The organism is Bifidobacterium sp. LH_419, from assembly GCF_056356955.1.
Genome location: NZ_JBKEVG010000008.1, coordinates 1 through 57,671, shown reverse-complemented (window position 1 = coordinate 57,671; position 57,671 = coordinate 1). Strand labels below are relative to the sequence as shown.

Sequence of the window (57,671 nt, the reverse complement as noted above, 5' to 3'; positions counted from 1 at the left end):
GTGGTGCCATGCATTGAAACTGATGACGATGGACTGTTGCCTCGACTGCTTTTCGACTTTCTGTTGGATGCTGCTCAGCAGCGTGGATTTTCCGCTTCCCCATGGTGCGAACAGTCCGATGGTCATCGGCGTGTTATCGAGTGCGGAGCCGTTTGCGTTATCGCTCGTATCGTCACCACAGATGATTGCGGCCAATGTATTCGCATAGGCTTCGTAGCCGAGTTGGGGCTTGTCCATGATCGGCAGGTCGTTCAACATAGGGATGGGTGTTGTGGGCTTGGGGGTTGTGCTCGTACGCGTTTGGGGTGCCATCCGTACCTACTTCCGGGGAGTCAGCGCTGAATCATTCCGCAACAACGATACATCGGATGATTCGGTGAACGAGGAAGCGGAAACGCTGTTCGGACATCAGTGGGCAGAGAGATGAGTTCGCAACGGTGCGCAATGGTGCAATTAGGTACGCAATCGTGTCATATGGTACGCAATCGTGTAATTAGGTGTGTTTTGCTGCGGTGGCATTATATGACGCCTCGATTCGCGTGGAAACCCCACGGAAACCGTTGGGAAACCGTCGGTAACGTCGTGTTCCCGAATCGGAAACCGTATGGATTCGCTGTTGCAAACAGCGGCGACGATGATGCCTCTCAATCGTGATTCCGGCATGGCCGATGTCGTGCGGATCATCACGCAGCCATGAGAGAGAGGAAGCGTCATGTCGAACCCATTGCGCCGACGGGAGCAAACGCGTCGTCCTATATTCACCAGATTCGCCGCCGCGATGAGCGGTGTGGCGATGCTCGCTACGTTCGGACTGGCATCCGCCGCGGCGGGAAGCATCACCGCCACCGCCTACGCCGATCCGTTCACCAGCAGTCAGACCGCGTCCGCTGCCACCGTGACCAGTGGCACGATTCCCGCCGGGCAGCTCTCCGTCGTGAATTTCGCTCCGAAATGGGGCGACAAGCAGGCCAACAAGGCGAGCATGCTCAAGTACATCGCCGATGCGCATGCTGCCGGCGTCAAAATGATCGTCTTCCCTGAAATGGCGCTCACCGGATACGTGTACTCCTCCGACCCGGATTCGCCTGACTATAAGATGGCGGTCTCGCAGGCGGAGACGACGGAAAGCCCCATCACACGCGAAATCGCCGCGGTTGCGGCGGCCGACGGCATGTGGGTCATCTACGGCACCTCCGAGAAGATTCCCGGAGACACGGACCACGCCTATAATTCCGCATTCGCCATTTCACCGGAAGGCAAGGTCACCTCCTATCAGAAGATCGCACCCGTCGAAGGCGACTGGGCGACGCCCGGCACCACGCCGGTCATCCTCCAGACCGAATGGGGCCTGATGGGATTGAGCATCTGCTACGACACGTATGCGCAACCAGAGATCGAACGATACTATGCGGCGCAAGGTGTCAGCCTGCTCGTCAACCCCACCGCCACGTCACGCAGCTACACCGACATCGATGGTGACGGCGTGAAGGACACGAAAGGCTGGGAATGGTACTACCGCAACCGTCTCGAATCCATCGCATCGCGTGACGGACTGACCATCGCCAGCGCCGACCTCGTCGGACCGGATGGATACAAGGGCGACGATGGCACTCAGCCCTACGATTTCCCGGGCGGCAGCGTCATCCTCCAGGGTGGGTTCGGTTCGGCGAAATACTATGCCGGGCAGAACACCGATGGCACGCTTGTCACCGCGAAGGCAGGCGCGCTCGTCAACGACGCGGATCTGCACCTCGGCGCCGGCAGCACCACGCAGGTCGCGAACGATTTCCACCCCGATTACTACGCGAAGTGGTACGCGGAACTTGCTGATAAGCAGGAAAGCGGCGACGGACTGTCGTACGCCTTCGGCTCCAAGGACGGTCCCACCACCGCGGTCGCGAACGTCAGCGGTGTCTGGGGCGACAAGGAGAAGAACGTCGACATGATGCTCCGCTACGTCAAGGAGGCGCACGAGAAGGGCGTGGATGTCATCGTGTTCCCCGAGACGATTCTCACCGGTTATGACAGCACCGATCCGGCCGGCAAGAACGACGCCCACACCGCCAATCCGGAAGTCAACAAGACGCTCGCGAACAGCAATGACTACATGCAGGTGCTGCTCGCCGAGAAGGTGAAGGGCGCGGACGGCGACACGTCGCGTGGCCCCTCCGTACAGAAGATGGCTGCCGCCGCCAAGGAATACGGTATGTACATCATCTTCGGGCTGCCCGAAATGCCCGACGGTGGGCCGATCACCGACAGTGATGGCATCCGCAAGGTCTACAATTCCGCGGCGATTTGCTTCCCCGACGGTCATACTGACTCCTACCAGAAGATGCATCGTGCCGGCAACGAGGAGAAGGTCTGGTCCGTGCCCGGCGACACCCCCGTCATGTTCGACATGCCGGAGTGGAAGGGCAAGGATGGCAAGGCGCTCAAGGTGGGCATCGACATCTGCCGCGACGGCCACTTCTACCCGGAACTTGGACGCTATTACGCGGCGAGCGGCGCCGAACTCCTGCTGCACCCGACCGCCACTACCGGCAACGCGTGGTACCGTGAAACCCGCATGGGCAGCTATACGGACCGTGACGGACTCGGCGTCGTCAGCGACAACGTGTGGGGACCCGACGGATATCCGCTCGATGCGGACGGCAACCCCGTGTACTCGGTGGATGATTCCGGCGAGACCGTGTCCAGCGGCAAGCCGATCGCCGGATACAACTACGCGGGAGTCGGCAGCGACCCGTTCCGCACGTCCAGCCTGATTATCAACGCATGGTCCGGCAAGAACGGCACGCGCTTCGACTACGCGACCGGCAGTGCGCTCGACACGAGCGGCAGCGGTAAGGGCGCGTCCGCCGATGCCTCCGCCGACATGACGTTCGCGCAGAGCACGTACGATCCCGACAACCTCGAATACCGCACGATGAACCTGTCACAGGCCGGATTCCGCATCACGAACTTCCAGGCAAGGCTGTACTCGAAGATGTACGATGCACTCGCCGTCCGCACAATCGCCGGCTACCAATCGATGTACCCGGCGATGAGCGGCTTGGACAAGTCCGCACTCGATGAGCCGATTGCAAAGGCCGAGACGATTCTCGGCTCGTCGGAAGGGACTGACAAGTACACGGACGAATCCGTGGTGACGCTGACCACAGCGTACGAGGAGGCGTTGTCGCTGAAGAACAACACCACGTTCAGTAGCGAACAGAGCGATCTGGTGACCGCGGCTGTGGGCGATCTGGATACGGCCTTGGCTGCGCTGACCGCGAAGCCGGGGAATGACTCCGGTACGGGTGCAACACCCGGTTCCGGTTCGGGCAGTTCCGATGCCACCGGCAAGAAGTCGGATACGGCGAGTGGCTCCGATACGAAGACGAAGCAACCTGCTTCCATGCCCGGCACCGGTGCCGATACCGCGACCGTGGTCGCCGTAGCCATCCTTCTCCTCGGCGCAGGTGCCAGTGGTGTGCTGATTCGCACACGCTTCCGTAGCAGGTGTGAACGATAGCTTGTTGCTGACTATATTCGGTGGGGGCACGTGATATCTATCGCGTGCCCCCACCTATTTGTATTTGTGCATGTCAGGAGTGGAGTGCGCGTAGGGAATCGCCGCATGCTGCCCGAACATCGTGCGGCTGTCGGTGGTAGAGTGGGGGCGATCGAAGGAGATTGGGGGAATCGCGATGTGGCGTTTTAAAAGGATTTTGGCGTCTTGTGCAGGTGCGGTGCTGGCTCTGGCGATATGTGCGCCATCTGCCTATGCGTGGGGTCCGGAGCGGAAGACCTTCACGATGGAGAATCCGGCTCCGTACAACACATTCAATTCAATAACGGACAATCCTGATGTCGGAGACGAGCGCAATTTCTTCAGAGTGCGTAACGTTGATCAAAACAAATGGGATAAGAAATCAGTTAATGGGTGGATGGACACTATCGAACTGGAAGATGGGGAAGAATATGAGGCGCGCGTGTATGTAGCCAATTCAGCGGAAAACAAGTCGTTGCAAGCTAAGAACGTTCATGTTGCCGTAAATATGCCGACTAAAGATAGTGTTTTTGGGTATGCGTTTGAAGTGAATGCTTTCGTGTCGGCCGACAACGTCGAGCCGAGGCAAATCTGGGACAATGTGGTATTAAAAAGCGAATATCCCTTTCATGTGAAAATAGTTAGTGCTGTATATTGCAATAATATTAAAACAGAAAAGAACTCTGGTTTCAAACTTGGAGAGGATTTGTTTACGAGAACGGGTTCCTTGATTGGGTATAAAAAGATGGATGGTATGATGCCGGCATCCTTTGCGGCTTCAGGCTATGTCCTTATCCGTTTTAAGTATGTCGGACATCCTTTTTGGGAATGGATGGATTCCCGTGTGCTTGGTCGTATAGCAAATAGTTGGGATATGGGAATGAGTAAGAAAACTGAATGTTCTCCTGGTGAGTTTTGTGATTTTTGAAATCGGCATATGAGGGAAGTGGAATGATGGCTATGTTGAAATACGGTAAATGGTTCATGATTCAGGGAATATGTTCAGCGTTATTGATTATGTCGTCATTGGGAGTGGAGCGTCTGTTTGGCAAACAGTATAAAGTGCTTAACGTAACATTATATTTTCTGCTCATTCTTAGCATTTGGGCACTTGTGCTTGTTTGGATGGCTGTGCAATGTGGGCGTTCCTTGGGCTTGATTCATGAGGCGTCGGTATTCCCTATAATCTCATTGGTGATATTCGTGTTTCCGGTTCTCCCCATACCTGGGACCAGCGGATTCGTAAGTACGTTGAGTGAGACTATGGTGGGATTTGTGATTATCTCTCAAGCGGAAGCGCTGTGGAAGATTCATTGTGATCTTTCCGTTGCGCCTTTTAAAAAGACAAAAAATAAATTTCGTAATGCATGATAGTCGATTGTTTAATATCGGTGCAACATTAGAGTCGTATATGAAAAAGTTGAGCGTTGTTGATTGGGTATTGGTTGTTTCATATATTGCCGCAACGCGGTTGGAAAAACTGATTCGCGGTAGGGCTAGGCGTCCCTCGTTGAATGACTTGCGTCCTTGGTATCTTCCTATTGTAAGTCAAATGCGTTCTGCTGTAGAAGCTAGACTCATGTCTTTTGTTGCTATTTGGTTTGTTGGCATCTTGTTTTCATTTCCCATGCTTTTCATATTGCTTTCTTATGTGCCTCATATTGATAAGACTATTGATGGGCTTGAACGATATCAAACCGTAATTCGTGTTGGGGTGGCATTGTTTGTTATTGTATTCGGTTTCATTATTTCATATATTATTTCCTTAGTGTCAAAGCGTGATGAATTTGTTGCATATTTGTCGTCTTTGATGATTCTTGTTTGTGTTTACTCTTTGATAATGTTGGTATTCGTTCCTAACTCCGTTTTGCTGTTCATGGTGCGGGCGTTGCCGTTGATGCTAGTCGTGCTGCCCTTCGTCAGTGGCATAATTCAGAGCGTGGCTTGGAGATGGGGAGCTTCGAAGACAATCGAAAAGCGTGCGTTGTGTTCCGTCACATGGCGTATGCGTTTGCAGACGGTACAGATTCTGCTGATGGTCTTCTTAGTGTGTAGTTGGGCCGTCGTACTATGCAGGACGGCCAAGCCGGAATACCTGGAAGTCAACCTTCGCATACTGTGGGATATATATACGGCGCACGGTCTGGGGAATTTGTAGTTTCTTTCCATCAGCAGTTTCCCGAAACACGAGGTGAGTATGGTGGCCGAGTGGAGAAGGGAGAGACGTGTCTCGGTTATCGATGATGCGTCACGCGGCGCAATCCCCTCTTGCGGAATGACGGCGCCGCAGAAAGCAGGGGGGGCATGGAGCTCTTTGACGGGAACCGGCGATCATCGGCATCCTCGCAGTCGGTGAAGCAGGCAAGAGACAGTCGATACGGCACTCGCGGTGCCAGATACGTCGGTCGCGCAGGCGTTCGCAGCATGACGCGCGTCATCGCATCTATGATTGCGGCGGGTGTGACCGTCGGCATGGCGTTGGGCGTGCCGACAGCGGCCACAGCTGCGCCGAAATCGACGAATGGCGCCGCTTCGGCGCAGACCGTGAACGTCGGTCCCGGAACGGATGGAGGCCGTACCGGACTGCAATTGTCCGACAACTACCTGAGCCATGGTGCTGCCGGGACGTACAGCCTTAACGGTGCGAACGACGAGCCGAGCAAAACCCGTCAGGACAAGGAATACGATTATCCGGGCGGTACCACCAGCCAATACGACTACAAAGACGCCACCCGCGACTACGTATACATCGACACCGGCATCGATAGCGACAAGGACGGGCAGACCGACCTCGTCCGCGCCGACTTCATCCGCCCCAGCGATACGCAGCTCGATGGCAGGAAAATTCCGGCGATTATGGATGCGAGCCCGTACTACGGCGATCTGCAGGCCAAGCAATATGAGGATATGAACGACAAGGCCAACAGCCGTCAGACCTCGTTCGCCGGAAACTACGACAACTTCTTCGTGCCGCGCGGCTATGCGTACATCATGCTCGACATCACCGGCACCGCACTGTCGCAAGGGTGCACCGACATCGAGGGCCCGAATGATGTCGCGTCCGCGAAGGCCGTTGTCGACTGGCTCAACGGTCGTGTCAAGGGCTATCGTTCCCTTACCAACCGCAGCCAGGCCAACGAGGAGAAAGCCGACTGGTCCAATGGGTTGATCGGCGTGGAAGGCGGATCATACGATGGTGCCGCGGCCAACGCACTTGCCGTCACCGGCGTCGAAGGCCTCAAGACCGTCATTCCTGAAGAATCCATCAGCAGCCAATACAACTGGTACCGCAACAACGGTGCGCAGCTCAGCAACTGGTGGGAACCGGACGCGTTCGCGAACTCGCTCGTCACTGATCCAACTCAGAACGCGAAGTGCGCGGCCGCTGGCCATTGGAACGCAATGAACAAGGGGGCTGAGCTCTCCACCCGCAACTACAACGACTTCTGGGCGGCGCGCAACTACGAGGATAAGGTCGGCAACATCAAGGCCAGCGTATTCCTCATCCAAGGCGTCAACGATCTCAACACCAAGATGAACAACGTGGATAAGTACTGGGAGTTGCTTCAGAAGCATCATGTGCCCAGCAAGATTTGGATCACTCAGAACGGTCACGATAATCCGAAATACTACCGTCATGACGAGTGGATTCTCACCCTGCACAAGTGGTATGACCATTGGCTGTACGGCATCGACAACGGCATCATGAGCGAGCCGCAGGCATCCGTCGAGTCTTCTGACGGCACGTGGAAGGACTATGCATCTTGGCCGACGCCCGACGCGAAGAACGTGACGTTGACACTCGACTCCGCGAAGAATGGTACGAGCGCAGGAACGCTTGGAACCAGCGCGCATGCCGTTTCCGGCACTGAGGAGGGCTTCGGCGGCTACCGTGTGGATGAAGGCGTTGAGGACGAGACGACTGACCAGCTCGGGCAGCCGCTCGACAGCGCACGGTCCATTCCTCAGGAGAATCGTCTCGCTTATCTGACGGAGCCGTTGCAGGCCCCAGCCCACATTTCCGGTACGCCTGCACTGTCGCTGAAGGTCAAGGCCTCCGATGCCGATGCCAATCTATCGTTCGCGCTCGTCGATTACGGCAACGGCACCCGCATCAAGGCCACGCCCGCACTATCCACGGTGGAATATGACGAGAACCACATGTTGTGCCTCGGAGGTGAAGGTCAATACGACGACGGTTGTTCGCCAACCGGATCCGAACGCAAAGTGACCTCCGATGCGTATGTGATCACGCGCGGATACGTAAATACCGCCCACAAGGATTCGCTGACCGCGCTTACTCCAACGCCGGTCAACGAGTACTATCCGATTTCTTGGGACGCGTACGCCACCGACTACACGGTTCCTGCCGGGCATCGGCTTGGGCTCGTCATCTTCAATACGTCGACTCGACTGGCCGATACCGGTCGCTTGTCCGACTTCACTGTGAGCACTGCCGATGCCAAGCTCACCCTGCCATTGAGCACTACGGCGAAATCCGCGGCACCTACCAGTGTGACGGCGCAATCGAAGCCGGTCCGTGGCGGTGGCGATGTCACCGTGGCGTGGAAGTCGCCGGAAGGCAATGACTCGCTGCTGACTGTGAATGGCTACGAAATCCAGGTGTTGCCTGCACAGGCGGGAGCCGATGCGAAGAGCTACTCGACAAAGGTATCTGGTGCGGATGCGACGACCGCCGTGATCAGTGGCGTCCCCGCTGGTGATTACACGGTGCACGTGCGTGCACTGACCGGCGAGTCCGCGTCGGACTGGTCGGATTCCGCGTCGGTGACGGTGACGGCCGCTCCGGAAAAGCCTGAACCCGGCACGAACGGGGCCGGTCCCGTGACAGGCACGGCCCGACCGGTCTCCGGCAATAACGGCTCGTCCGATCGGAACCCGCTTTCCAACACCGGATCGGCGATTCTGGCGGTGGTCATCGTGGCGGTGGTCGCGTGCGCGGCCGGCGTCACCGTGATGGTCATCCGCCGTCGCCACCGCCAGTGATCGTGTGACGCGCATGCGCCTTGCGCTGGGCGACTGACGGCAATACCAGTTGCCGCGCAAGAAATCCCGGGAATCCACGTCGATTTCCGGGATTTCTTGCGTTGAGACCGTCTCAGTGCAAAGATTCCCGGACAATAACGCTGTCGTCCCGGATTTCTTGCGCTGAGTCGTGGTGGGTGCACATATTCCCGGACATGGCTGATGATTTCCGGGATTCTTTGCGCCGCGGTTCGTTGGGCCGCGCCAAGATCCGCGGTGTCCGAACCTTCTGATCTGTATAACCCGCCTCTATGACGACACATATGTTTTTGTTGTTGGACAGAATCATGGCGGATGGTGTTTACTGCCGGGTACGGGGAAACCGAGAGGAAGGAGAAGCGCGGGGCGTCATGCTCCGCGCGGAACATCATATGACCGCATCGTCCGCAACGGCATCATCGATCGGGGCATCGATCACGGCGGCGTCAACCGCATCATCAACCGCGACGTCATCCGCATCATCGTCGAACGCAACGTCCACCGCGACCACGCGACGCAACGGAACCGCGCGACTGCGCAAGGCGGCGGCGCTCGCGCTCGCCGCCGCGCTGTCGCTGTCCACCGCGGCGATCGTCACGCCGGCGTCGTACGCGACGCAACAGAACGCGAACGCCGTCACGGCCAGTGCGGCGGCAACCGCAACCAACACCACCAATGCCGCGCCGTTCGACGCTACCGAGCGCGCGCTGCTCGACGGCATCGACGACGACTACATGCTGAAGAACGTGCAATATGTGCACGACAACATTGGACCGCGCGTCGCCGGAACGCCGGCGGACGAGGCGAGCGCCGACTACTTCGCGAACGACTTCAAGGAGCTCGGCTACGGGCCGTTCTCGCAGGCGACCGCGGCGGACGGGACCGACGACTACTTCGACACGTTCGCCAACGACCGCGTCAACAGCCGCATCGGTGCATCCGTCACCATCGACGGACGCGAGTACACGGCGCTCGCGCCGGGCTGGGCGGACGACAGCGTGTACAGGGGCTACGAGACGCCCACCGTCACCGGCGACACCGTCTACTACGCGGACGTGGACGACGCCGTCGCCGCGAACGCGAACGACGTCGCCGGGAAGATCGTGCTGACCAACCGCAAGACCTACGACCAGTGGGACCGCAACAGCACCGCCTACGCGGACGCGGCCCGCGCGCTGCAGGCCAAAGGCGCGAAGGCCGTCGTGTTCTTCCACAGCAAGTACACGGTCAACGCGGACGGCGGCACCTCCGCCGAGCACCCGTTCCCCGCGCCCAAGACCGGCGGCGACATCACCATCCCGGTGATCCTCGCCTCCTACCTCGACGGACGGCAGATTGTGAAGAAGCTCGGTGCGACCTACAATGACGCGGCCGGCAGCGGCGCGGCCGACGGCAAGCCGCAGAGCGTGCAGGCGACCGTCGTGAACCGCCGCAACACGCACACGAGCAACATCCTCGCCGTCAAGAAGGCCGCGCAGTCGTCCGACAAGTACGTGATCGTCGGCGCGCACCGCGACAGCGTGTTCGGCGCGGAAGGCGCGAACGACAACCTGTCCGGCACGGTCAACGTGCTCGCCATCGCCAAGGCGCTGAGGAACATCCCCACGAACGTGAACGTCGTGTTCGCGCTCTGGGCCGCGGAGGAGGACGGGCTCGTCGGCTCCGCGCACTTCTACGGCAGCTTCCTGTACCCGAACGACTGGGGCAGGCAGCATGTGATCGCCTACTACAACATGGACATGGCCGCCACCTCGCAGACGCGCAACAGCGTGCTCACCGTGCACACGCCCTACCGTGACGCCGACGGCAAGCCGCAGCAGAGCGTTGCTGGCGACGTGGCCGAACACCAGGCCGAACGCTACTGGGACTACACGGACGGCAAGTACGCGGAATGGTGGACCAAGGGGCCCGACGACACCGTCGACCTCCAGTACTTCGGCAACTGCTCCGACCACGCGACCATCACCGGCGCGACGGGCGCGAACGGCACGCCCAAGCTCGGATTCGGCGAAGGCATCCCCAGCGTGTACATCTTCTGGGGCGACCGCATCGGCGACGGGCGCAACGACGTCACCGAGCAGAACTACCACGTGATCGGCGACATCTACCAGTGGCCCTCGGACGAGGACCAGTTCACCGTCGTCAGCGACGACCACCCGTTCACCGGCAACTACAGCATCGAACGCGCCACGATTCTCGCCAGCGTGTTCGCGCTCTCCGTGTACAACACGGCCGCCGCGCCCGTGCAGGGCCTCGAGAACGGCAAGACCTACACCGGCGACACGACGTTCCACGTGGCCTACAACTACCGCAATGACGTGAAGGTCGACGGCAAGCCGGTCGCCGCGAACGAGAACGGCGACGTCACCCTCGCCGCCGACGACGCCGACCACACGGTGAGCGTCGCCGACGTGTTCGGCGAGTCCGCCACGTACAGCGTGCACGTGGCGAAGGGGGATGACGGGAATGGTGCCGGTAACGCGGGGGCCGGGAATAACGCCGGTTCCGGCTCTGCCGCCGGGAATGCCAACGCCGGGAATGCCAACGCGGCCGGACAGGGATCCGCGCAGGCGGCCGGTTCCGGGGAGCGGAACGGCAACGGCCTGTCGAACACCGGTTCCGCCGTCGCCGGACCGCTCGCCGTGGCCGCCGTGCTGCTGATCGCCGCCGTCGGACTGCTTCGCGTGCGCGGCGTGCGCGACGGATACGCGGGATCCGACGGGAAGCGGGAGTGAGTAGCTTTCCGGGGACGCTTCTGGGGCGGGCTACCGCTTGGAAGCGGCCCCAGAAACTGCCTTGCGGCGTTCCAACGTGTCTCAGAGGCGGGAATCGAGTATCGACCTCCCACCCCTGAGACGTTTGTGTATGGTTCCGCGGCTTATGTGCATGGTTTGAGGTCGAATGTGCAGGGTTTTCGGCCCGACGTGCATGATTTTCGATGCAACGTGCAGTCCCTGAGCCGTAATATGCGTACACAGGTGCCGAAGAAGACGCGTGAGCCCGATGCCGACGATGTGGGGAGCCTTGGAATTCCAAGGCTCCCCACATCGCGTTTCGACTGGTTTCGCTTGCTCTTCACGGGGTGACCCTACACGTTGTGTCCTCGATTCCACACACTGGGGGCGCGACTTTACAGATTGCACCTTCAACCGTGCAGGAAAGCCGTCGAACCATACACATCACGTGCCGGACCATACACATTGCACCCATCGTCATCGTCATCGCTTGGCGAGAACCATCGGAGTGGAGGGGAATACCGCCCATTACCCCCGCGACGTGCGACGACCTCACTTATCCCAGCCTATGCACTTGCGGGCGAGACCGAAGTCGACGGCCTCTAGGCGTGACGCCGCGCTACTCGCAGGCCACGCCGTCGCGGTCGCGGTCGAGCTTGGTGGAGTAGCCGGGCTGGCCTTGGTAGAGCGGGGCCTTGCCGGCGGCGCGCACGGCCGTGCAGTTCGGGTAGTAGACGTTCGCGTCCTGCTGGGCCTGCTGTTGCGCCTGGGCCTGGGCCTGGGCTTCGGCCTGACGCTGGGCCTCCTCGGCGGCCTTGCGCTGGGCTTCCTCAGCCGCGGCCTTGGCGGCCGCCGCCTCTTCCGCCTTGCGCTGGGCCTCCGCCGCTGCCGCATCGGCCGCCGCCTGTGCCTCGTCGTTCAACGGCACGGTCTGCGTCGGGCAGGTGGCGAGCACCTTCGTCATCGCCTTGCGTTCCGCTTTGGTGACCCACAGCGAATACTTCGCCTTCACGCCGATCTGACGTGCCACGTATTCGCAGCGGAACGACTTGTTCTTCGGCAGCCAGGTGGCCGCGTCGCCGTCGCTCTTCTTCTGGTTCGACGGGCCGTCGACCGCGAGCAGGTTGTACGGGTCGTTGGCGAGCTGCCTGCGCTGCGACTTGGACAGCTTCTGCGCGCCCTTCTGCCACGCGTCGGACAAGGCGACCACATGGTCGATCTGCACGGCGCTGCTCGTCTTGTTGCCGCGCTTGAAGCTGATCGTCTTGCCCGTGTACGGGTCGGCGAGCGTGCCCGTCATGACGATGCAGTCGTGCGTGCCCGCCTTGAACGTCACGTCGGTCATGTCGCGCTTGAGGATGTCGTTGCGCGTATCGCAGCCGTTGTGGTCGACGTCCGCCCACGCCGCGCCGAACTGCGTGCGCGCGTATCCGGTCTTCGGCGCGCGTCCCTTGGTCTTGAGCGTCGCCAGCACTTCGGTCGCGGCCTTGCCCTCGAAGTCGGTGGTCGCGGCGAGCGCCGGAGTCGGCGCGACCAGCATCGTCGCCGCCATCGCGACCGTCGCCGCCGCGGCGAGCGCCGTCGCGAACACGCCTGTTCCATGACGATGGATTCCGAACATGATGATTCCTTCCTTTCTCTCTGAATCGCGTCGACGCAGGCTACGTGTGCGGGATGATCTGCCGCTTTGCATGGTGCCGTCACGCTGTGCCGCGCCGATGCGGTCGAACCGGATTCCGGTCCGGCACGATTCGTCGCATGAGTCATTATGCACGGTTCGGGAGGATTTGCGAAATGCTCACGAACCGTGATGCCGAGATTGGCCGCTTGGGGGACGATTCGCGGTTAAGTGCCGAAAAATGTCGTCTGCGACATTTTTCGGCACCAAAAAATGCGTTCCACGACATTTTTCGGCACTTAAGCCGTTCCCGGATATCTGATGCGGCGCGATTGCGGCTGTGCAATGTCGCGGCTGTACCGGTGCATCAGGGTTGTGGCGGACCTGTCTTTCAGCGGCGTCCGTCGTAGATTTGATCGACCTGCGGCATGATGCGTCGCACGAATTCCGCCATCCGCGGCACGGAGAACGCGACCTGTCCGTATCCGGACGCGTAGATGAGGCCGAGTTCGATGAGCGAGGCGCGGGCGCTCGCCGCCGAACCCTCATTGGCGAACCGCTTCTTCACATCCGCGGTGCGCACCGGACCATCCGACAAATCCGCCATGATGCGCAGGTAGGCGCGCCCGTTCTCCGTGGCGCGCAGCCATCGGGTCATGTACAAGCCGTGATCGAGCATGTCCAATGCCTCCGGCTCGCCCTGCTCCACCGCCGTGACGTTGATTGGATTAGTGGTCGAGGCGTTCCATGTGGCCGCACCGTACGCCTGGATGAAATACGGATAGCCCTGCGACAGTGTCTCCAGTTTGTCGAGGGCCGCGTCGTCGAACGGACGTCCTGTTTTCTTCGCCGGGGTCTGGAAGCCCTCGCGGGTCGCCGTGCTGTCCAGCTTGTCGATTTCTCGATAGTCGAACAGGCGCTCCGCATACGAGCGTGCCTTGGATAGAACGCCGGGCAGATCCGGCAGTCCGGCGCCGACGATGTAGAAGGGGAGTCCGCGCTGCCCCATCTCGTGCTGGATGGTGATGAGATCGCTCAGCGGCGTCTTGTGCATCTCCTGCATCTCGTCGATGAACAGGTACAGACCCGAATTGTCGCTCTTGAGCTCTTTGCAGATGCCTTCGATGAGCAGTTGGAGCCGGTACGATTCGGTGCGGAAATCGGGCTTGCCGTTCAGTTCCGCGGAGGCTTTGACTCCCATGAAATCGAAGGATACCGATTCCACGTTGGAGAAGACCTTGGCCACGCGCTCGCGGATGTCGGTTTTTCCGATGCGCGCTATCGCCAAGGGGATTTCGTGAAACAGGGCGTCATACGTCGTGGCGGCGTTGGCGTTCGCCTCGATCTTGAGGGTCGCCATGTGGCGTTGGTCGGCGATGTCGCGCATGTGCATCAGCAGCACGGTCTTGCCGATGCCGCGTAAACCGTACAGCATGACGCCGCGGTTGAGGAGTTGCAGCTTCGTCCGCGCCGCCATCCTATCGATGAGGGCGATTTCGTGTTCGCGCCCTACCAAGGCGGGCGGTTGCAGTCCTGCACCCGGCATAAACGGGTTCAACGCCTGCAGCGGTGTCGTCATGTCGCCCATACGCCCTCCAGATAAGTTCAGATAACCTCAGATATCTTCAATATAGTCAGATAAACCGGATAATTTCAGATAAGTTTTGTGATGTGAGTGGGACGGAATCGGACTTTGTTTTGGCCGATACCGAAGGCCGGTATCCTGAGGGGTATGAATTCCGAATCCATCGCGCAGATCCGAGACGAGGCCGCGGCGTCGCTGGTTCCCGAGCGGCAGCAGCAGTGGGAGCAGTTTCTGACGCCCATGCCCGTCGCCGAGCAGGCGGTGGGATTGTTCACGGGATCCGATGAGCCGCAGCAGATTCTCGACCTCGGGTCGGGTTCCGGCATTCTGGGTGCGGTCACGGCGAAACGGTTCGCGGATGGCGCCAGCGTGCTCGCCATTGAGCGGGATGTCGCGTTGGCACAGGCTTCCGAAACGTCGTTGCGTCAGGTGTGCGACGATGTCACGGTTCTCAACGATTCGGTCTTCGACGTCGCGCTGGAGCCTCGCTTCAGCCGGGTGATTCTCAATCCGCCGTACAAGAAGATCGCTCCGACCGTCATCGCGACGAACAGCGGCGACGTCAAGGTGACGAATCTGTATACGGCGTTCCTGGTCATTGCGATTCAGGCGCTTGCCGCGGGAGGCGAGTGCGTGGCGATCATTCCCCGATCGTGGATGAACGGCGACTATTTCAAGGATTTCCGCAAGTGGATGCTGCGTGAATGCAGTCTGGACGCGATGGTCGTGTATGGCTCGCGGCAGGAGCATTTCAAGGATATGGGCATTCTGCAGGAGATCATGCTGCTGAAGGTGTCGAAGCGCTCGCAGGTGAAGAAGGTCACCGTGTTTCCCGACGCATCGCCGGCGACGCCGCTGGAACGGCAGTCGCAGGAGATGGTCGCGCTTCGTGCGCTCAGCATGGGGCGTGACCGTATCCTGCGCATCCAACGGCAGGATGCGCGTCTTGCCGGGTTCAAGACGCTGGCCGATGAGGGATTGTGGGTGTCTACCGGCAAGCTGGTGTGGTTCCGGAACCGTGATGTGTTGTCGGATGACGAGGTGGTCGGCGGGCATCCGTTGTACTGGTCGGACAATCAGGATGGTCTGCGTATGGAGCATCCGGTCGAGTGCGACCGTGCGCAGTGGGTGACCGGTGCTGCCGACGATCGGCATGTTGTGCTGCCTGCGGGTGGCTACTGCATGGTGAACCGGTTCTCCGCGAAGGAGCAACGGCACCGCATTTACGCGTCGTATCTCAACAGCGATGTGGATTTCGTGGCGGACAACAAGCTCAATTACGTGCATCAGGGGACGTCGCGCAAGACGATTCCACTGGATGATGCGGTCGCGCGTGGGCTGACGTTGTGGCTGTCGTCGTCGATTGTCGACGAATGGTATCGGCAGGTGTCCGGCAGCACGCAGGTCAACGCTACGGATCTGAGGCAGATGCCGTGCCCGTCGAAGCAACAGCTCGCCGTGTTGGCTGGTATGCTGTCAGTCAACGATGCACCGGACCAGAGTCTCGTCGACGAGACGATTGGGGGACTGTTCGAATGGGCGAAGGCAAGCTGATTGACGAAGCCATGGAGCTGCTGCGCCGATTCGAACTCGGCGACCAGCAGCTCAACAGGCGGAGCGCGATGATTCTGCTCGCACTGCTGCAACTCAGGGACGGGGATTCTTGGGATAAGGCCGAGAACCCGATGTTGGGCACTCGCGCGATTATGGATTGGATTCGTGATGAGTTCGGTGTCGCCTATAAGCCGAACACGCGTGAGACCGTCCGACGATTCTCACTGCACCAGTTCGTCATCGCGGGACTCGTGGAGGAGAACGCCGATCAGCCGAATAGGCCGATCAACTCACCGAAGTGGAACTACCGGGTGACCGATGATGCGCTGAAGGTGATTCGCAAATATGGTACGGAGCGGTTCTCTTCCGAGCTTGATGTGTTCCTGGCCGCCCACACGTCATACCAGTCGCTCGCCGAGGAGCGACGGCATATGCCGAAGACTCCGGTGACGCTGCCTTCCGGCCGTGATATCCGTCTGTCCTCGCAAGGGCAGTCCACGCTCATCAAGGCGATGGTGGAGGAGATGCTGCCGCGGTTCGCGCCGGGATGTCAGGTCGCGTTCATCGATGACACCGACCACCAGCATGGTGTTGTGGATACCTCGTTGATGGATGAGTTGGGTATTACACTTCGGGCGCGCGAGAAGGCACCGGACGTGATCGCGTGGGATGCCGAACGCGGATGGCTGTTCCTGATGGAGGCGGCCAGCACGCACGGCCCCGTGGATGTGACCCGCAAAGTCGAGTTGCATGACCTGTTCGCCGACCAATGGGACAAGGTGGTGCTGGTCTCCTGCTTCCCGAACCGTTCGGTCATGCAACGCTACTGCGCGCAGCTCGCATGGGAAACCGAAGTCTGGTGCGCCGACACCCCCGACCACATGATCCACCTCAACGGCTCCAGATTCATGGGGCCGTATGGCTCCTTTTAAGAGCGACTTTGTTTTTTCGTGAGGAAAAAGGTTTTGGGATTAGAAAGAGAGAATCAAAATGAAGATTGAAAGCATGTCTGTTTCGAATTATAGGTCAATTGGGAAACAGACTACATTTAAAATTGGTAATATGACTACGCTTGTTGGTCCCAATAATGAAGGTAAGACGAACCTTATTAGAGCGCTTGTCGTCGGTATGAATTTAATACGACTGAGGGCAAATTACTCAAATTCCGATTGGAGTAAATCGGTATATTCCCCATGGAAGAGGTATAATTTTTCGCATCAATCTTTGAGGGATGAAGGGTATGACTGGGAATATGATTTCCCGCTCTCAAAGCAAAAAAATAAAAGCGGAATGACGCGCATTAGGGTGACATTTAGCTTGAATGAAACTGAAGTTGATGAATTTGTTCAATCGACTGGGATTCGGACGAATGGCACCTTGCCAATCCAAATTGACCTAAGGCGGGATTCGGCCACTCTTAGTATTGTAAAACAAGGTAATAGTAAACGGAACTATGAGAATAAGGCTCAAAGCATAGCTAAATTCATTTCCGGAAAGATAAATGTGATATATGTTCCTGCGGTTAGGACGGAAGAACAGGCGCGTAGATTACTGAATAATTTGCTATCGATAAAAATGAGGTCATTGTTTGATGATCCTCAATATAATAAGCTAATTGAAGAGATTAATGATAAAAGACGTGCTATTATTGAAGAAATAGAAAGTACTATTCGGGGCTCGGTTAGTGAATATATGACCTCGGTGAGTCGAGTCCATATATCAACCGATCGTTTGGAGTCATTTTCCAGTCGTGTTCTAGATGTCTCTATTGATGATGGTTTTTTAACTCCTCTTGGCCAAAAGGGTGACGGCATTAAAAGTTTGTTCACGCTTGCTTTAATGCAGGAGCTGTCTAAAGAAAAATCCTCTGCGCATAGTTATTTGTTGATAGTCGATGAGCCTGAGGCTCATTTGCACCCTAATGCAGTTCGTGAGTTGCAGAGAATCTTGGAAATTTTTTCGGAAACTCAACAGGTGTTGGTTGCGACTCATAATCCAATTATGGTTAATAGGGAAGATGTCTCTTCGAATGTTCTTGTTGCGAATAGTACAGCCAAGCCTGTGCAGAGATTGGCAAAAATTCGTGAATCCCTTGGAGTGCAGGTTTCCGATAATTTGTCGTCTGCTGAAATTGTGATTCTTGTTGAAGGGCCTTCTGATGTGCAAATTATTTCTAATGTTTTAAAAAAAGGAGTACTTTATTTGCAAATCATCTTTTGCATCATAATATTGTGATTCAAGATGTTGGTGGAACTCATGGAATGATTAATGAGATTAAGCGCCAAAAAAGTAATATTTGTAGAATCATCTCCGTTCTGGATAACGATAATGCCGGTATACAGACGCGCGATAGGATTCTAGAAAGCGGCTTGCTTCCTGAAAGGGATGTGTTTATGATTGGCATCCATAGTGGTGGTGAAAATGAAATAGAAAATTCCATTAATCCAGATGTTTATTGTGGGTCTTTGCATGATGAATTTGGTAGAGATTTTTCTCCTAATCAATTCAGAAATCCGTCCATTAAATGGTCTAAGAAGTTTTCTGATTACTGTATTAGTCTCGGAATGGGAGATTCTGATGAAGATAGAATAGACAGAGCCAAGAAGATTGTTGCCGACTCTGTTATGCGCTATAATGGGGATCCGTTGATTGATGCCGCGAGGCCACTTTTTGATGCATTATTGCAAGTTATCTTCCCTAATAGGCCTTAATTGTTTCTTAAATGAAACATCCTGTTTTCACTAACGGAATATACTTTCTTTGTTTCTTTGCATTGGTATGACGAGGGGAGCCTGATGAGACTTACACCACGGGAGACGGATAAGCTGATGCTGTACTTGGCGGGGCAGCTCGCCAAGGACCGCAAGGCTCGGGGCGTCAAGCTGAACTATGTGGAGGCGATCGCACTGATCTCCTCTGAGTGCGTGGAGCGGGCGCGCGAAGGCGCGACAGTCGCCGAACTCATGCAGTACGGGCGCACGCTGCTCAAGCCCGAGGACGTGATGGACGGCGTGGCCGAGATGCTCGAAGTCGTCGAGGTCGAGGCCACGTTCCCCGACGGCACGAAGCTCGTGTCCATCCACAACCCCATCGAATCGACCGAAAAGCTCGTGCCCGGCGAATACCTGCTCGCCGACGGCGACCTCACCATCAACGAAGGCAAGGACGCCATCGAACTCGACGTGGTCAACACCGCCGACCGACCCATCCAGATCGGCTCCCACTTCCACTTCTTCGAAGTCAACAAGTACCTCAAGTTCGACCGCAAGGCCGCGTACGGCAAGCGCCTCGACATCGCCGCCGGCACCGCCGTGCGCTTCGAACCGGGCGAATCGCACCGCGTGCGGCTCATCGACATCGGCGGCACGCGTGAGATCCACGGATTCAGCGCGCTCGTCGACGGCAAGCTCGACGACCCGATCGTAAAGGAAGCGGCGTTCAGGAAGGCGAAGGAGGAGGGGTTCCTGGGGGCCTGAGGACCCCCTCAGTCCGCCGGAGGCGGACAGCTCCCCCTGACAGGGGGCGCGGGACTACCCCTCAGTCCGCTTCGCGGACAGCTCCCCTGACAAGGGGAGCCGGGAATTACGCCCCGACAGGGGCGCGCGGGACTACCCCTCAGTCGGCTTTGCCGACAGCTCCCCTGGCAAGGGGAGCTGAGATAAGAGACTTAAGGATTTGATATGAGCAGGATCATTACTCGTAAGGATTATGCGGGGATGTTCGGGCCGACCACGGGGGACCGCGTGCGACTCGGCGACACCAGCCTCGTCATCGAAGTGGAGAAGGACTACACGCATTACGGCGACGAACTGAAGTTCGGCGGCGGCAAATCGTTCCGCGACGGCATGGGCCAATCCTCCGTCCAACTCGACGCCGAATCGCCCGACACGGTCATCACCAACGCGCTCATCGTCGACTGGACCGGCATCTACAAAGCCGACATCGGCATCAAAAACGGCAAAATCAGCGCCATCGGCAAAGCCGGCAACCCGCAGACCATGACCGGCGTCACGCCCGGACTCGAAGTCGGCTCCGGCACCGAAGCCATCGCCGGCGAAGGCCTCATCATCACCGCGGGCGGCCTCGACACGCACATCCACTTCATCTCGCCGCAACAGGTGCGCACCGCACTCGCCGGCGGCGTCACCACGATGATCGGCGGCGGCACCGGCCCCGCGGACGGCACCAACGCGACCACCTGCAACCCGGGCGCGTTCCACCTCGCCCGCATGATCGAAGCGGCCGAAGCGCTGCCCGTCAACATCGCCTACCTCGGCAAAGGCAACGACTCCAGCCCGGAACCGCTGCGCGAACAGATTCGCGCCGGCGCGGCCGGACTCAAGATCCACGAGGACTGGGGCTCCACGCCCGCCGTGATCGACACGTGCCTCGGCGTCGCCGACGAAACCGACACGCAGGTCGCCATCCACACGGACACGCTCAACGAAGGCGGCTGCGTGGAGGACACGATCGCCGCGTTCAAAGGCCGCACCATCCACACGTACCATACGGAAGGCGCGGGCGGCGGCCACGCGCCAGACATCATCCGCGCGGCCGGATTCCCGAACGTCCTGCCGAGCTCCACGAACCCGACCATGCCGTACACGCGCAACACGATCGACGAACATCTCGACATGATGATGGTCTGCCACCATCTCGACCGCAACGTGCCTGAGGACATCTCGTTCGCCGACTCGCGCATCCGCCCCGAGACCATCGGTGCCGAGGACGTGCTGCACGACATGGGCATCATCTCGATGATGAGCTCCGACTCGCAGGCCATGGGCCGCGTGGGCGAGGTCATCACGCGCACCATCCAGACCGCCGACAAGATGAAGAAGCAGCGCGGGCCGCTCCCCGAGGACGAGCACGACAACAACCGCAACGACAACTTCCGCGTCAAGCGATACGTGAGCAAGTTCACCATCAACCCGGCCATCACGCACGGCGTCTCCGACTACGTCGGCTCCGTCGAAGTCGGCAAGATGGCGGACCTCGTGCTGTGGCAGCCGTCCATGTTCGGCGCGAAGCCGGAGATGGTCATCAAAGGCGGCTCCATCGCCTACTCGCGCATGGGCGACGCGAACGCGTCCATCCCCACGCCGGAACCCGTCTACTACCGCGACATGTTCGGCGCGCTCGGCCGCGCGCTCGGCTCGTCGTGCGCGACCTTCGTCTCGCAGGCCGCCATCGACGACGACATCAAGGGCAAGCTCAACCTGCAGCGCCAGGTCCTGCCCGTGCACGGATGCCGCACGCCCGGCAAGAAGGACCTCAAGTTCAACGACGTCCTCGCCGACATCCAGGTCAACCCGGAGACCTTCCAGGTGACGGTCGACGGCGAGCTCGTGCACTCGGATCCCGCGTACGAGCTGCCGTTGACGCAGCGGTACTTCCTGTTCTAGGGGGAGTCGGGGTTTCTCTTCCGGGGTTTCTCGGGGAGGGATGGTGCGGATGTTGCGTTCCGGCTATCTCTCCCCCAGTCCGCTGCGCGGACAGCCCCCTCGTCAGAGGGGGCCGGATGTGGGGCTTGCGTTAGGGCGGGCTGAGGTGATGGTTCCTCAGTCAGTACCCCCTCAGTCCGCTGCGCGGACAGCTCCCCCTAGAAGGGGGAGCAGAATGTTAAGGAGTCGCGAGTATGCCGGCGGGTGCCTTGGCTCGCTCCCCTTTGAAAGGGGGAGTAGGAGACGGGTTAGGATTCGGTGGCCATGGCGGCGATGTCTTGGATGAGGTCGAAGGCGTCATCGCCGCGTTTGGTGAGGACTCGGACGCAGACGCCGTCGATTGCGCGGCTCGCGCCAAGCTCGCCGGCGAAGCCGATCGCGTCGGCGTGCGCGCGGATACGGTCGATCAGCGCGTCCTCGGCGGCGATGCGCGCCGTCTCAACGCGCTCGCGGACCGCGTCGGGTGTCATATCGACGTCGTCGTCGGCGGCGCTCGAATCAGCCGGGTCGAGTTCGGGGAGGTGGACGTAGAGGACGCCGCAGTGGGTGAACTCGCGCCACATGCCCATCTCCGTGTAGTCGAACGACTCCGGTTCCAGCAACATGCGGTCGGCGAACGCGAGACGCGACTGCGGACCGTCCGATTTGCGTGGACGGCCGGGATGGGAACGCGCCGCGGCGAACGCTTTGGTCACGGCGGCGGGTTCGTCGACGATGACTCGTAGGCGGTTCGTGAAGCGGCGCATCGCCCAGCGTTCGTCCATGCCGACGCGGCCGCACGTGACCACGTCGCCGTAGACGAACGTCGATTCGGCGGCGATGCGCGCCGTGGTGAGATTCTCGAACGTGCTGTTGCGGAACGGGATGACCGGGAACGGGAGGAACACGGCCTTCGCGTCGCCGCGGGCCGTCAGGTCGATGGTGCGCGCCGCCATGCCGTCGGACGTGTCGAGCACCTTCTCGTAGCTCTGCGTCCTGATCGTCGAATCCGTGCCGGGCGCGAAGTCGATGGCGATATGCGCCTCGTCGCCCTTGAGGAAGCCGGGGGAGGCGAGCATCACGATGAAATCCGAATGACGGCCGTTCGTGAACGGCGTCATCAGTTTGAACGGGGCTTCGAAATACACGTCGTCGATCTTCGTGCGCCCATGGCGGAACGCGGTGGTCAAACGGAACGTGCTGCTTCCCATGGACGGGCCTTTCTGCGTGGCGGCGGCGAAACAGGTTCATTATGCCGCGCGTCGGGCAACGCAATGTTTCGATGCGGGCGGGCGTCAGCGCGATGCGGGGCGGTACGGGGACGCGGGCGCACGGACGGGCGGCCGCACGGTGCGTGGGCGGTGGTGTCGCGCGTGGCGCGGACGTGGTGTACAGTAGGGGAGTTGCATGTCGCGACGTACGCCCTCGGGCGGGCCGCGGATGCATGATTCTGGGTTCGTAGCTCAGTGGATAGAGCGTCTGTCTCCGGAACAGAAGGTCGAGGGTTCGAACCCCTTCGAGCCCACCCGGAATCGAGGCCCCGCATCGTAGGATGCGGGGCCTTCGGCGTCTCCGGCCGGGAAGAGCGGCAGGGGGCATGGAAAGTCGTAGGGGACAGGTCCAAGTGAGTGGCCTGAATCTGCGGTGGACCTGGATCTGCATGGTTGGAGGGGGAACCTGCATGGTTCAAGGGCGAACGTGCATGGTTCAAGGGCGAACGTGCATGGTTCGGCGACATACCTGCATGAGACGAGGGCGAACCTGTACGGTGGGGTGCTGAAGAATGGGGCTTCATCGTGTCGGAGCCTTGGCAGGATTGTTGGAATATGGCCGATTCATTGTTCGTGATGGACGTCTGCGGCGGGTGCCTACTGAAGGGTGGTGTGCAGGTTCGGATAACAATCCTGCAGGTTCGTGCTCGAATCATGCAGGTTGGACGTCGAATCACGCAGGTTCGTCTTCGGACTTCGCAGGTTCGTACGTTAATCGGCATGTACTCACGGATGACGAGGCCTAGAGAATGACCCTGAATTTTCCCTGAGATAACCATGAGGAGGCCATGAAATCGTGCATGGCTCCCACTCGGCGGGCGCATAATGAATCCTGCTTCAACCAGCAGGAGGTGTGTGATGGGAAAGCAGGAATCGAGGAATCGCGGCGGGAACGACGTGACCCGTGGGGCTCGTGACACCCGTGACGTCCGTGGAACTCGTGATGTCCGTGAGGACATGGGTGGTGGAACGGTGACCCGAGTGGCCGCTGCCAAGGGATCGTCCGCCGTGGGCGAGCAGTCGCCGTCCGTGCCGTCCGCGGATCCCGCGGATCCCGCGGATTCCGCGTCGGCTCCCCATCATCGCTGGATCGCGCATCTCGTCATCCTGGCCATCGCGCTCGCGCTCGTCATCGGCGGTGCGGCCGCCGCGAACCTGCGTCGTCGCGAACGCGACGGACTGGACGGTTCCGGCGTCATCGCCGGCGTCGCGGGATTGTTCGGGCACGGGGCGTTCGACGGATTCGGCGTTGCGCCCACGGCCGATCCGTTCTCGCGGGACGCCGCCGGCACGCAGGCCGCCCGCGACTCGCGCGACATGTGGACGGTGCGGCCGCTCGCCATCGCTCATCGCGGCGACGATTCCGCACCCGAGAACTCGTTGCACGCGATCGCCAACGCGGGCGCGCGCGGCGCCGACTACGCCGAGATCGATATCCGTCTCGACGCGGACGGCACTCCCGTTGTCTTCCACGACCAACGCACCGGACGACTGTCCGCCGACGGGCGCGACGTGCCGGTCTCGTCCATGCCGACGCACGAACTGCAGCACATGCCGATGCGCCAGAACGGTGAGACCTTCCATATCCCCACGCTCGCGCAGGCGATCCTCACCGCGCAGCATACGAACGACCATCTCGGATTGCTGCTGCATCTCAAGACCGATGACCGCCATGCGCCGCGCGTCACCGAGGCGGTCGCACGGCAGATCGAACGCCACGACTTCGCGTCCCGCGTGATGCTCATGTCCACGGACGACACCGCCATCCGACTCGTCCATCGCGCGCACCCGAGCTGGCTGGTCGGCAAGTGCGTGAGCCCGGCCGGGCACGCCCGCATCGAATGGCCGCGTGGCGCGAGCTTCGTCGTCATGCGCGGCAACCGGCTCGACCCGCGTGTGGCCCGTCGCGCCGCACGGGACGATATGCCCGTCTACGCGGGCGTGAGCGGCGACTACCGCGAGGCGAACCGGTGCCTGAGGCTCGGGGCGAGTGGCGTGCTCGGCGACAGCGCGCGGCGGCTCGACCACGTGGTCGACCGCCACGCGGTGCGCATCGACGGGCGTGACATGGGCGACGGGGCTCGGGCCGGGGCGCGAGGCGACGCGGTGCCGTGGGCGCGGCCGATCGCATGACGATATGGCCGCGCGGCCGCTCGTGTGACCGTGTGACCGCATGACGGGCATCACGCACGGCGGCGACACGTGCGCTCACTACACTGCTGCGTAATCGCTCGTGCGGCATCGGGCGAGCAGGCAACCGAGAGGAGCACATCATGAGCGAAAAGATGGAAGCGGTCGCGACCTCCGAGGCGCCGGCGGCGCTGGGCGCGTACAGCCAGGCGGTCAAGGCCAACGGCTTCGTGTTCGTGTCCGGCCAGCTGGGCATCGACCCGGCCACCGGCGAGCTCGCGGGCGAGACCGCGGGCGAGCAGGCCGCGCAGGCGCTGAAGAACATCAAGCACATCCTCGACACGGCCGGTACCGGCATCGAGCATGTCGTGCGCGCCACCATCTACCTGAAGAACGTGGAGGACTTCAAGGAGGTGGACGCCCGCTATGCCGAGGTGTTCATCGGCTCCGTGAAGCCGGCGCGCGTCGCGTTCGGCGGCAACGACATCCCGAAGGGCGCGCTCGTCGAGATCGACGCGATCGCCGTGCTGTGATCGGCTGATCGCGCGTGTGATTCGAGGGATGCGTGCGGCGTCGCACGAATCGTGACGCGTAACGTGCATGCGTAGCGACGCATGGTCGGAGGCCCGTCCGGACGATGTTCCGGGCGGGTCTCCCGTCGTTTCGCCGGCTTGCGCGGCGGTCGGCGGCACTGTCACGTGTATCCGGTGATGACATGTCGATACGCGTGGAAAACCCAAGGATTCTCAGAAATCGCTAAGACAATTAGCGTTGTTATCACAACGTTCCCTAAAGTTCATCTCAGGTCGGCGTGGGAGCGCTAACGAAACCTAACGTGGGGAATATGCAATCTGCATATATGTATATGAGAAGAGCGGGCATCGCCGCTCTAGTAGCCGCGAGCTGCTTTGCACTGACCACCCCGGCGGCCTATGCGAATGACAACCCGTCGACCCAGCCTTCCGAAACCACCATCACGTCCACCGGACTCAAGCCCGGCCAGATCAAGCACGTGTGGACCATCATCCTCGAGAACAAGTCGTATGACGCCACGTTCACCGGACTGAACCAGAACAGCTACCTGTGGAAGGAACTCCCCGCCCAGGGCGCGCTGCTCACGAACTACTACGGCACCGGCCACTACAGCATGGACAACTACATCACGCTGGTCTCCGGCCAGGCCACGTCGAAGGACCTGCAGGAGGACTGCGGTGTCCGGAACTTCGACTTCGGCAAGAACTCCGACATCATCACCGAGCACACCGGCGACAAGCAGTTCGGCCAGTACGACAACTACGGCCAGGTGAAGTCCCCGGCCGGCCCGAACGCCAAGAACGGCGACAACGGCTGCACCCTGCCGAAGGACGCCCCGACGCTGTTCAACCAGCTCGACGCCGCGGGCAAGACCTGGAAGGGCTACGCGCAGGACCTGCGCAACCAGCCCGGCCGTGAGGACGGCCTCGGCGGCGCGCCCGGCACCCGCGAGAACGACCCGACCAACAACCCGAAGACCATGACGCCCTCGGCGACCGACAAGCAGAACGGCATCACTTCGTTCACCGGCGCCCAGGCCAACGACCAGTACGTCGCCAAGCACTTCCCGTTCCCGTGGTTCCACTCCATCATCGGCGACGACAACACCGGCAACGACTCGCTGACCAAGCCGGCCAACGGCGGCACGATGACCGACGAGAACCACATCGCCAACCTCGACGACGCCAACTACGGCCTCATCGCCGACCTGAAGAAGCCCGCCGACCAGGTTCCGGCGTTCAACTGGATCACGCCGAACAACTGCTCCGATGCGCATGACGCGGTCTGCAAGGGCAACAACATGTCCGGCCTGTTCGACGACAACCTCCAGCCCGACTACACGAAGCCGCTCAACACCGCGCCGAAGAACCACACCGGCGGCCTGTACGCGGCCGACCTGTGGCTGCGCTACTACGTCCCGCTCATCGAACGCTCCGACGCGTTCAAGGACGGCGGCCTGATCGACATCACGTTCGACGAGGCGAACCCGCCGTTCTACGGCATGTCGTTCAACAACGCCACCGATGACAGTGACGTCGCGAAGGACGCCGCCAAGAACGAGCGCTACCAGTACCAGGTCCCCACCATCAAGGACTTCCAGGAAGGCTACAAGCAGTACTCCGCCGGCACCTTCCCGCAGCCCGGCCCGATGGCCAAGAACTACATCCAGGCCGATCTCGCCGGCCAGAACATCAACGGCCAGAACGTCAACTGGGAGCCGGAAGGCCCGAACACCCCGCTCGCGCAGGACGCCAACGGCAACCAGCTCTACCCGGGCTCCGGCGACAACGGCTACATCACCCGTCCGCCGTCGTGCGACGATCCGCAGGACGCCGATCTGGTGAACGCCGACAAGAGCAACTGCGTGCCCGGTGCCAAGAACACGAGCTCCGGCTTCTCCGGCGCGGATGACCTCGACGTGAGCGCCCCCGCGGGCACCGACACCATCCAGGGTTCGGTGAACGTCACCGACATCGGCCGCAAGGTCACCGGCGAGGGCATCCCCGACGGCGCCTACGTCGGCTCCGTCGTGAACGAGGGCCCGAACACCGACGACTCCAAGCCGGTCGTGGACTCCTCCTTCAAGATCGTCGACCAGCAGGGCAACCCGCTGCAGACCACCGCGGCCGTGACCAAGGTCACGCTCTCCGCGCTCGGCATCCCGGGCCACCTCAACGAGGGCGAATCCCCGCTGTCCACCTTCGACGCGCAGGATGCCACCCCCGGCGGCGGCGCCACCGGCTCCGTGCTCATCTCCCCGCTCATCAAGCCCGGCACCGTGTCCACCACGAACTACAACCACTACTCGTGGCTGCGCACCATGGAGGACATCTTCCAGGTCTCTAAGGGCACCGATACGAAGCCGCTGACCGCCGGCTCCGTCAGCGGCGGTCTCGACGGCAAGGGCCACCTCGGCTTCGCCGCGCAGGACGGCCTCACCCCGTTCGGCACCGACGTGTTCACCAACGCCGCCTCCGACAACAGCGGCAACGGTGGCAACAACGGCAACAACAATGGCAATAACAACGGCAACAACGCCGGTAATCAGTCCGGTGCCGGCAACCAGTCCGGTCAGTCCGGTCAGAACGCCGGCAAGCACCAGAACGCGAACGCCGCCACGCGGGCCGGAGCCAAGGGCAACGGCCTGTCGCGCACGGGCGTCGCGGTGGCCGGCATCGCCGGCGCCGTGGTGGTCCTGCTCGTCGTCGCAGGCGTGACGCTGGTCCTGCGCCGTCGTCACGGAACGCGATAAGGAGGCATGATGCGCAGCACGACCAAGACATTGCGAATCGCGGCGATCCTCCTCAGCGTGGCCGCCATGACGGCCTCGCTGGCCGCCTGCGGAGGCAGCTCGTCGGCCTCGTCCCAGTCCGTGGCGGACAGCATCGGCTCGATGCCGAGCTACCTGCCCAAGACCGACGGCACGGTGAAGACCGTCCGCGGCACGACCGGCAATCCGGCGCTGTCCTACCCGGGCAGCTCGGTGCTCGTCAAGGTCGGTGATGGCGAGGTGCGCGTCGACATCGGAGGCCCCAGCTACCCGTCCACCGGCAAGACGAACGATTCGGCCGTCCCCGCCTCGTTCCCCGTCACGATCACCAACACCGCGGCGAAGGGCGGCAAGGCCGTCTCCCTCGACAAGGCCGTGTTCGACGTGCTCGACAACGCCGGCGCCACGCACGTGCTCATCCCGACGCCCGCCCTGCCCAAGAGCCTCGCTCCCGGGCAGAAGGTCAAGGTGACGCTCCGCACGACGACACCCAGCGGCGAAGGCCTGCTGCGGTTCCGTCCCGACGGCGGCGATTCGGCCGCCGGCTGGGACTTCATCCTGGAGATCGACTGATCTCAATCGAGATCCAGTGAAGTCGACTGAAATCGACTGAATGATCGACCGAGGCCGGTCGGACTCCCCGATCGGGCGTCCGGCCGGCCTCGTCGTTCCGTCGGAGGCCGCGTTCCCCACGGTGCGGGCGTTGGTATCATACGGTAGTCGCCGCATGACGACTTGACACGGATGATATAAGGAGTCCCAGCATGGCCCACGCCGGCAATTCCGACGACACACAGGACAACGGCCTCGAACGCAAGATGGAGTCGCGCCACCTGACGATGATCTCGCTCGGCGGCGTGATCGGCACCGGCCTGTTCGTCTCGTCCGGCTACACGATCCACCAGGCCGGCCCGCTCGGCGCGATCCTCGCGTACGCGGTCGGCTCCGTGCTCGTCTACTGCGTGATGGTCTCGCTCGGCGAACTGTCCGTCGCGATGCCGTACGCGGGCAGCTTCCACATGTACGCGAAACGCTTCATCGGCCCCGGCACCGCGTTCGTGATCGCCGTGCTCTACTGGCTCAACTGGGCGGTGGCGCTCGCCAGCGAGTTCACGGCGGCGGGCCTGCTCATGCAACGCTGGTTCCCCGATTCGCCCGCATGGGTGTGGTCGGCGGTGTTCATCGCCGTCGTGTTCGCGCTCAACATCCTGTCCGTACGCCTCTACGGTGAGGCGGAGTTCTGGTTCGCATCGATCAAGGTGTTCGCGATCGTCGCGTTCATCGTCATCGGCCTGCTCGCGATCTTCGGCGCGATACCGATCGCCGGCTACACGCACGCGCCGCTGTTCGGCAACTTCACGGCCGACGGGTGGTTCCCGAACGGCTTCGCGCCCGTGTTCTCCACGCTGCTCACCGTCGTGTTCGCGTTCTCCGGCACCGAGGTGGTGGGCGTCGCGGCCGGCGAGACGAAGGATCCTTCGCGCGCGATTCCGAAGGCCGTGCACACGACCGTGCTGCGTCTCGCGATCTTCTTCATCGGTTCGATTCTCGTGATGGCCGCGTTGATTCCGTGGCACAAGGCGGGCGTGGAGACCAGTCCGTTCGTGCTCGTGTTCCAGTCGATCGGCATGCCGTTCGCCGGCGACGTGATGAACTTCGTCGTGTTGACGGCGGTGCTGTCGGCCGCGAACTCCGGTCTGTATGTGTGCTCGCGCATGGTGTGGTCGCTCGCGAAGGAGCGTCTGATTCCGGCGCGGTTCGCGAAGACGAACTTCCGCGGCGTGCCCGTGTGGGCGGTGCTGTTCTCGATGGCGGGTTCGCTGCTCGCGCTACTGTCGTCCGTGGTCGCCGCGTCCACCGTGTATCTCGTGTTGGTCGCGGTCTCCGGCCTCGCGACGCTGGTCGTGTGGTTTTCGGTATGCGTGTGCCACCTGCGGTTCCGGCGTGAGTGGAAGGCGGGCGGCCATACGGCGGAGGAGCTCGGCTACCGTGCGCCGGGATTCCCGGTATTGCCGTGGATGGCGATCGTGATGTGCATCGGCGCGCTGGTGCTCGTCGTGCTCGACGAGACGCAGCGTTCGACGTTGTTCTATATGGTCCCGTTCGTCGCGCTGTGCTACGGCGGCTACCATCTGCTGGAACGTCGGCGCGGCAGCGCCACTGGTCGGTGACGTTGCGGTGTCGTGACGGTGCAGCGCAAGAATTCCCGGGAATAATCCGTATCGTCCGGGATTCCTTGCGCTGAGACGTGGTCAGTGCAAGAAATCCCGGGAATGTGGGTCGGCTTCCGGGATTTCTTGTGCTGGGAGACGGTCAGTACAAGAAATCCGGGATGACGGGGATGTTTTCCGGGATTTCTTGCGCCGGTCGGCTTGGGAGGGACGATGATGACGATGGACGGGGGGAACGTCGGCGCGGTCGGTATTCTTGGAAGAATGAATCCTGAAGCGTTGAGCGAACTCATTTCGCGTATTGCCCACGAGCTTGTCGCCGCCGGAAAGGCCGGACAGCTCACCGAAGACCTCATCCCGCCGGTCGCCAAATTCGCCGTCATGCGTCCGAAGGACCGCGCGCACGGCGACTGGGCGTCGAACGCCGCGATGCAGCTCGCCAAGAAGGCCGGCATGAAGCCGCGCGACCTGGCCGACCTGTTCGCCGCCGAACTCACCGCCGCCGACGGCATCGCCAAGGTGGAGGTCGCCGGCCCCGGCTTCATCAACATCACCCTCGACTCCGCGTCCGCCGCGGCCGTCGTCGACGCGGTGCTCGCCGCGCCGCGCACCGACGCCGGCGTCTCCGCGTTCGGCCGCAACGACCATCTCGGCGGCGAGACCCTGAACCTCGAGTTCGTCTCCGCCAACCCGACCGGCCCGATCCACATCGGCGGCACCCGCTGGGCCGCCACCGGCGATTCGATGGCCCGCGTGCTCGAAGCCAACGGCGCGAAGGTCGTGCGCGAATACTACTTCAACGACCACGGCGAGCAGATCAACCGCTTCGCCAAGTCCCTCGTCGCCGCCTGGGCGCACGACAACGATTTGGGCGCGCAGGGCTACCAGACCGAGACCCCGTTCGACGGCTACAAGGGCGCGTACATCGACGAGATCGCCCGTCGCGTCGAGGCCGAGGCCAAGGCCGACGGCGTCGATCTGACCGCGCTGGGCCACGAGGACCAGGGCCTCAACGCGGACGGCGAGCCGATCGGCGAATCCGATTCCGAGCTGCGCGAGGAGTTCCGCAAGCGCGCCGTGCCGATGATGTTCGACGAGATCCGCAAGTCGATGAAGGACTTCCACGTCGACTTCGACGTGTGGTTCCACGAGAACAGCCTCTACCAGGACGGCGAGGTGGAGCGCGCCATCGCCGAACTGCGAGGTCGCGGCGACATCTACGAGAAGGACGGCGCCACCTGGTTCGCGTCCACCAAGCACGGCGACGACAAGGACCGCGTCATCATCAAGTCCAACGGCGAATTCGCGTACTTCGCCGCCGACATCGCCTACTACTGGAACAAGCGCCACCGCGCGCAGGACCCGGCCGACGTGGCGATCTACATGCTCGGCGCCGACCACCACGGCTACATCGGCCGCATGATGGCCATGTGCGAGGCGTTCGGCGACAAGCCGGGCGAGAACATGCAGATCCTCATCGGACAGCTCGTCAACGTGCTCAAGGACGGCAAGGCCGTGCGCATGTCCAAGCGCGCCGGCAACGTCGTCACCATCGACGACCTCGTCGACGCGATCGGCGTGGACGCGTCCCGCTACTCGCTCGCGCGCACCGACTACAACTCGCCGGTCGACATCGACCTGAACCTGCTCGCCTCCCACTCGAACGACAACCCGGTGTACTACGTGCAGTACGCGCACGCGCGCTCCTGCAACGTGGACCGCAACGCGGCCGCCGCGAACGTCACCACGGAAGGCGCCGACCTCGGCCTGCTCGACACCGAGGCGGACGGCGAGGTGCTCGCCGCGCTCGCCCAGTGGCCGGCCGTCGTCAAGGAGGCCGGCGACAAGCGCGCCCCGCACCGCGTGGCCCGCTACCTCGAGGACCTCGCCGCCACGTACCACAAGTGGTACAACGTGGAGCGCGTCGTGCCGATGGACCTGACCGGACTCGAGGAGCGCGGCGACGAAGCCGAACGCGAGGCGCTGCGCATCGCCAAGGCCCCCGAACCGGCCCGCGCCGCCGCCCGACTCAAGCTCAACGACGCCGTCCAGGCGGTCATCGCCTCCGGCCTCGACCTCCTCGGCGTCTCCGCCCCGGACAAGATGTGATCGTTCCCCACCCCAGCTCCCCTTGACAGGGGAGCTGTCGGCATAGCCGACTGAGGGGTAGACGAAACCTAAGGAGATTCCATGCCCATCACACCGATCTGGCCGGCCGCCTCGGCCGTCGACCCTGAAACCGGCGCGCTCACCTTCCATGGGCGCACCGCCGAATCCCTGATCGACGAGTTCGGCTCGCCGCTCTACCTCATCGACACCGATGAGGTGCGCGACCGCGCACGCCACTTCGTCAAGGCCGCCGCCGACGCGTTCCACACGTCCACCACGCACGTGAGCTTCGCCGGCAAGGCGTTCCTCTCCAAGGAGATCGTGCGCATCGTCACCGAAGCGGGCATGCTCGTCGACACCTGCTCGATGGGCGAGATGCGGATCGCGCTCGCCGCCGGCGCGCCCGGCCGCCGCCTCGTGCTCCACGGCAACAACAAGTCCGATGAGGAAATCGCGCTCGCCATCGAGGAAGGCTTCGCGAAGATCGTCGTCGACTCGCCCGACGAGCCGGCGCGCATCGCCGCCATCGCCGAAAAGCTCGGCAAGCGCGCCAAGGTGATGCTGCGCGTCACCGCCGGCATCCACGCGGGCGGCCACGAGTACATCTCCACCGCGCACGAGGACCAGAAGTTCGGCGTGCCGCTGCTGCCCGCCGGCGCGGACGCGGGCGTGCTCGCCGTGCTCGACACGCTCGTCGCCGAACCGACCGCGGCGACGCCCGCCGCGACCAACGCGCGGCTCACGCAGCGAGACGGCGCGGCCTACGGCGAACGCGAACTCCAGTACGACGTGAAGTACCCGTACGACCTGAGCCACGAGCAGGTCTCCGAGACGGACAAGGCGCTCGCCGAGGCGATGAGCACCGTGGCCGACGGCCCGGCGCTCGCCGTGCTCAAGGACATCCTCCGCCATCAGGACACGCTCGAACTGGTCGGCATCCACTCGCACATCGGCTCGAACATCCACGATGCGGACGCGTTCATCCAGGCCGCCAAGCGCATGATGCTCCTGCGCAAGACGTTCTACGCGACCGACGCGTACACGCTGCCCGAAGTCGACCTGGGCGGCGGCTACTCCGTCGCGTACACGGACGGCGAAGATTCGATGGACGTGCGCCGCGAGCTCACGCGCCTCGCCGAGGCGGTCACGGGCATCAACCGCGCGCTCGGCATGCCCGCGCCGGCGATCAGCTTCGAGCCGGGCCGTTGGATCGTCGCGCCCGCCGGCGTGACCCTCTACCGTGTCGGCACCATCAAGCCCGTGCACCTGAGCGACGCGAAGGACAAGGCGGGCGAGCCGATCACGGAACGCGTGTACGTGTCCGTCGACGGCGGCATGAGCGACAACATCCGCCCCGCCCTGTATGGCGCCGACTACACGGCCCGTCTCGCCAACCGCCGCGGTTCGGACGAGACGATGCTCGCGCGCGTCGTCGGCATGCACTGCGAGTCCGGCGACATCGTCGTGCACGAGGTGCGGCTGCCCGCCGACCTCAAGCGAGGGGACATCCTCGCCGTGCCGGTCACCGGCGCGTACGGCCGCACGATGGCGTCGAACTACAACCAGGCGCTGATTCCGGCGGTCGTGGGCGTGGGGGAGGACGGCGCGCATGTGATGCTGCGCCGCCAGACCATCGACGACCTGCTCGCGCTCGATGTGAGCGAGTGAGGCGGAGGCCGGTCGCCTGATACCCCCTCAGTCACGCGGAGCGTGACAGCTCCCCCTGCGAGGGGGAGCCAAGCGAATATGAATGCGGAGTGTGACGGCTCCCCCTGAAAAGGGGGAGCAGGGGATGGCGGCGCGGGCCGACCGAGGGGTTGCGTGTCGGAAAGAGGCCGTAGGATGGACGGGTAGACTCGCCGTCCATCAGAAGGGAATTTCCGTGGCTGACCAGAACGCAACCCCCATCCGCGTCGGACTGCTGGGTGCCGGCACCGTGGGCTCGCAGACCGCACGTCTCATCGTCGAGCAGAAGGATGAGCTCGCCGCCCGCATCGGCCGCCCCATCGAACTGACCGGCGTCGCCTGCCTCGATCCGAAGGAGACCGAGCGGTTCCCGTGGATCGACCAGTCGATCGTCACCACCGACACGATGAGCGTCGCCACGAACTCCGACATCGTCATCGAGCTGATCGGCGGCACCACCGTGGCGCGCAAGTTCGTGCTCGCCGCCATCGAATCCGGCGCGTCCGTCGTGACCGCGAACAAGGCGCTGCTCGCCAAGTACGGCCCGGAGATCTACGCGGCCGCCGAGGCCAAGGGCGTCGACATCTACTTCGAGGCGGCCGTGGGCGGCGCGATCCCGTTCCTGCGCCCGCTGCGCGAATCCCTGGTCGGCGACAAGGTGACGAGCATGCTCGGCATCGTCAACGGCACCACCAACTACATCCTCGACGAGATGACCACCAAGGGCCTTCAGTTCGACGACGTCCTCAAGGACGCGCAGGCCAAGGGCTACGCCGAGGCCGACCCGACCGGCGACATCGAAGGCTACGACGCCGCCAACAAGGCCGCCATCATGGCCACGCTCGGCTTCCACACCGCCGTCACCATCGACGACGTCTCCGTCGAGGGCATCACCAGAATCACCGCCGACGACATCGCCGCCGCCACCGCCGAGCACAAGGTCATCAAGCTGCTCGCCGTCGTCGAGAACGGCGAGGCAGGCGTCTCCGCGCGCGTCTACCCGGCGCTCATCCCCGAAACCCACCCGCTCGCCAGCGTGCACGGCTCCTTCAACGCGATCTTCGTCAAGGCCGAGGCCGCCGACGATCTCATGTTCTACGGCCGCGGCGCCGGCGGCGCGCCGACCGCCTCCGCCGTCGTCGGCGACGTCGTCACCGTCGCCCGCCACATCGCCGCCGGCTGCACCGGCCCGTCCATCCCGCTGTACAAGGACCTGAAGAAGGCGCCGATCAACGCGACGAAGGCCGCGTTCGCCGTGCGCTTCCTCATCCACGACAAGCCGGGCGTGCTGGCCGCCATCGCCACCGAGTTCGCCCGCAACGGCGTGTCGATCAACGGCGTCAACCAGGATCTCAAGCCGTCCCTCAAGGCCCCGGGCTATGACGGTGAGGTCCAGCAGCTGCGCCTCGTCACGCACGCGACCGACGAGATCACCCTGCGCGAGACCGTCAAGGCCGTCCAGGCCCTCGACTTCGTCACCGGCCAGCCGTCCATCCTGCGCGTCCTCGACTGATTCCCAGAGGAAACCATGAACCCCATCTGCAATCAGGTCACGGTGCGCGTGCCGGCGACCAGCGCCAACCTCGGCTCCGGTTTCGACACGGTCGGTCTCGCGCTCGACTACCACGACGAACTCACGTTCACGCTGAACGATGATCCGGCCGACGGCGTCGCGCACGTCATCATCCACGGCGAAGGCGAGGACACGCTGCCGCGCGACGAGACGCATCTCGTCGTCTCCACGTTCCGCCGCGCCTGCGCCACGTTCGGTCTCGGCCGGCTCGGATTCACGCTCGAGGCGACGAACAACATCCCGCAGGCGCGCGGCATGGGCTCGTCCGCCGAGGCGATCGTCGCCGGCATCGCCGCGGCCGCCGCGTTCGCGCAGCCCGGCGCGCTCAACCGTCCGGCCATCTTCGACATGGCCGCGCAGATCGAAGGCCACCCGGACAACGTGGCGCCCGCCGTGTTCGGCGGCCTCACCGTCTCCTGGGACTTCGAGACCGCGGAGGGCGTCGGCTCGGTCGCCATCCCCGGCGGCGACCCGCTGCACGGCGGCTTCCACACGGTCAACTATCCGGTCGACAAGGCGATCACCGCCGCCGTGTTCGTGCCCGACTACGAGCTGTCCACCGAGAAGGCGCGTCAGGCGTTGCCCGCCGAGCTGCCGTACAAGGACGCCGTGTACAACGTCTCGCGCGTGGGTCTTCTGCCCGCCGCGATGAACCCGTCCGTGCTCGCCACGACCGGCGGGGCCGCCGAAGCGGAGGGCTCCGACGCCGGCCATGAGGCGAACGCGCTGCTGTTCACCGCCACGCAGGACAAGCTGCACCAGCCGTACCGCGGCGCGCTCATGCCGCCGTCGACCGAGCTGATCCGTCTGTTCCGTTCCAAGGGGTATGCGGCCGCCGTCTCCGGCGCCGGCCCGTGCGTGCTCGTCCTGCATTACGGCGACGCGCGCGCGGCCATCGACGAGATCGCCGCCGAACAGCTCGCCTCCGGGCATTGGCGAGTCCTCCACCTGCCTATCAACACCGCCGGCGTGGAGGTCGTGCGCCGCTAGTCTCTCCCTCCGTCGCGCTTCGCGCGCCACCTCCCTCGTTAGAGGGAGGCTTTTCATCGAAGGAGTCTTATGTCCATTCCGCTGATTCTCGCATCGAAGTCGAAGCCGCGCCGCGACGTGCTGTATGCGGCGGGCGTGTGCCCGACGATTCGCGTCTCGCACGTCGACGAGCCGGCCGCGCTCGAGGCGGCGGCCCGCGAATCCGGCGTCACCGTCGACGATCTCACCATCGAGCGGCGCGTGACGATCCTCGCCGGCGCGAAGGCTGGCGCCGTGCACCGCGCGTATCGCGACGTCGCGGCCACGGCCGCCGCCGCGACGGGCGAACGCGTCATCGCGTACCCGTTGCGTGCGGAGAGCGTGATCGCCGCCGACGCGCGTGCCGCGGCGGCCGGCGGCGATGGCGACGCCGCTGCCGTCGACCCCGCGACCATCGACTATTCGCGCGACAGAATCGCCACGACGCGTGATTTCTCCGGCGTGGACATGCCGACCATCACCGAGCCGATCTCCAACGTGATCGCGCTGCAGCCGGGATTGACGCGTTCGACCGTCGGACCGCTGATCGTCGGCTGTGATTCGATGTTCCTGCTCGACGGCGAATGCTACGGCAAACCGCACAGCGTCGACGTGGCGCGCGAACGGCTGCGTCGCATGAGCGGCGCGACCGGCGAGCTGTGGACCGGACACTGCGTGATCGACTTCGCGACCGGACGCGTCGCGCGCGGCGCGAGCCACGCGACCGTGCGTTTCGGCGAGTTCACCGACCGCGACATCGAACGCTACATCGCGACCGGCGAGCCGTTGGAGGTCGCCGGATCGTTCACGCTCGAAGGCTTCGGCGGCGCGTTCATCGACTCGATCGACGGCGACCCGCACGGCATCATCGGCATCAGCCTGCCGCTGCTTCGTCGTCTCGTCGGCGAACTCGGCGTCGACTGGACGGACCTATGGAACGTGGCGCGCGGCGAGGACCTGCCGGGCGTGCTCGACAAGGACGGCAACGAGATCCCGCCGAAGGAGAACGTGCACCAGCCGGGTGATGGCTGGGTGGACTGCGCGTGCGGCCGCAAGCATTGGGGTGTGAACGGCGCGTCCGGCGTGCTGCTCGCCCGCCGCGACAGGACGAGCGGCGAGGTGACGCACGTCGTCATGCAGCACCGCGCGACATGGTCGGCGGAAGGCGGCACGTGGGGCATCCCCGGCGGCGCGACTGCGGACGGCGAATCGCCGATCGAAGGCGCGCTGCGCGAAAGCTTCGAGGAGGCGAACATCACCCCGGAGGATATCGAGGTGGTCGGCTCCTACCGCGAGGACCACGGGCCGTGGGCGTACACCACCGTGTTCGCGTTCGAGAAGCCGGGGCACGAGGTGCATCCGCGCGCGAACGACGACGAAAGCATGGAGATCGCCTGGGTGCCGATCGACGAGGTGCCGGACCGGAAGCTCCTCACGGCGATGAGGACCGACTGGCCGCGCTTCGACGCACGGCTCAGGGCGCTGGCCGCGGACGCGGCGAATCGGGAGCGGTAGGCGCGGCACGTTGCGGTAGGCGCGTGCCCGCGACCGTCCGGACGCCGCCGGCGCGGCATCACTGCGCCGGCGGCACCGTGCTCTCGCGGGCGACGATGCTGGTCGGCAGGATGACGTGCGGCTCCGTCTCCCGCTCCTCGCGCGTGTCGACGATCATCCGCACCGCACGCCGCCCGATCTCATCGAACGGCTGGTGCACGCTGCTCAGCGACGGCATGAGGACATCCGCGGGAAAGATGTCATCGAAGCCCAATACCGACAGCTGGCCGGGCAGCGCGATGTGGTGCTCGCGCGCGGCGCGGTAGGTGCTCACCGCGGACAGGTCGTTGCAGCAGAAGATCGCGGTGGGGCGTTCGGGCAGCTCCAGCAGTTCGCAGGCCGCGCGGTAGCTGGTCTGGGCGGGGAAGTAGTCGCCCTGCCGCACGTAGTCGTCGGGAAGCGGCACGCCGGCCTGCCGCAGCGCCGCCTCGAAGCCGTTGAACCGCGCGGTCGCGGTCTGCAGGTTCTCCGGGCCGCGTATCGCGCCGATGCGCCGGTGGCCGAGCGACGTGAGATGACGCCCCGCCTGGTAGCCGGCGGTCCAGTTGTCGATCGCCACGCTCATCACGTCGTCGTCGACCATGTCGATCGGATCGATGACGACGATCGGGATGCCGCGCGAACGCAGCAGCGACTTCGCCAGATCGTTGAGCCCGCCCATCTGCTGCATGATGACGCCCTGGGGGTTGCGGTCGATGATGCCGCGGAAGCATTCCTCGGTGGCCTCGCCGTGGTTCGTCTGCGTGACGGTGATCGCGAGGCCCTCCTGCTGGGCCCAGTACGAGGCGTATTTGATGAGCTCCATCGTGCCGTTGTGCTCGATGTACTCCACGACGAGCTCGATGGTGGGGGAGAGCTTCGTGCTCACGAGCGGGCGCGAATACCCGTGGTCGCGCAGCACCTGCTCGACCTGGCGGCGCGTCTCGTCGGAGACGCCGGGCCTGCCGTTGATGACCTTCGAGACCGTGGACGGCGTGACCGGCGGCGTGCGGCGAAACGCGTCCGCTGCGAAAGGAACATCATGAACAGGACAGACGCCATGCCGCGCATCATCATCACCGCGGGCGGCCGCACGTACGAGACGCGGGCCGTGCTGTGGGACCTCGACGGCACGCTCGTCGACTCCGACCCGATGTGGGTGGAGGCCGAACGCCGGTGCGCCGAACGCCACGGCGTCGCATGGAGCGACGCGCTGAGCCGCGCGATGACCGCCGCGCCGCTGCCCGTCTGCGCGCGCGTCCTGCGCGAGGCCGGCGTGGGGGAGAGCGCCGACGCGGTGATACAGGGGCTCGTCGCCGACGTGACCGCCATGTACGAGGCGGGCGCGGATCGCGGCGCGGGGAACGGCGCCTCCTCCATTCCGTGGACGCCGGGAGCATGGGATCTGATGCTCGCCCTGCGCGCCGCATCCGTGCCGTCCGTGCTCGTCACCGGCTCGTCGCGCTCGCTCGGGGAACGCGTCATCGCCGCCGCGCCCGCCGGCGTGTTCGCGGGACTCGTCGCCGGCGACGACGGGCTCGCGCACAAACCCGACCCCGCGCCCTACCTCGCCGGCGCACGGCTGGCCGGCGTCGATCCGCGCGACTGCCTCGTCTTCGAGGATTCGGCGGGAGGGCTGACGGCCGCGCTCGCCGCCGGAGCGCACGCGGTCGGCGTCGAGGCATGCGCGCGCGTGCCGCTGCCGCGCGACATGGGCTGCCCGATCGTGGATTCGCTGGAGGCGGTCAGCTCAGCATCGCCGCGATGACGGCGATGAAGATCGGGCTGGTCATCGTGCTCATCAGGATGCCGTCCCTCGCGAACGTGAGGCCCACGTTGTAGCGGGCCGCGTAGTTGTACACGTTCTGACCGGTCGGCAGGGCGGCGAGCACGACGCACGCGTACAGCTCCGGCCCGCGGAAGCCCATCATGAAGTAGGCGAGCAGGAACGCGATGATCGGCATCACGACGTTCTTCAGCGCCGCCACCGTGAAGATCGCGGGAATGTCGCCCTTCTGCTGCAGCGGCCTCGTGCCGTGCAGCGACATGCCGAACGCCATGAGGATCATCGGCACCGCCGACTCGCCGATCATGTTGATCGGATCGTAGATGTAGTTCGGCACGGGGAACCATCCGAGCTTCGCGTTCAACGCGGAGACCACGATGCCGAGCAGCGAGCCGATGAGCAGCGGCTGGTGCAGCGGCTGCTTCGCGATCTCCTTGAGCGACACCTTGCCCTTCGTGGTCACGTCGAGCACGGTCAGGCCGATCGGCGTGAACAGCGCCTGCTGCATGACGAGGATCGGCGCGACCAGCGCGCCGTTGCCGAGGATGTACGTGGCGACCGGCAGACCGATGTTGTTCGAGTTCAGGTACAGCGAGTTCAGCGCGCCGATCGTCGCGTCCGGGGCCTTGAGATGGAAGAACATGCGATTGAGGACGAGGAACACGACGCCGACGAGCAGCGCCGACAGGAACGCCACGATGATCGACGGGTGGAAGATGTCGAAGATCGGCTCCTTCGACAGGATCGCGAACATCAGGCACGGGCTCGACACGAAGAACGAGAAGCGGTTGAGCACCATCTGCGCGCTCGGGCCGCCGATGCGCATGCGCGCCGCCACATAGCCCACGAAAATCACGATGCCGATGACGCAGAACCCCTGCATCGCGCTCAACAGACCCGGCATACCCGTAAAGCCCCCTCGTCGTCCTTATCGATTCTTCGATTTCCTATGAACCAGTCACCTTGAGTGTGGCACAACGCCTCGCCCTCCGCCCTGAAATCTCACCCAATGGCCGGGACGTGCGGCGGAACCCCCTCAGTCTCGCTACGCGAGCCAGCTCCCCCTCAAAGGGGGAGCAAGGAGTCAGTATGCTGCTCCCCCTTCAGGGGGAGCTGTCGGCGGAGCCGACTGAGGGGGTGTCGGCCGAGGGGAGTGAAAACGGGACGCGCGTCTTGCGTGCGCCGTCGCGCCGTTAGGATGGACGGCATGACGCTTTCCCTGAACACCGCCGCGCCGCGCGGCGAACAGCTCGAATCCCTGCTCGACCAGATCATGGGCGTGTACTCCGTCAGCGACGACGAGACCGCGCTCGCCGACGACATCGAGTCGTTCCTCAAGACCTACCCGCATCTCGACGTGCGCCGCCACGGCGACACGGTCGTCGCCTCCACCGCGTTCGGACGCGATTCCCGCGTGATCCTCGCCGGCCACATCGACACGGTGCCGGTCATCGACAACTTCCCGCCGAAGTGGCTCGAACCCGGCGACCCGCTCATCCGCGAGGACGTGGCCGCCGCCCACCCGGGCGAACGCGTGCTGTGGGGGCGCGGCGCCACCGACATGAAGGCGTCCGACGCGGTCATGCTGTACCTCGCCGCCGTGCTTGACGGTTCCACGCCCGAGACCACGCCGAAGGCCGACCTCACGTTCGTCTTCTACGACCATGAGGAGGTCGCCGCCGAGAAGAACGGCCTGAGGAAGGTCGTCGAAAGCCATCCCGACTGGATCCAGGGCGATTTCGCGATCATCGGCGAGCCGACCAACTGCGGCATCGAGGGCGGCTGCAACGGCACGATCCGCTTCGACGTGGTCACGCACGGCGTCGCCGCGCACTCCGCCCGCGCGTGGATGGGCGAGAACGCGATCCACAAGGCGGCGGGCATTCTTAACCGTCTCGCCGCGTACGAGCCGGCGGACGTGGAGGTGGACGGCCTGACCTACCGCGAGGGCCTCAACGCCACGCTCATCTCCGGCGGCAAGGGCACGAATGTGATCCCCGACGAATGCCGCGTGCACGTCAACTACCGGTTCGCGCCGGACAAGACGCTGCCCGAGGCCAAGGCACTGATGATGGGCGCGGACGCGGGCGCCGAACTCGGCAACGGCGAGCATGTCGCCACCGGCGGCGTGTTCGAGGGCTACGGCATCGAGATGAAGGACGAGTCGCCGTCCGCCCGCCCCGGCATGGACGCGCCGCTCGCCGTCTCGCTCGCCGACCTCGTGCGCGAACGCACCGGCCGCGAGCCTCTGGCGAAGCTCGGCTGGACCGACGTGGCGCGCTTCTCGCAGCTCGGCATCCCGGCCGTGAACCTCGGCGCCGGCGACCCGCTGCTCGCCCACAAGCACGACGAGCAGCTGCCCGCCTCCGAACTGCCACTCCTCGCCGACATCCTCCTTGCCTGGCTCGTCTGATTCGTCGGGAGACATGGGCCGTGCGTGAACACGCTCCGCTCAAAGTTGTGGCATACTGGAGGATGGCGGTTCTGCAAGCCGCCGACGTGCCAGATGGCGTCGATCCCCTCGCATCGGGTCTTTCCCCCGAACCTTCGCGCGAGCGCCGGTGTCCGCCGTCCGAGCCGCACAGACTTTGACTGGATTTGCTTCTGCGGGCGCAATCGATGCGCGGCCACGGTGAGAGCGTGGTGTGACAGCCGCAGCGAGCCTGAGTAAGGCCTGGCATGGTGCAGCATGCCGGCGAGGAGCATTGTGCCCACTGTGAACAACGATGGGGCCGACGAGGTCGGCGCCCTGAACATCAACGTACCCGAATCCGCCGATTCCTCCGCCGACGCATCGTCGTCCACGTCCCCCGCGCCCGCCCGTCGCCGTCGCGGCGGCCGTCGCGTGGTGCGCGGCGCCGGTGCCGCCGGCGCGTCGCTCGAACTGAAGGTCGAGGACCACTCCGCGCCGATGTTCGAGGAGCCGAAGCTGCCGGCCGCCGACCAGCCGTCGGAGACCGCCGATGCGTCGTCGTCCGACGACGCGCCCGTCGCGTCCGACGACGCCGACGAGGCGCCGGTGCGTTCGCGCCGTCGTCGCGTCTCCCGAGACGATCGCGATGACGACGATCGTCCGTCCCGTTCGCGCCGTCGCGCACGCTTCGACGACGATGACGACGACCGTGACGACGATCGTCCGTCGCGTTCCCGTCGTCGCGCCCGCTTCGACGACGATGATGATGACGTCGAGCCGGCCGATCGTCCGTCGCGCCGTCGTCGTCGCGTCTCCCGCGACGATGACGACTACGATCGTCCGGTGCGTTCGCGCCGTCGTCGCGCCGCATTGCACGACGACTACGACGATGACGACGATTACCCGCGCTACTCCCGTTCCCGCCGCGACGACCGCGAGGACGACGACGAGCAGCTGGAACGCGCCGAGGAGCTGCTCGACGTGCTGCCGATCCACGATCGCGACGAGCGTGATGACCGCGACGATCGCGGCGACAACGGGGGCCGCCGCGCCAAGCCGATGACCTCGCTGCTGTTCCAGGAGCCCGTGCTGCCGGCCGGATCGGCGCGCACGCGCGACGATGACGACGACGAGACGGAATCCCGCGACGAGCGCGAGGGCTCCGACCATGACGACGAGCGCGGGGACGGCGCCCGCGAGGGCCGCCGCACGCGCCGTCGCCGTCGCGCCGACCGCGACGCCGCCGACACGCGCGCCGACGACCGCGACGAGCGTTCGGAACGCGACGAGCGTGATGACCGCGACGCCGCCGACACTCAGGACGAGGAATCCGGCTCGACGCGCACGCGCCGCGGCCGCAACCGCCGCCTCAACGCGCAGGAGCGCCGCGCCGCCGCCGAAGTCGAGCAGATCGAGGAGGACCTCGAACTCGACGACATCTCCTACCGTCCGATCGACGAGGAGGAGAACGACGAGAACGCCGACGAGACGCGCACGCGCCGCCGTCGTCGCCGCCGCAACAAGGCCGACCAGACGTCCGGCGACGAGCGTTCCGCGCGCGAGACCGACGATCGCGACGAGCGTGACGAGCGCGCCTCCCGCGACGAGGAGGAGACGGTCACGCGCCGTCGCCGTCGCCGCCGCAACAAGGGAGGCGACGACGAGCAGATCGTCGCGCGCCGCTCCCGCAAGCAGCAGTACATCGACGAGATCACCGACGTGGAGGGCTCGACCCGACTCGAGGCCAAGAAGCAGCGCCGCCGCGACAACCGCCGCGAACGCTCCCGCCAGTCGCAGCTCATGGAACAGGACTTCCTTGCACGCCGCGAGAACGTCGAACGCCTGATGGTCGTGCGCGAGAAGGAACAGCACACGCAGATCTCCGTGGTGGAGGACAACGTGCTCGTCGAGCACTACGTGTCCGACATCCAGGAGGTGCAGACCGTCGGCAACGTGTACCTCGGCCGCGTGCAGAACGTGCTGCCGAGCATGGAGGCGGCGTTCGTCGACATCGGCCAGGCGCGCAACGGCGTGCTGTACGCCGGCGAGGTCAACTGGGACGCGACGCGCCTCGAAGGCCAGCCGCGCCGCATCGAACTCGCGTTCAAGTCCGGCGACCCGGTGCTCGTGCAGGTCACCAAGGACCCGATCGGCCACAAGGGCGCGCGACTGACCTCGCAGGTCACGCTCGCCGGCCGCTTCCTCGTGCTCGTGCCGTCCGGCGGCATGACCGGCGTGAGCCGCAAGCTTTCGGAGCGTGAGCGCTCCCGCCTGAAGAACATCGTCTCGAAGATCGCCCCGAAGGACATGGGCGTGATCATCCGCACCGCGGCCGAGGGGGCGAGCGAGGAGGCGATCGTCAAGGATCTGGAGAGCCTCGTGCGCCAGTGGGAGCGCATCAACGCCAAGCGCGAGGAGTTCTGGCACGGCAAGCGTCCGAAGCTGCTGCAGGGCGAGCCGGACGTGGCGATTCGCGTCGTGCGCGACATCTTCAACGACGACTTCACGAAGCTCATCGTGGAGGGCGACAAGGTGTACGAGCGCATCGAGGAGTACCTCGACACGATGGCCCCCGACCTGAAGGACAAGCTGGAGAAGTGGGATCCGGCCGACCATCAGGGCAAGGACGTGTTCGACAAGTGGCAGATCGACTCGCAGCTCCGCAAGGGCATGGAACGTCAGGTGTACCTGCCGTCCGGCGGTTCGATCGTCATCGACCGCACCGAGGCGATGACCACGATCGACGTGAACACCGGTCGCTTCATCGGCCGCGGCAAGTCGCTCGAGGAGACCGTCACCCGATGCAACCTCGAGGCCAGCGAGGAGATCGCGCGCCAGCTGCGTCTGCGCGACATCGGCGGCATGATCATGATCGACTACGTCGACATGGTGATGCCCGCCAACCGCGACCTCGTGCTGCGCCGACTCGTCGAATGCCTGGCGCGCGACCGCACCAAGCACCAGGTGGCGGAGGTCACCTCGCTCGGCCTCGTGCAGATGACGCGCAAGCGCATCGGTCAGGGCCTGGTGGAGGCGTTCTCCGAGGAGTGCCCGACCTGCAAGGGCCGCGGCTTCATCCTGCATGACAAGCCGATCGTCAACGCCGATTACGACGACCCGTACGCGCTGCGCGGCGGCGACCCGTTCGTCAAGACGAACAAGCATGGCCGCGGCACCACCCCCGCGCCGGAGCCGGCCGGCTCCACGCCGGACGTGAAGGCCAAGCTCGCCCAGATCGCCGCCGCGGCCGTCGCCGCCGGCAACGACGACTGAGCCCGCTTTCTCTCAGCCCCCTCTGACGAGGGGGCTGGCGGCGAAGCCGACTGGGGGAGAGACCCCTATAACACATCCACACCTGACACGCGGACGGAACACGGTTGCGTTAGTCCGCGCGTCGGTGTAAGTTCGACTGTTGGTGTCTGACCGCGAGCCCGGCATATCCGGGTGAGTCAGGCAAGAAGCTTGCCAATTCAATAAAGGAACGATTATGTACGCGATTGTGAAGGCCGGTGGCCATCAGGAAAAGGTCGAGGTCGGCGACGTCATCCTCGTCAACCGTCTCGACGCGAAGCAGGGCGATACCGTGGAATTCCCGGTCGCGCTCGTGGTCGACGGTGCGAACGTCACCCTCGCCGCCGCTGATCTCGCCAAGGTCTCCGTCAAGGCCGAGGTCGTGAAGGACGACGCCAAGGGCCCGAAGATCAACATCCAGAAGTACAAGAACAAGACCGGCGTCGCCCGCCGCAAGGGCCACCGTCAGAAGCTGACGATGGTGAAGATCACCGAGATCGCCTGAGTTCTTGACAGCAGGTTTTCCAAACAAGCTTAATTAGTACCGAAAGGAAACGATCATGGCACATAAGAAGGGTGCTTCCAGCTCGCGTAACGGTCGCGATTCAAATCCTCAATACCTCGGTGTGAAGAAGTTCGGCGGTGAGGCCGTCGTCGCCGGCAACATCATCGTCCGCCAGCGTGGCACCAACTTCCACCCGGGCCAGAACGTCGGCATGGGCAAGGACCACACCCTGTTCGCGCTGACCAACGGCTCCGTCAAGTTCGGCGTCCGTCGTGACCGCAAGGTCGTCGACGTCATCGCCGCCTGAGCGACCAGCTGAGATTTCAGCGACAAGCGTTTCGAGAAGCCGCGCCCGCAAGGACGCGGCTTTTTCGTATCCGGCGTATTTCGAACGACCATGAACCAAGGGTCAGGATAGGGTAACAAGTTATGAGTGATTTTGTGGATCGAGTGACCGTCCATGTGAAGGGCGGCGACGGCGGCAACGGCTCGGCCGGCATCCGCCGTGAGAAGTACAAGCCGTTGGCCGGCCCGAACGGCGGCAACGGCGGTGACGGCGGCTCCGTCATCTTCGAGGCGACGCGCAACGCGACCAGTTTGCTGGACTACCGTTTCATGCCGCACCGCGTCGCGCCCAGCGGCACGATGGGCCTGGGCGACAACAAGGACGGCGTCAAGGGCAGGGACCTGATCCTGCCCGTGCCGTGCGGCACCGTGATCTTCACGGCCAAGGGCGAGCAGGGGAGCCCCAAGCACCCCGGCGAGGAGCTCGCCGACCTGCGCCATGAGGGCGACCGCTTCATCGCCGCCGAAGGCGGCGCCGGCGGCCTCGGCAACATCGCGCTGGCGAACCGCACGCGCCGCGCCCCCGGCTTCGCCCTGCTCGGCGAGCTCGGCGAGGAACGCGACGTGATTCTCGAGCTCAAGTCCATCGCCGACGTGGCGCTCGTGGGCTTCCCGTCCGCCGGCAAGTCGAGCCTCATCGCCGCGATGAGCTCCGCCAAGCCGAAGATCGCCGACTACCCGTTCACCACGCTCGTGCCGAACCTCGGCGTGGTCATCGCCGGCGACCGCCGCTACACGATCGCCGACGTGCCGGGCCTGATTCCGGGCGCCTCCCAGGGCAAGGGCCTGGGCCTCGAATTCCTGCGCCACATCGAACGCACCGAGATCATCGCGCACGTCATCGATTGCGCGACGCTCGAGGACGGTCGCGACCCGGTCAGCGACTACGAGGCGCTGGAGCACGAGCTCGCCGAATACGCGGGCTCGCTGGAACTGCCGCTCGGAGCGATCCCGATCCCGGAGCGTCCGCGCATCATCATCCTCAACAAGGCCGACGTGCCGGAGGCCAAGGAGCTCGCCGAGTTCGTCAAGCCCGAATTCGAGAAGATGGGCATGAAGGTGTTCATCATCTCCACCGCCTCGCACGAGGGCCTGAAGGAGCTCAACTTCGCGCTGGCCGAGATGGTCGCCGAGATGCGCGACGAGGTCGCCAAGCGCGAGCAGGCCGAGGAGGAGACCCGCGTCGTCATCAAGCCGTTGGAGACGCGCGGGCGTCGCCGTCGTTCCGCCGACGAGCACGGCACCCCGGTCGACTTCACCGTCGAACGCAAGGAGAACAAGCTCGGCGAATTCTGGTTCGAGGTCACCGGACGCAAGCCGGAACGCTGGGTGCAGCAGACCAACTTCGACAACGACGAGGCCGTCGGCTACCTCGCCGACCGTCTCGCCAAGCTGGGCGTCGAGGACGAGCTGCGCCGCAAGGGCGCCAAGCCGGGCGACGAGGTACGCATCGGCCGCGGCGACCGTGCCGTCGACTTCGACTGGGATCCGACCATCGCCGCCGGCGCGGAGCGTCTCGACGGCGCGCCGCTGGGCGCGCGCGGCCAGGATCTGCGTCTCGACGCCGAACAGCCGGGCTCCCGCCGCCGCACGAACGCGGAACGCCGTCGCGAATACCACGCGATGATGGACGCGAAGACCGCCGTGCGCGAGGCGATGATGAAGGAACGCAAGGCCGGCCACTGGGCCGACCCGTCCATCGACGACGACCGCCACGACGAGAAGAGCCTGTTCGGTCGCGGCGAAGACATCGAAGAGCAGTAGTCATCGTGGCTCCCTCTGACGAGGGAGCTGGACCGCGCAGCGGGACTGAGGGAGAGACCACCCGGGGGGCATGCGGATCTCTCCCTCAGTCGGCTTGCAGCCGACAGCTCCCTCGTCAGAGGGAGCCGAAACGGAAGGGGAATCATGTCCACACCATCACAGGCCGAGATCCGCAGGCGGGTGGCCGAGGCGGAGACCGTCGTCGTCAAGGTCGGTTCGAGCTCGCTCACGCAGGCGGACGGCCATCTCGACGCCGGCAAGCTCGACGCGCTGGTCGGCGCGCTCGCCTCGACGCACCTGATGGGCGCGCGCGTCGTGCTCGTCTCGTCGGGCGCCATCGCCGCGGGCTTCGGCCCGCTCGGCTTCGACGCGCGACCGGCCGACGTCGCCACGCAGCAGGCGACCGCGGCCGTCGGCCAGGGCCTGCTGATGGCGCAGTACGAGGCGTCGTTCGGCCGGTTCGGCGTGCGTGTTGGGCAGATCCTCATCACCGCGGAGGACACGATCCGCGCCACCCAGTACCGCAACGTGCAGCGCACGCTCGACCGGCTGCTCGACCTGGGCGTCGTGCCGATCATCAACGAGAACGACTCCCTCGCCTCGAACGAGATCCGTTTCGGCGACAATGACCGACTGTCGGCGCTCGTCGCGAACCTCGTGCGCGCCGACGCGCTCGTCCTGCTCACCGACGTCGACGGCCTGTACACGGCCCCGCCGTCGGAACCCGGATCGAAACGCATCGGCTACGTGCCGAACGTCGTGGACGCGCTCGGCGAGGTGAAGGTCGGCGGGACCGGCTCGAAGGTCGGCACCGGCGGCATGGTCACGAAACTGGAGGCGGCGCGCGTCGCGGCCGTCTCCGGCATCCCCACCGTGCTCACGTGCGCGGGCAATGCGGGACCGGCGCTGATGGGCGATCCGGTGGGCACCGCGTTCGCGCCGGTGAAGCGCCGTGGCTCGACGCGACGGCTGTGGATCGGCTTCGCCGCCGAGCCGCGCGGAACGATCATCGTCGACGCCGGCGCGGCCGAGGCCGTGCGCGGCGGACGCGCGTCGCTCCTCGCCGCCGGCGCGGTCGAGGTGCGCGGCGCGTTCTCCGCCGGCGACCCGGTGTGGGTGGACGCGGAGGACGGCACGCATCTGGCGCGCGGACTCGCCGGCTACGACTCCGAGGAGGTGCCGCGCATGCTCGGACGCAACACGACGCAGCTCAAGCGCATCCTCGGCGAGGAGTACGCGCATCCGCTCGTCCACCGCGACAATCTCGTGCTTGTCTGAAACGTCGCCGACTCACCAGGGGAACAGCCCGTCGGACTGTTCCCTTTTTCGCTCCCCGGGTTTATTGTGGGAGCCATGACTATGGCTGATTGGCAGACTCTCTCCGACCGTATCAATCACGTGACCCCGAGCGCCACGCTCGCCGTCGACTCCAAGGCGAAGGCCATGAAGGCCGCCGGACTCGACGTCATCGGCTTCGGCGCCGGCGAGCCGAACTTCCCGACGCCCGACTACGTCGTCGACGCGGCGGCGGCCGCCTGCCGCGACCCGAAGAACTACAAGTACACGCCCACGCCGGGCCTGCCCGAGCTGCGTCGCGCCATCGCCGACAAGACGCTGCGCGACTCCGGCTACGAGGTGACGCCCGATCAGGTCGTCGTGACCAACGGCGGCAAGCAGGCCGTCTACTCGACGTTCCAGATCCTGCTGAACGAGGGCGACGAGGTCATCATCCCGACGCCGTACTGGACCAGCTATCCGGAGGCCGTCAAGCTCGCTGGCGGCAAGCCGGTCGAGGTGTTCGCCGGGGCTGACCGCGGCTTCGAACCGGACCTCGCCGCGATTGAGGCGGCCCGCACCGAGCGCACCAAGGCGATCATCGTGACCTCCCCGAACAACCCGACCGGCGCCGTGTGGAGCGCCGAGACGATCGAAGGCATCGCCAAGTGGGCGATCGAGCACCACGTGTGGGTCATCTCCGACGAGATCTACGAGCACCTCAACTACGATGACGCGCACACCACGTACATCGGCACCGCCGTGCCCGAGGTGCGCGACCAGCTCATCGTGCTCAACGGCGTCGCCAAGACCTACGCGATGCCCGGCTGGCGCGTCGGCTGGCTCATCGCCCCCGAGCCGGTCGCCAAGGCCGCCGCCAAGCTGCAGGGCCACATGACCTCCAACGTGGCGAACGTATCCCAGCGCGCCGCCATCGCCGCTGTCTCTGGCCCGCTCGACGCCGTGTACCGCATGCGCGAGGCGTTCGACGTGCGCCGCAAGGCGATCGTCGCCGCGCTGAACGACATCGAGGGCGTGAACTGCCCGACGCCGACCGGCGCGTTCTACGCGTTCGCCGACATCACCGCGCTGCTGGGCAAGCCGCTCGGCCCCAACGGCACCGTCTCGCACTCCTCCTCCGAGTTCGCCGCCGCGCTGCTCGACGAGGCGCACGTCGCCGCCGTCCCGGGCGAGGCGTTCGGCGCGCCCGGCTACCTGCGCTTCTCCTACGCGCTGGCCGACGACCAGCTCGCCGAGGGCATGCGCCGCATGAAGGCGTACGTCGAGGCGTGACGCGTGCGTTTCGCGTAGATCGCGACATGCCGTAACATCGTTGGAATCCCGTGGTTTTGACACGGGATTCTCTGTATGTGGACACCTCGAATTGACGGATTCCGGACGAGCCGCTACTATATCTGCTTGGCGGTTTTCGCCGGGCGAAGCGTTCTCTCGAGGATGCCGAGCAAGGTGATTTTCACCTAGGGAAGTGGCGCAATTGGTAGCGCAACGGTCTCCAAAACCGTAGGTTGTGGGTTCGAGTCCCGCCTTCCCTGCCAAGGATCTATGAATACCCTGAGCGAAGGATGAATATGGCGAAGGCTAGCAAGAGCGAAAAGGCCATCAAGCCGAACGTCTTCATGCGCATCGGTCTGTTTATCAAGCAGATCATCGATGAGCTTCGCAAGGTCGTGACCCCCACCGCCAAGGAACTGTTCTTCTGGTCTCTGGCCGTTTTCATCTTCGTGCTGCTGCTGATGGCGCTCGTCACCGGCATGGACTACGGTCTGGGCAAGCTTATGCTGTGGGTGTTCGGCTGATCGTACTGACACACGACAACGAAACCCGAAGGTGAATACGCATGAGTGATGAAGTGAATCTCGAGAATCTCGACGCGCTGCCCGACCTGCCGGAGACCGCTCCGGCCGAGGCCGCCGACGTGAACGCCGACGACACGGCTTCCGCCGATGCCGCCGCCCAGACTTCCGAGACCGCGGAATCCGATGCGACCGCCTCCGAGGTTCCGGCCGAAGCGTCCGAGTCCTCCGAGACCCCGGTCGCCTCCGTCGAAACGCCCTCCATCTCCCTCGACGATGATGAGGAGCAGGAGACCAACGAATCCGAGCAGGCCGAGGCCACCGACGCCGGCCAGGCCGCCGTCGAAGCGTTCTCCAAGTCGCTGCGCACTCTCGATGGCAAGTGGTACGTGCTCCACACGTACTCCGGCTACGAGAAGCGCGTCAAGACCAACGTCGAATCCCGCATCCAGTCCTTCGGCCTCGAAGACACCATCTTCCAGATCGAAGTCCCGATGGAGGAAGTCGAGAAGCACACCGAAAAGGGCAAGAAGGTCATCACCCGCGTGCGCGTCCCCGGCTACGTGCTCATCCGCATGTGGCCCGACGAGAACGCCCGCCGCATCGTCCGCGAGACCGAAGGCGTCACCGGCTTCGTCGGCCCCACCAAGGACCCGGCCCCGCTCTCCCGCAAGGAAGTCGTCGCCATGATGGCCCCGATGATTGCCTCCGAAGCGCTCAAGAAGGCCGGCGACAAGCCCGCCGCCGCCAAGAAGCGCACCGTCGAGGTCTCCTACGCCATCGGCGACCAGGTCACCGTCACCGACGGCCCCTTCGCCACCATGGCCGCCGTCGTCTCCGACGTCGAGCCCACCACGCAGAAGCTCACCGTGCTCGTGTCCATCTTCGGCCGCGATACGCCGGTGGAGCTTGGCTTCAACCAAGTCCAGAAGCTCGACTGAAATCCAACGATGGAGCGTTAGCTTCGTTGCTCCTCGGTCGCGGTACCTTGGTACCGCTTCCCTCGGTGCGCCTTGCCGTCGCACGTGTCGCCAAACCTCAGTGAACTGACATTCTTGGAATCCCCGCCTTGGGCGGGGATTTTTCGTATTTGGGGGTATGTGCGATGCGCGGGAATCGCACATCGTGGGGGAAATGTGAGGTATCTTACATTTCTTTGCGAGACAGGCGGGGGGCGAGGCCGGCGGAATCGAACCGGTTGATGCCAATGTTCTCAGTGCGTCCGCGAACGCGGAACGGCAGCCGGAACGGTATGCGGCACGCGGTCATGCGCGCCGGAAATGCACGCGCAAACGGCGGAAATGTGCGGATTAGTTCGTCTTTGTCTTGGATTGTTTGAAATAAATAGCAATATGTTCGATACAAGTTGCGATTTTGTAAAGGTGGGTTTATATTAATACCGGTAACGCAAACATCGGCAGTGAGACCGATGCCTGTGTTCAAGGAAGAACAACTCTAGGAAAGAGGGAGCGGCATGATTGATCTTGCTGCCGGGGAATCCGCGATTCGCCTGTCGCTGAGCTGGGTGGATTGGCTTATCCTCATCATCTACTTCGCCATGATCGTCTGGATCGGCTACTCGATTCACAAGCAGCAGAAGTCCTCCGAGGACTTCCTGCTCGCCGGTCGTTCGATGCCGGCCTGGATCGCAGGCCTCGCGTTCTGCGCCGCCAACCTGGGCGCCACCGAGATCCTGGGCATGGCCGCCAACGGCGCCCAGATCGGCACGCCGACCATCCACTACTACCTGATCGGCGCCGTGCCGGGCATGGTGTTCCTCGGCATCTTCATGATGCCGTTCTACTACGGCTCCGGCGTGCGCTCCGTGCCTGAATTCATGTACCAGCGCTTCGGCAAGGGCGCGCACGTCATCGTGTCGCTCTGCTTCGCCGTGTCCACCATCCTGCAGGCCGGCATCAACCTGTACGCCATGGCCCTGATCCTGCAGGCCATGCTCGGCTGGAGCCAGTGGACCGCCATCATCGTGTCCGCCGTGTTCGTGCTCGCCTACATCACCCTCGGCGGCCTGACCTCCGCCATCTACAACGAGGTCATGCAGTTCTTCGTCATCGTCGCGGCCCTCATCCCGGTCACCGTCATCGGCCTGTCCCACGTGGGCGGCTGGAGCGGTCTGACCGCCAAGCTCGACAGCATGAAGGGCTGGAGCGGCTCCATCCACGCCTGGGCCGGCACCGGCATCGGCAACGTGACCAACCCAGTCGGCGGCGACTGGTTCTCCATCCTGATGGGCCTCGGCTTCGTGCTCGGCTTCGGCTACTGGACCACCAACTTCACCGAGGTGCAGCGCGCCTTCGCCGCGAAGAGCATGACCGCAGCCCGCATGACGCCTATCCTCGGCGCCATCCCGAAGATGCTCATCTGGCTCATCATCATCATCCCGGGCATGATCGCGGCCGCCACCGTCGGCAACCTGTTCTCCGGTGCCCACCCGGTCCTGCAGTACAACGAAGCCATCCCGTACCTGTTCAAGATGTACCTGCCGAACGGCGTCCTCGGCGTCGCCATCACCGGCATGATGGCCTCCTTCATGGCCGGCATGGCCGCGAACGTCTCCTCGTTCAACACCGTGTTCACCTACGATCTGTGGCAGGACTACGTCAAGCCCGGCCAGAACGACAAGTACTACCTGAACATGGGCCGCATCATCACCGTGATCGGCGTGTTCATCTCCGTGTTCACCGCGTGGATCGCGTCGCAGTTCGGCAACATCATGACGTACCTGCAAACGCTGTTCAGCTTCTTCAACGCCCCGCTGTTCGCCGTGTTCATCCTCGGCCTCGTGTGGAAGCGCGTCTCCAACATCGCCGGCACCGTCGGCTACGTGTGCGGCATCATCGCCCCGCTCATCACCTACATCCTGTACCTGCAGTCCGTCGCCGCCGGCAGCCCGATCTTCGGCTCCGCCACCGCCGAGACCTGGTACGGCGCCATCATCTCCTGCCTGGCCACCTGGTTCGTGGCCGCGGTGCTCACGCCGTTCACCAAGTCCAAGACCGACAAGGAGCTCGAGGGCCTGACCTTCGGCACCAACGGCATCAAGTACTTCAAGGAGGCCTCCGCCGAGGAGCTTGAGGACGCCAAGCGCGCCGCGAAGGAAGCCGGAAAGGACGTCGCCACCGTGAAGGTCCCGTGGTACAAGAAGCCGCTCATCCTGGGCACCGTGATCTTCGTGCTCGGCCTCGTCTTCTACATCCCGTTCTTCTAAACCCATCGGGTTGACCCATAGTACGTAGGAACGTCTTAAGGAGTTTGCAATGGCAGAAGAGACTCAGGGCAAGGACCTGCTGACTCAGGCCGAGAAGGACCAGGCGGTCAAGGCGGCGCGCAACAACGATCTGCGCCGGCTCATCGCCATCCTGTTCATCATCTACGGCGTGATTGTCACGATCGTCGGCATCGTCGCGCCGAACATGAACGGCGCCGACACCAACGGCATCGCGATCAACCTGTGGACCGGCATCATCATGCTGGTCGTCGGCATCGCGTTCGAACTGTGGTGCCGCCTCAAGCCGCTGTCGGCCGAGGACATCATCGCCTCCGCTGAGGAGTCCGTGCGCAAGGCACAGGTCCAGCACGAAAGCTCGAAGTGAGTCACGTGAGGTGACTCGCGTGTGAGGCGACATCCGCGCGCGGCCGGTACGCCGGCGTCGCGCGGAACGTCGCCATCGCGCGGAAAGAGGGCCGTCGGGAGCATCACTCTCCCGACGGCCCTTCGCGTATCGTCGCGCGCGTCGCGTCGCGACGGACGACGCGCGACGTTCGTCACGACGACGTCGACGGTTCGCGACGGTTCGCGACGACGCGTGTGACGCGACATGCGTGTCGACGATGCCGATGATGTCGGGACGGCACCGCATAATGGGATGGTTTGTGTCTGGAGGGGAGACCCGCTAGCACAGCACAGCGATATAAGTTGCGGGAGGAGACCGTGCGGACGGCCACGCATCGCTTCGGCGGCGCGTGCGGACGGACGGCGACCGATTGCACCGCGTTATAGAAAGAAGAACCATAACATGGCTCCCAAGAAGAAAGTCACCGCGCTGATCAAGCTGCAGATCCAGGCCGGCAAGGCCAACCCGGCCCCGCCGCTGGGCCCTGCGCTCGGTTCGCACGGCGTCAACATCATGGACTTCTGCAAGGCGTACAACGCCCAGACGCAGGACAAGATGGGACAGGTGATCCCGGTCGAGATCACCGTCTACGAAGATCGTTCCTTCACCTTCATTCTCAAGACCCCGCCGGCCGCGGCTCTGCTCAAGAAGGCCGCCGGCATCGACAAGGGCACCGAGAACCCGCTGACCCACAAGGTCGGCTCCGTCACCAAGGCGCAGGTTCGTGAGATCGCCGAGACCAAGATGGCCGATCTCTCCGCCCGTGACATCGAGGCCGGCATGAAGATCATCGAAGGTACCGCCCGCTCCATGGGCATCACGGTGACCGACTGATAAGGAGAAGGACAGATGGCTAAGCATTCCAAGAAGTACCTTGAGGCGGCCGAGAAGGTCGATCGCAACAACCTGTACACCCCCGACCAGGCCATCGCGCTGCTCAAGAGCATGCCGACCCGCAACTTCGACGAGTCCGTCGAAGCGGTGCTTCGCCTGAACGTCGACCCGCGCAAGGCCGACCAGCTGGTCCGCGGCACCGTGAGCCTGCCTCACGGCACCGGTAAGACCGTCAAGGTCCTCGTCTTCGCCCGTGGCCCGCAGGCCACCGCGGCGCAGGAGGCCGGCGCCGACATCGTCGGTGACGACGAGCTCATCGCCAAGGTGCAGGGCGGCTTCCTCGACTTCGATTCCGTCGTCGCCACCCCGGACATGATGGGCAAGGTCGGCCGCCTCGGCCGTGTGCTCGGTCCGCGTGGCCTCATGCCGAACCCGAAGACCGGCACCGTGACCATGGACGTCGCCAAGGCCGTCAAGGACATCAAGGCCGGTAAGATCGAGTTCCGCGTCGACAAGAACGGCAACCTCTCCTTCCTGATCGGCAAGGCCTCCTTCGAGGAGTCCGCTCTGGACGAGAACTTCCGCGCTGTCGCCGACGAGGTCAAGCGCCTCAAGCCGACCACCGTGAAGGGCCGCTACATCACCAAGGCGACCATCACCTCCACGATGGGCCCCGGCATCCCGGTCGACCCGAACGCGGTTGCCTGATGCCGTCGCTATGGTGTGACGCCGTTTCGGCGTGATGCCGTGACGTATTGAAGATCCCCGGTTCCGTAAGGAGCCGGGGATCTTTTCGTATGTGCGTGGGGCGTCGTCGTTCCTGGCCCCCTCTGTCGAGGGGGCTCCCGGCTGCGCCGGGTGGGGGAGAGTCTGCTCCCCTTGTGAGGGGGAGCTGCCGAGCCGTTCTCGCCGGGCGCGACCTTGACGACGTCTGCTCCCCCTGTGAGGGGGAGCTGCCCGCCGGGGCGGGCTGTGGGGGTTGTCGGGTTGGGTGAATGTGTGGTTGGTTGTGGGTGAATTGTGTTGGTTGGGGTGTGTGTGGTGGTGTGTGGCCGGGTAGGCTGGTGGGTGTAGGGGGTTTGGGCCCTTGTTTTCGACACGCCGTGGGAGCGCCGTCGTTGCAACGTTTCGGGCGTGTTTTTCGTGTGCTGGTTTGCGGTGTGGCGTGGGTTGGTGTATGTTTTTCTCTTGCTGCCGGTCGGCTTCTGGTTCTTTCCTTTGTGTGGTTGGTTTCCGGGGTTGGCCGTGTGTGGTGGTTTGAGAACTCAAGAGTGTGTTGTACTACTTACTTCTTTATAGTCAATGATTGCCAGTCCGATTCCCGCTCGTTTTCGAGTACCCGAGGGGGTTTGATGGGGGTCGGGGTTTTTGTGCGAACCTCTTTCCTTATTAGAGGTTCCGTCTTTTTTCTTTTTTGGGAGCCGTTTGTTTGGTTCTCTTCATGAAGTTTTTTTTGGGGTTCGATTCTGGCTCAGGATGAACGCTGGCGGCGTGCTTAACACATGCAAGTCGAACGGGATCCTCCGGGCTTTGCTTGGGGGTGAGAGTGGCGAACGGGTGAGTAATGCGTGACCGACCTGCCCCGTACTCCGGAATAGCTCCTGGAAACGGGTGGTAATGCCGGATGTTCCAATATGCTGCATGGTGTGTTGGGAAAGGGTTTTACTGGTATGGGATGGGGTCGCGTCCTATCAGCTTGACGGTGGGGTGATGGCCTACCGTGGCTTCGACGGGTAGCCGGCCTGAGAGGGC

Annotated in this window: 41 protein-coding genes, 2 tRNA genes, 1 rRNA gene and 1 pseudogene (1 of these 45 running past the window's edge); 39 read left to right on the top strand and 6 right to left on the bottom strand. The window is 63.7% G+C overall.

The features are described from left to right. Positions 1 to 237: the beginning of a KAP family P-loop NTPase fold protein gene (locus AC1AYX_RS06525; RefSeq protein WP_476502752.1), read on the bottom strand. It extends 1,599 nt beyond the left edge of the window; the window shows 237 of its 1,836 coding nt (coding positions 1-237); the start codon lies at positions 235 to 237; its stop codon lies off the left edge, out of view. A gap of 556 nt (positions 238 to 793) precedes the next feature. On the opposite strand from AC1AYX_RS06525, the gene AC1AYX_RS06520 reads away from it, so the two are divergent. The 6 genes from AC1AYX_RS06520 to AC1AYX_RS06495 all read left to right on the top strand — a co-directional run bounded on the left by AC1AYX_RS06520 (position 794) and on the right by AC1AYX_RS06495 (position 11,295). Next, complete coding sequence (locus AC1AYX_RS06520; RefSeq protein WP_476502801.1) at positions 794 to 3,517, top strand: nitrilase-related carbon-nitrogen hydrolase; 2,724 nt, start codon at positions 794 to 796, stop codon at positions 3,515 to 3,517. Positions 3,518 to 3,638: 121 nt separating this feature from the next. Further along, entirely contained in the window at positions 3,639 to 4,463 is an 825-nt protein-coding gene (locus AC1AYX_RS06515; protein WP_476502751.1) for a restriction endonuclease subunit S domain-containing protein, read from the top strand. Positions 4,464 to 4,486: 23 nt separating this feature from the next. Next, positions 4,487 to 4,906, top strand: coding sequence for a hypothetical protein (locus tag AC1AYX_RS06510; protein WP_476502750.1), 420 nt, complete (start codon positions 4,487 to 4,489; stop codon positions 4,904 to 4,906). Next, entirely contained in the window at positions 4,899 to 5,693 is a 795-nt protein-coding gene (locus tag AC1AYX_RS06505) for a hypothetical protein (RefSeq protein WP_476502749.1), read from the top strand. Before AC1AYX_RS06510 ends, AC1AYX_RS06505 begins: the two co-directional genes overlap by 8 nt. Before the next feature lie 266 nt (positions 5,694 to 5,959). Beyond that, complete coding sequence (locus AC1AYX_RS06500) at positions 5,960 to 8,542, top strand: CocE/NonD family hydrolase (protein WP_476502748.1); 2,583 nt, start codon at positions 5,960 to 5,962, stop codon at positions 8,540 to 8,542. A gap of 410 nt (positions 8,543 to 8,952) precedes the next feature. Further along, a complete protein-coding gene (locus AC1AYX_RS06495) occupies positions 8,953 to 11,295 on the top strand; it encodes a M28 family peptidase (protein ID WP_476502747.1) in 2,343 nt (780 codons plus the stop codon). Positions 11,296 to 11,914: 619 nt separating this feature from the next. Here AC1AYX_RS06495 and AC1AYX_RS06490 read toward each other — a convergent pair. Both AC1AYX_RS06490 and AC1AYX_RS06485 read right to left on the bottom strand, forming a co-directional pair. Beyond that, a complete protein-coding gene (locus tag AC1AYX_RS06490) occupies positions 11,915 to 12,835 on the bottom strand; it encodes a GmrSD restriction endonuclease domain-containing protein (protein WP_476502800.1) in 921 nt (306 codons plus the stop codon). A gap of 469 nt (positions 12,836 to 13,304) precedes the next feature. Further along, entirely contained in the window at positions 13,305 to 14,459 is a 1,155-nt protein-coding gene (locus AC1AYX_RS06485) for an ATP-binding protein (protein WP_476502799.1), read from the bottom strand. Between the two features lie 186 nt (positions 14,460 to 14,645). On the opposite strand from AC1AYX_RS06485, the gene AC1AYX_RS06480 reads away from it, so the two are divergent. The 6 genes from AC1AYX_RS06480 (at position 14,646) to ureC (ending at position 21,457) form a co-directional block, all read left to right on the top strand. Continuing rightward, a complete protein-coding gene (locus tag AC1AYX_RS06480) occupies positions 14,646 to 16,052 on the top strand; it encodes an Eco57I restriction-modification methylase domain-containing protein (RefSeq protein ID WP_476502746.1) in 1,407 nt (468 codons plus the stop codon). After that, positions 16,034 to 16,984: a BsuBI/PstI family type II restriction endonuclease gene (locus AC1AYX_RS06475; protein ID WP_476502745.1), complete on the top strand. Its 951-nt coding sequence runs from the start codon at positions 16,034 to 16,036 to the stop codon at positions 16,982 to 16,984. Before AC1AYX_RS06480 ends, AC1AYX_RS06475 begins: the two co-directional genes overlap by 19 nt. 58 nt (positions 16,985 to 17,042) lie before the next feature. Next, a complete protein-coding gene (locus AC1AYX_RS06470) occupies positions 17,043 to 18,287 on the top strand; it encodes an ATP-dependent nuclease (RefSeq protein WP_476502744.1) in 1,245 nt (414 codons plus the stop codon). A gap of 26 nt (positions 18,288 to 18,313) precedes the next feature. Next, entirely contained in the window at positions 18,314 to 18,763 is a 450-nt protein-coding gene (locus AC1AYX_RS06465) for a hypothetical protein (protein WP_476502743.1), read from the top strand. A gap of 84 nt (positions 18,764 to 18,847) precedes the next feature. Next, on the top strand, positions 18,848 to 19,528 hold the full coding sequence (gene ureA, locus AC1AYX_RS06460) for an urease subunit gamma (RefSeq protein ID WP_476502742.1): 681 nt from the start codon (positions 18,848 to 18,850) through the stop codon (positions 19,526 to 19,528). A gap of 204 nt (positions 19,529 to 19,732) precedes the next feature. Next, positions 19,733 to 21,457 (top strand): urease subunit alpha, encoded by a 1,725-nt coding sequence (gene ureC / locus AC1AYX_RS06455; RefSeq protein WP_476502741.1) that lies wholly within the window; start codon positions 19,733 to 19,735, stop codon positions 21,455 to 21,457. A 287-nt stretch (positions 21,458 to 21,744) separates the two neighbouring features. Here the strand turns inward: ureC and AC1AYX_RS06450 are convergent, their stop codons facing one another. Next, on the bottom strand, positions 21,745 to 22,686 hold the full coding sequence (locus AC1AYX_RS06450) for an urease accessory protein UreD (protein ID WP_476502740.1): 942 nt from the start codon (positions 22,684 to 22,686) through the stop codon (positions 21,745 to 21,747). Positions 22,687 to 22,927: 241 nt separating this feature from the next. Between AC1AYX_RS06450 and AC1AYX_RS06445 the strand changes: the two genes are divergently transcribed. The 11 genes from AC1AYX_RS06445 (at position 22,928) to AC1AYX_RS06395 (ending at position 38,242) form a co-directional block, all read left to right on the top strand. Continuing rightward, positions 22,928 to 23,000 (top strand) — tRNA-Arg (locus tag AC1AYX_RS06445). Positions 23,001 to 23,727: 727 nt separating this feature from the next. Continuing rightward, entirely contained in the window at positions 23,728 to 24,879 is a 1,152-nt protein-coding gene (locus AC1AYX_RS06440; RefSeq protein WP_476502739.1) for a glycerophosphodiester phosphodiesterase family protein, read from the top strand. A 140-nt stretch (positions 24,880 to 25,019) separates the two neighbouring features. Then, entirely contained in the window at positions 25,020 to 25,409 is a 390-nt protein-coding gene (locus tag AC1AYX_RS06435; RefSeq protein WP_034527123.1) for a Rid family detoxifying hydrolase, read from the top strand. Between the two features lie 326 nt (positions 25,410 to 25,735). Beyond that, positions 25,736 to 28,162: an alkaline phosphatase family protein gene (locus AC1AYX_RS06430; protein ID WP_476502738.1), complete on the top strand. Its 2,427-nt coding sequence runs from the start codon at positions 25,736 to 25,738 to the stop codon at positions 28,160 to 28,162. A gap of 6 nt (positions 28,163 to 28,168) precedes the next feature. Then, positions 28,169 to 28,753: a hypothetical protein gene (locus AC1AYX_RS06425; protein ID WP_476502737.1), complete on the top strand. Its 585-nt coding sequence runs from the start codon at positions 28,169 to 28,171 to the stop codon at positions 28,751 to 28,753. A 191-nt stretch (positions 28,754 to 28,944) separates the two neighbouring features. Beyond that, positions 28,945 to 30,351 (top strand): amino acid permease, encoded by a 1,407-nt coding sequence (locus AC1AYX_RS06420; RefSeq protein ID WP_476502736.1) that lies wholly within the window; start codon positions 28,945 to 28,947, stop codon positions 30,349 to 30,351. Positions 30,352 to 30,615: 264 nt separating this feature from the next. After that, a complete protein-coding gene (argS, locus tag AC1AYX_RS06415) occupies positions 30,616 to 32,460 on the top strand; it encodes an arginine--tRNA ligase (RefSeq protein ID WP_476502735.1) in 1,845 nt (614 codons plus the stop codon). A gap of 81 nt (positions 32,461 to 32,541) precedes the next feature. Continuing rightward, on the top strand, positions 32,542 to 34,128 hold the full coding sequence (locus AC1AYX_RS06410; protein WP_476502734.1) for a diaminopimelate decarboxylase family protein: 1,587 nt from the start codon (positions 32,542 to 32,544) through the stop codon (positions 34,126 to 34,128). A 214-nt stretch (positions 34,129 to 34,342) separates the two neighbouring features. Next, positions 34,343 to 35,659, top strand: coding sequence for a homoserine dehydrogenase (locus tag AC1AYX_RS06405; protein WP_476502733.1), 1,317 nt, complete (start codon positions 34,343 to 34,345; stop codon positions 35,657 to 35,659). Between the two features lie 15 nt (positions 35,660 to 35,674). Further along, complete coding sequence (locus AC1AYX_RS06400) at positions 35,675 to 36,709, top strand: homoserine kinase (RefSeq protein WP_476502732.1); 1,035 nt, start codon at positions 35,675 to 35,677, stop codon at positions 36,707 to 36,709. Between the two features lie 69 nt (positions 36,710 to 36,778). Beyond that, entirely contained in the window at positions 36,779 to 38,242 is a 1,464-nt protein-coding gene (locus AC1AYX_RS06395; protein ID WP_476502731.1) for a Maf family protein, read from the top strand. A gap of 58 nt (positions 38,243 to 38,300) precedes the next feature. Here AC1AYX_RS06395 and AC1AYX_RS06390 read toward each other — a convergent pair. Further along, positions 38,301 to 39,260: pseudogene (locus tag AC1AYX_RS06390) on the bottom strand (substrate-binding domain-containing protein); the annotation flags it as partial. A 42-nt stretch (positions 39,261 to 39,302) separates the two neighbouring features. On the opposite strand from AC1AYX_RS06390, the gene AC1AYX_RS06385 reads away from it, so the two are divergent. Then, positions 39,303 to 40,028: an HAD family hydrolase gene (locus AC1AYX_RS06385; protein WP_476502730.1), complete on the top strand. Its 726-nt coding sequence runs from the start codon at positions 39,303 to 39,305 to the stop codon at positions 40,026 to 40,028. Here AC1AYX_RS06385 and AC1AYX_RS06380 read toward each other — a convergent pair. Further along, complete coding sequence (locus AC1AYX_RS06380; protein WP_476502729.1) at positions 40,006 to 40,950, bottom strand: AEC family transporter; 945 nt, start codon at positions 40,948 to 40,950, stop codon at positions 40,006 to 40,008. The two genes, AC1AYX_RS06385 and AC1AYX_RS06380, sit on opposite strands and share 23 nt — an antisense overlap. Positions 40,951 to 41,253: 303 nt before the next feature. Between AC1AYX_RS06380 and dapE the strand changes: the two genes are divergently transcribed. From dapE to AC1AYX_RS06305, 15 genes are all read left to right on the top strand, one after another. After that, the gene (gene dapE, locus AC1AYX_RS06375; RefSeq protein ID WP_476502728.1) at positions 41,254 to 42,459 is read left to right on the top strand and encodes a succinyl-diaminopimelate desuccinylase; all 1,206 of its coding nucleotides are present in this window, start codon (positions 41,254 to 41,256) and stop codon (positions 42,457 to 42,459) included. Positions 42,460 to 42,735: 276 nt separating this feature from the next. Further along, positions 42,736 to 45,732 (top strand): Rne/Rng family ribonuclease, encoded by a 2,997-nt coding sequence (locus AC1AYX_RS06370; protein WP_476502727.1) that lies wholly within the window; start codon positions 42,736 to 42,738, stop codon positions 45,730 to 45,732. Positions 45,733 to 45,946: 214 nt separating this feature from the next. Next, a complete protein-coding gene (rplU, locus tag AC1AYX_RS06365) occupies positions 45,947 to 46,255 on the top strand; it encodes a 50S ribosomal protein L21 (protein ID WP_476502726.1) in 309 nt (102 codons plus the stop codon). A 55-nt stretch (positions 46,256 to 46,310) separates the two neighbouring features. Further along, on the top strand, positions 46,311 to 46,562 hold the full coding sequence (gene rpmA, locus AC1AYX_RS06360) for a 50S ribosomal protein L27 (protein ID WP_476502725.1): 252 nt from the start codon (positions 46,311 to 46,313) through the stop codon (positions 46,560 to 46,562). A 122-nt stretch (positions 46,563 to 46,684) separates the two neighbouring features. Then, a complete protein-coding gene (gene obgE, locus AC1AYX_RS06355; protein WP_476502724.1) occupies positions 46,685 to 48,364 on the top strand; it encodes a GTPase ObgE in 1,680 nt (559 codons plus the stop codon). A gap of 144 nt (positions 48,365 to 48,508) precedes the next feature. After that, positions 48,509 to 49,642: a glutamate 5-kinase gene (proB, locus tag AC1AYX_RS06350; RefSeq protein WP_476502723.1), complete on the top strand. Its 1,134-nt coding sequence runs from the start codon at positions 48,509 to 48,511 to the stop codon at positions 49,640 to 49,642. Positions 49,643 to 49,723: 81 nt separating this feature from the next. Then, the gene (locus tag AC1AYX_RS06345; RefSeq protein ID WP_476502722.1) at positions 49,724 to 50,932 is read left to right on the top strand and encodes a pyridoxal phosphate-dependent aminotransferase; all 1,209 of its coding nucleotides are present in this window, start codon (positions 49,724 to 49,726) and stop codon (positions 50,930 to 50,932) included. Between the two features lie 187 nt (positions 50,933 to 51,119). Next, positions 51,120 to 51,195 (top strand) — tRNA-Trp (locus AC1AYX_RS06340). Positions 51,196 to 51,228: 33 nt separating this feature from the next. Continuing rightward, positions 51,229 to 51,456 (top strand): preprotein translocase subunit SecE, encoded by a 228-nt coding sequence (secE, locus tag AC1AYX_RS06335; RefSeq protein WP_476502721.1) that lies wholly within the window; start codon positions 51,229 to 51,231, stop codon positions 51,454 to 51,456. A gap of 41 nt (positions 51,457 to 51,497) precedes the next feature. Beyond that, positions 51,498 to 52,394: a transcription termination/antitermination protein NusG gene (gene nusG, locus AC1AYX_RS06330; protein WP_476502720.1), complete on the top strand. Its 897-nt coding sequence runs from the start codon at positions 51,498 to 51,500 to the stop codon at positions 52,392 to 52,394. 533 nt (positions 52,395 to 52,927) lie between these two features. Beyond that, entirely contained in the window at positions 52,928 to 54,679 is a 1,752-nt protein-coding gene (locus tag AC1AYX_RS06325) for a sodium:solute symporter family protein (protein WP_476502719.1), read from the top strand. Positions 54,680 to 54,728: 49 nt separating this feature from the next. Continuing rightward, a complete protein-coding gene (locus AC1AYX_RS06320) occupies positions 54,729 to 55,064 on the top strand; it encodes a hypothetical protein (RefSeq protein WP_476502718.1) in 336 nt (111 codons plus the stop codon). A 423-nt stretch (positions 55,065 to 55,487) separates the two neighbouring features. Then, positions 55,488 to 55,919 (top strand): 50S ribosomal protein L11, encoded by a 432-nt coding sequence (rplK, locus tag AC1AYX_RS06315; RefSeq protein ID WP_476502717.1) that lies wholly within the window; start codon positions 55,488 to 55,490, stop codon positions 55,917 to 55,919. A 15-nt stretch (positions 55,920 to 55,934) separates the two neighbouring features. Then, positions 55,935 to 56,627 carry a 50S ribosomal protein L1 gene (gene rplA, locus AC1AYX_RS06310; protein ID WP_476502716.1) on the top strand — a complete coding sequence of 231 codons (693 nt, stop codon included), beginning with the start codon at positions 55,935 to 55,937 and terminating at the stop codon, positions 56,625 to 56,627. Positions 56,628 to 57,367: 740 nt separating this feature from the next. Then, a 16S ribosomal RNA gene (locus AC1AYX_RS06305) occupies positions 57,368 to 57,671 on the top strand; the annotation flags it as partial.

Coding starts and splice junctions, on each gene's coding strand:
- AC1AYX_RS06520 (WP_476502801.1), top strand. CDS start 794: ATGCTCGCTACGTTCGGACTGGCATCCGCCGCGGCGGGAAGCATCACC.
- AC1AYX_RS06510 (WP_476502750.1), top strand. CDS start 4,487: ATGATGGCTATGTTGAAATACGGTAAATGGTTCATGATTCAGGGAATA.
- AC1AYX_RS06505 (WP_476502749.1), top strand. CDS start 4,899: ATGCATGATAGTCGATTGTTTAATATCGGTGCAACATTAGAGTCGTAT.
- AC1AYX_RS06500 (WP_476502748.1), top strand. CDS start 5,960: ATGACGCGCGTCATCGCATCTATGATTGCGGCGGGTGTGACCGTCGGC.
- AC1AYX_RS06495 (WP_476502747.1), top strand. CDS start 8,953: ATGACCGCATCGTCCGCAACGGCATCATCGATCGGGGCATCGATCACG.
- AC1AYX_RS06490 (WP_476502800.1), bottom strand. CDS start 12,835: ATGCTGGTCGCGCCGACTCCGGCGCTCGCCGCGACCACCGACTTCGAG.
- AC1AYX_RS06485 (WP_476502799.1), bottom strand. CDS start 14,459: ATGCCGGGTGCAGGACTGCAACCGCCCGCCTTGGTAGGGCGCGAACAC.
- AC1AYX_RS06480 (WP_476502746.1), top strand. CDS start 14,646: ATGAATTCCGAATCCATCGCGCAGATCCGAGACGAGGCCGCGGCGTCG.
- AC1AYX_RS06475 (WP_476502745.1), top strand. CDS start 16,034: ATGGGCGAAGGCAAGCTGATTGACGAAGCCATGGAGCTGCTGCGCCGA.
- AC1AYX_RS06470 (WP_476502744.1), top strand. CDS start 17,043: ATGAAGATTGAAAGCATGTCTGTTTCGAATTATAGGTCAATTGGGAAA.
- AC1AYX_RS06465 (WP_476502743.1), top strand. CDS start 18,314: ATGATTAATGAGATTAAGCGCCAAAAAAGTAATATTTGTAGAATCATC.
- ureA (WP_476502742.1), top strand. CDS start 18,848: ATGAGACTTACACCACGGGAGACGGATAAGCTGATGCTGTACTTGGCG.
- ureC (WP_476502741.1), top strand. CDS start 19,733: ATGAGCAGGATCATTACTCGTAAGGATTATGCGGGGATGTTCGGGCCG.
- AC1AYX_RS06450 (WP_476502740.1), bottom strand. CDS start 22,686: ATGGGAAGCAGCACGTTCCGTTTGACCACCGCGTTCCGCCATGGGCGC.
- AC1AYX_RS06435 (WP_034527123.1), top strand. CDS start 25,020: ATGAGCGAAAAGATGGAAGCGGTCGCGACCTCCGAGGCGCCGGCGGCG.
- AC1AYX_RS06430 (WP_476502738.1), top strand. CDS start 25,736: ATGTATATGAGAAGAGCGGGCATCGCCGCTCTAGTAGCCGCGAGCTGC.
- AC1AYX_RS06425 (WP_476502737.1), top strand. CDS start 28,169: ATGATGCGCAGCACGACCAAGACATTGCGAATCGCGGCGATCCTCCTC.
- AC1AYX_RS06420 (WP_476502736.1), top strand. CDS start 28,945: ATGGCCCACGCCGGCAATTCCGACGACACACAGGACAACGGCCTCGAA.
- argS (WP_476502735.1), top strand. CDS start 30,616: ATGAATCCTGAAGCGTTGAGCGAACTCATTTCGCGTATTGCCCACGAG.
- AC1AYX_RS06410 (WP_476502734.1), top strand. CDS start 32,542: ATGCCCATCACACCGATCTGGCCGGCCGCCTCGGCCGTCGACCCTGAA.
- AC1AYX_RS06400 (WP_476502732.1), top strand. CDS start 35,675: ATGAACCCCATCTGCAATCAGGTCACGGTGCGCGTGCCGGCGACCAGC.
- AC1AYX_RS06395 (WP_476502731.1), top strand. CDS start 36,779: ATGTCCATTCCGCTGATTCTCGCATCGAAGTCGAAGCCGCGCCGCGAC.
- AC1AYX_RS06385 (WP_476502730.1), top strand. CDS start 39,303: ATGAACAGGACAGACGCCATGCCGCGCATCATCATCACCGCGGGCGGC.
- AC1AYX_RS06380 (WP_476502729.1), bottom strand. CDS start 40,950: ATGCCGGGTCTGTTGAGCGCGATGCAGGGGTTCTGCGTCATCGGCATC.
- dapE (WP_476502728.1), top strand. CDS start 41,254: ATGACGCTTTCCCTGAACACCGCCGCGCCGCGCGGCGAACAGCTCGAA.
- AC1AYX_RS06370 (WP_476502727.1), top strand. CDS start 42,736: ATGCCGGCGAGGAGCATTGTGCCCACTGTGAACAACGATGGGGCCGAC.
- rplU (WP_476502726.1), top strand. CDS start 45,947: ATGTACGCGATTGTGAAGGCCGGTGGCCATCAGGAAAAGGTCGAGGTC.
- rpmA (WP_476502725.1), top strand. CDS start 46,311: ATGGCACATAAGAAGGGTGCTTCCAGCTCGCGTAACGGTCGCGATTCA.
- obgE (WP_476502724.1), top strand. CDS start 46,685: ATGAGTGATTTTGTGGATCGAGTGACCGTCCATGTGAAGGGCGGCGAC.
- proB (WP_476502723.1), top strand. CDS start 48,509: ATGTCCACACCATCACAGGCCGAGATCCGCAGGCGGGTGGCCGAGGCG.
- AC1AYX_RS06345 (WP_476502722.1), top strand. CDS start 49,724: ATGGCTGATTGGCAGACTCTCTCCGACCGTATCAATCACGTGACCCCG.
- secE (WP_476502721.1), top strand. CDS start 51,229: ATGGCGAAGGCTAGCAAGAGCGAAAAGGCCATCAAGCCGAACGTCTTC.
- nusG (WP_476502720.1), top strand. CDS start 51,498: ATGAGTGATGAAGTGAATCTCGAGAATCTCGACGCGCTGCCCGACCTG.
- AC1AYX_RS06325 (WP_476502719.1), top strand. CDS start 52,928: ATGATTGATCTTGCTGCCGGGGAATCCGCGATTCGCCTGTCGCTGAGC.
- AC1AYX_RS06320 (WP_476502718.1), top strand. CDS start 54,729: ATGGCAGAAGAGACTCAGGGCAAGGACCTGCTGACTCAGGCCGAGAAG.
- rplK (WP_476502717.1), top strand. CDS start 55,488: ATGGCTCCCAAGAAGAAAGTCACCGCGCTGATCAAGCTGCAGATCCAG.
- rplA (WP_476502716.1), top strand. CDS start 55,935: ATGGCTAAGCATTCCAAGAAGTACCTTGAGGCGGCCGAGAAGGTCGAT.